Source organism: Alkalihalobacterium alkalinitrilicum (assembly GCF_002019605.1).
GTDB classification, from domain to species: Bacteria; Bacillota; Bacilli; order Bacillales; family Bacillaceae_F; genus Alkalihalobacterium; species Alkalihalobacterium alkalinitrilicum.
The window spans coordinates 1,629,629-1,687,299 of record NZ_KV917368.1; the positions used below are offsets into that span (position 1 = coordinate 1,629,629).

The 57,671-nt window shown below is 36.4% G+C and carries 54 protein-coding genes, 1 other RNA gene and 1 pseudogene (2 of these 56 running past the window's edge); 12 read left to right on the top strand and 44 right to left on the bottom strand.

The genetic code is table 11. The annotated features are described in order from the left end of the window. The 6 genes from BK574_RS07635 to BK574_RS07660 form a co-directional block, all read right to left on the bottom strand. On the bottom strand, positions 1 to 365 hold the 5' portion of the coding sequence (locus BK574_RS07635) for a MaoC/PaaZ C-terminal domain-containing protein (RefSeq protein WP_078428174.1). Its footprint begins 40 nt before the window's first position; 365 of the gene's 405 nt are visible here — the first part of the coding sequence; the start codon lies at positions 363 to 365; the stop codon falls past the left edge of the window. After that, on the bottom strand, positions 362 to 811 hold the full coding sequence (locus tag BK574_RS07640) for a MaoC family dehydratase N-terminal domain-containing protein (RefSeq protein WP_078428175.1): 450 nt from the start codon (positions 809 to 811) through the stop codon (positions 362 to 364). The genes BK574_RS07635 and BK574_RS07640 overlap by 4 nt, the downstream gene beginning before the upstream one ends. A gap of 39 nt (positions 812 to 850) precedes the next feature. Further along, positions 851 to 2,026: an acyl-CoA dehydrogenase family protein gene (locus tag BK574_RS07645; protein WP_078428176.1), complete on the bottom strand. Its 1,176-nt coding sequence runs from the start codon at positions 2,024 to 2,026 to the stop codon at positions 851 to 853. 344 nt (positions 2,027 to 2,370) lie between these two features. Further along, complete coding sequence (locus BK574_RS07650) at positions 2,371 to 5,463, bottom strand: AAA family ATPase (protein WP_078428177.1); 3,093 nt, start codon at positions 5,461 to 5,463, stop codon at positions 2,371 to 2,373. Next, positions 5,460 to 6,617, bottom strand: coding sequence for an exonuclease SbcCD subunit D (locus BK574_RS07655; RefSeq protein ID WP_078428178.1), 1,158 nt, complete (start codon positions 6,615 to 6,617; stop codon positions 5,460 to 5,462). Before BK574_RS07655 ends, BK574_RS07650 begins: the two co-directional genes overlap by 4 nt. Positions 6,618 to 6,898: 281 nt before the next feature. Continuing rightward, positions 6,899 to 7,384: a flavodoxin domain-containing protein gene (locus BK574_RS07660; protein ID WP_075388926.1), complete on the bottom strand. Its 486-nt coding sequence runs from the start codon at positions 7,382 to 7,384 to the stop codon at positions 6,899 to 6,901. Between the two features lie 320 nt (positions 7,385 to 7,704). On the opposite strand from BK574_RS07660, the gene BK574_RS07665 reads away from it, so the two are divergent. Next, positions 7,705 to 8,184, top strand: a complete 480-nt coding sequence (locus BK574_RS07665) for a glutathione peroxidase (RefSeq protein WP_075388963.1) — start codon at positions 7,705 to 7,707, stop codon at positions 8,182 to 8,184. A gap of 60 nt (positions 8,185 to 8,244) precedes the next feature. On the opposite strand, the gene BK574_RS26945 is transcribed toward BK574_RS07665, so the two are convergent. Next, the gene (locus BK574_RS26945; protein WP_142248057.1) at positions 8,245 to 8,439 is read right to left on the bottom strand and encodes an NAD(P)-binding domain-containing protein; all 195 of its coding nucleotides are present in this window, start codon (positions 8,437 to 8,439) and stop codon (positions 8,245 to 8,247) included. 159 nt (positions 8,440 to 8,598) lie between these two features. Here BK574_RS26945 and BK574_RS07675 point away from each other — a divergent pair, with 159 nt between their 5' ends. After that, positions 8,599 to 9,996: a class II fumarate hydratase gene (locus BK574_RS07675; RefSeq protein WP_078428179.1), complete on the top strand. Its 1,398-nt coding sequence runs from the start codon at positions 8,599 to 8,601 to the stop codon at positions 9,994 to 9,996. A gap of 174 nt (positions 9,997 to 10,170) precedes the next feature. On the opposite strand, the gene BK574_RS07680 is transcribed toward BK574_RS07675, so the two are convergent. Both BK574_RS07680 and BK574_RS07685 read right to left on the bottom strand, forming a co-directional pair. Beyond that, positions 10,171 to 10,770, bottom strand: a complete 600-nt coding sequence (locus tag BK574_RS07680) for a lytic transglycosylase domain-containing protein (protein WP_075388962.1) — start codon at positions 10,768 to 10,770, stop codon at positions 10,171 to 10,173. Positions 10,771 to 10,838: 68 nt separating this feature from the next. Next, on the bottom strand, positions 10,839 to 13,400 hold the full coding sequence (locus BK574_RS07685; RefSeq protein ID WP_078428180.1) for a DEAD/DEAH box helicase: 2,562 nt from the start codon (positions 13,398 to 13,400) through the stop codon (positions 10,839 to 10,841). 167 nt (positions 13,401 to 13,567) lie between these two features. Here BK574_RS07685 and BK574_RS07690 point away from each other — a divergent pair, with 167 nt between their 5' ends. From BK574_RS07690 to BK574_RS07700, 3 genes are all read left to right on the top strand, one after another. Further along, positions 13,568 to 13,867: a hypothetical protein gene (locus tag BK574_RS07690; protein ID WP_078428181.1), complete on the top strand. Its 300-nt coding sequence runs from the start codon at positions 13,568 to 13,570 to the stop codon at positions 13,865 to 13,867. A 169-nt stretch (positions 13,868 to 14,036) separates the two neighbouring features. After that, positions 14,037 to 14,531, top strand: coding sequence for a nucleotide triphosphate diphosphatase NUDT15 (locus BK574_RS07695; protein WP_218970555.1), 495 nt, complete (start codon positions 14,037 to 14,039; stop codon positions 14,529 to 14,531). Between the two features lie 93 nt (positions 14,532 to 14,624). Beyond that, positions 14,625 to 14,957, top strand: a complete 333-nt coding sequence (locus BK574_RS07700) for a hypothetical protein (protein ID WP_078428182.1) — start codon at positions 14,625 to 14,627, stop codon at positions 14,955 to 14,957. A gap of 25 nt (positions 14,958 to 14,982) precedes the next feature. Here BK574_RS07700 and BK574_RS07705 read toward each other — a convergent pair whose 3' ends face one another. Next, positions 14,983 to 15,261 (bottom strand): hypothetical protein, encoded by a 279-nt coding sequence (locus tag BK574_RS07705; RefSeq protein ID WP_078428183.1) that lies wholly within the window; start codon positions 15,259 to 15,261, stop codon positions 14,983 to 14,985. 107 nt (positions 15,262 to 15,368) lie between these two features. Between BK574_RS07705 and BK574_RS07710 the strand changes: the two genes are divergently transcribed. After that, complete coding sequence (locus tag BK574_RS07710) at positions 15,369 to 16,367, top strand: DUF4003 family protein (protein WP_075388918.1); 999 nt, start codon at positions 15,369 to 15,371, stop codon at positions 16,365 to 16,367. A 221-nt stretch (positions 16,368 to 16,588) separates the two neighbouring features. Next, a complete protein-coding gene (locus BK574_RS07715; protein WP_078428184.1) occupies positions 16,589 to 16,849 on the top strand; it encodes a DUF6154 family protein in 261 nt (86 codons plus the stop codon). A 29-nt stretch (positions 16,850 to 16,878) separates the two neighbouring features. Here BK574_RS07715 and BK574_RS07720 read toward each other — a convergent pair whose 3' ends face one another. The 10 genes and pseudogenes from BK574_RS07720 to BK574_RS07765 all read right to left on the bottom strand — a co-directional run bounded on the left by BK574_RS07720 (position 16,879) and on the right by BK574_RS07765 (position 29,646). Then, entirely contained in the window at positions 16,879 to 18,315 is a 1,437-nt protein-coding gene (locus tag BK574_RS07720) for a hypothetical protein (RefSeq protein WP_078428185.1), read from the bottom strand. Between the two features lie 325 nt (positions 18,316 to 18,640). After that, positions 18,641 to 19,855, bottom strand: a pseudogene (locus BK574_RS07725) (ISL3 family transposase). Between the two features lie 249 nt (positions 19,856 to 20,104). Further along, positions 20,105 to 21,286 carry an iron-containing alcohol dehydrogenase gene (locus tag BK574_RS07730; RefSeq protein ID WP_078428186.1) on the bottom strand — a complete coding sequence of 394 codons (1,182 nt, stop codon included), beginning with the start codon at positions 21,284 to 21,286 and terminating at the stop codon, positions 20,105 to 20,107. Positions 21,287 to 21,353: 67 nt separating this feature from the next. Then, the gene (locus BK574_RS07735; protein WP_078428187.1) at positions 21,354 to 22,799 is read right to left on the bottom strand and encodes an aldehyde dehydrogenase family protein; all 1,446 of its coding nucleotides are present in this window, start codon (positions 22,797 to 22,799) and stop codon (positions 21,354 to 21,356) included. A gap of 122 nt (positions 22,800 to 22,921) precedes the next feature. Beyond that, positions 22,922 to 24,199 carry a TRAP transporter large permease gene (locus BK574_RS07740; protein ID WP_075388505.1) on the bottom strand — a complete coding sequence of 426 codons (1,278 nt, stop codon included), beginning with the start codon at positions 24,197 to 24,199 and terminating at the stop codon, positions 22,922 to 22,924. Then, complete coding sequence (locus BK574_RS07745; RefSeq protein ID WP_075388506.1) at positions 24,196 to 24,693, bottom strand: TRAP transporter small permease; 498 nt, start codon at positions 24,691 to 24,693, stop codon at positions 24,196 to 24,198. The genes BK574_RS07740 and BK574_RS07745 overlap by 4 nt, the downstream gene beginning before the upstream one ends. A 79-nt stretch (positions 24,694 to 24,772) precedes the next feature. Then, positions 24,773 to 25,786 (bottom strand): TRAP transporter substrate-binding protein, encoded by a 1,014-nt coding sequence (locus BK574_RS07750; protein WP_075388507.1) that lies wholly within the window; start codon positions 25,784 to 25,786, stop codon positions 24,773 to 24,775. A gap of 217 nt (positions 25,787 to 26,003) precedes the next feature. Then, the gene (locus BK574_RS07755; protein WP_075388508.1) at positions 26,004 to 27,005 is read right to left on the bottom strand and encodes a LacI family DNA-binding transcriptional regulator; all 1,002 of its coding nucleotides are present in this window, start codon (positions 27,003 to 27,005) and stop codon (positions 26,004 to 26,006) included. A 313-nt stretch (positions 27,006 to 27,318) separates the two neighbouring features. Beyond that, positions 27,319 to 28,068, bottom strand: coding sequence for an oxygen-insensitive NADPH nitroreductase (gene nfsA, locus BK574_RS07760; RefSeq protein ID WP_078430800.1), 750 nt, complete (start codon positions 28,066 to 28,068; stop codon positions 27,319 to 27,321). Between the two features lie 69 nt (positions 28,069 to 28,137). Then, entirely contained in the window at positions 28,138 to 29,646 is a 1,509-nt protein-coding gene (locus BK574_RS07765; RefSeq protein WP_078428188.1) for a carboxypeptidase M32, read from the bottom strand. Positions 29,647 to 29,789: 143 nt separating this feature from the next. Here BK574_RS07765 and BK574_RS07770 point away from each other — a divergent pair, with 143 nt between their 5' ends. After that, complete coding sequence (locus BK574_RS07770; protein ID WP_075388510.1) at positions 29,790 to 30,095, top strand: iron-sulfur cluster biosynthesis family protein; 306 nt, start codon at positions 29,790 to 29,792, stop codon at positions 30,093 to 30,095. 151 nt (positions 30,096 to 30,246) lie between these two features. Here BK574_RS07770 and BK574_RS07775 read toward each other — a convergent pair whose 3' ends face one another. From BK574_RS07775 to BK574_RS07805, 7 genes are all read right to left on the bottom strand, one after another. Beyond that, positions 30,247 to 30,495 (bottom strand): DUF2564 family protein, encoded by a 249-nt coding sequence (locus BK574_RS07775; protein WP_075388511.1) that lies wholly within the window; start codon positions 30,493 to 30,495, stop codon positions 30,247 to 30,249. 223 nt (positions 30,496 to 30,718) lie between these two features. After that, complete coding sequence (locus BK574_RS07780; protein WP_078428189.1) at positions 30,719 to 31,876, bottom strand: THUMP domain-containing class I SAM-dependent RNA methyltransferase; 1,158 nt, start codon at positions 31,874 to 31,876, stop codon at positions 30,719 to 30,721. 145 nt (positions 31,877 to 32,021) lie between these two features. Beyond that, positions 32,022 to 32,413: RNase P RNA component class B (rnpB, locus tag BK574_RS07785), an RNA gene on the bottom strand. Positions 32,414 to 32,496: 83 nt separating this feature from the next. Continuing rightward, on the bottom strand, positions 32,497 to 32,886 hold the full coding sequence (locus tag BK574_RS07790; RefSeq protein ID WP_078428190.1) for a reverse transcriptase-like protein: 390 nt from the start codon (positions 32,884 to 32,886) through the stop codon (positions 32,497 to 32,499). Between the two features lie 67 nt (positions 32,887 to 32,953). Then, complete coding sequence (gene gpsB, locus BK574_RS07795; protein WP_075388514.1) at positions 32,954 to 33,262, bottom strand: cell division regulator GpsB; 309 nt, start codon at positions 33,260 to 33,262, stop codon at positions 32,954 to 32,956. Positions 33,263 to 33,359: 97 nt separating this feature from the next. Then, positions 33,360 to 33,908: an SLOG family protein gene (locus tag BK574_RS07800; RefSeq protein ID WP_078430801.1), complete on the bottom strand. Its 549-nt coding sequence runs from the start codon at positions 33,906 to 33,908 to the stop codon at positions 33,360 to 33,362. 135 nt (positions 33,909 to 34,043) lie between these two features. Beyond that, complete coding sequence (locus BK574_RS07805) at positions 34,044 to 34,457, bottom strand: spore coat protein (RefSeq protein WP_078428191.1); 414 nt, start codon at positions 34,455 to 34,457, stop codon at positions 34,044 to 34,046. A 310-nt stretch (positions 34,458 to 34,767) separates the two neighbouring features. On the opposite strand from BK574_RS07805, the gene BK574_RS07810 reads away from it, so the two are divergent. After that, the gene (locus tag BK574_RS07810; RefSeq protein ID WP_078428192.1) at positions 34,768 to 35,091 is read left to right on the top strand and encodes a 2Fe-2S iron-sulfur cluster-binding protein; all 324 of its coding nucleotides are present in this window, start codon (positions 34,768 to 34,770) and stop codon (positions 35,089 to 35,091) included. 47 nt (positions 35,092 to 35,138) lie between these two features. Here BK574_RS07810 and BK574_RS07815 read toward each other — a convergent pair whose 3' ends face one another. The 11 genes from BK574_RS07815 to BK574_RS07875 form a co-directional block, all read right to left on the bottom strand. After that, a complete protein-coding gene (locus tag BK574_RS07815; protein ID WP_078428193.1) occupies positions 35,139 to 36,419 on the bottom strand; it encodes a ribonuclease H-like domain-containing protein in 1,281 nt (426 codons plus the stop codon). After that, complete coding sequence (locus tag BK574_RS07820; RefSeq protein ID WP_078428194.1) at positions 36,409 to 38,700, bottom strand: DEAD/DEAH box helicase; 2,292 nt, start codon at positions 38,698 to 38,700, stop codon at positions 36,409 to 36,411. The genes BK574_RS07815 and BK574_RS07820 overlap by 11 nt, the downstream gene beginning before the upstream one ends. Before the next feature lie 280 nt (positions 38,701 to 38,980). Further along, positions 38,981 to 39,466: a hypothetical protein gene (locus BK574_RS07830; RefSeq protein WP_142247919.1), complete on the bottom strand. Its 486-nt coding sequence runs from the start codon at positions 39,464 to 39,466 to the stop codon at positions 38,981 to 38,983. A gap of 1,139 nt (positions 39,467 to 40,605) precedes the next feature. Then, on the bottom strand, positions 40,606 to 41,664 hold the full coding sequence (locus tag BK574_RS07840) for an oxidoreductase (RefSeq protein ID WP_078428198.1): 1,059 nt from the start codon (positions 41,662 to 41,664) through the stop codon (positions 40,606 to 40,608). A gap of 233 nt (positions 41,665 to 41,897) precedes the next feature. After that, positions 41,898 to 42,908, bottom strand: a complete 1,011-nt coding sequence (locus tag BK574_RS07845; protein ID WP_078428199.1) for a ThiF family adenylyltransferase — start codon at positions 42,906 to 42,908, stop codon at positions 41,898 to 41,900. Positions 42,909 to 42,910: 2 nt separating this feature from the next. Next, on the bottom strand, positions 42,911 to 43,150 hold the full coding sequence (gene moaD / locus BK574_RS07850) for a molybdopterin converting factor subunit 1 (protein ID WP_078428200.1): 240 nt from the start codon (positions 43,148 to 43,150) through the stop codon (positions 42,911 to 42,913). Beyond that, a complete protein-coding gene (locus tag BK574_RS07855) occupies positions 43,143 to 43,607 on the bottom strand; it encodes a molybdenum cofactor biosynthesis protein MoaE (RefSeq protein WP_078430802.1) in 465 nt (154 codons plus the stop codon). The genes moaD and BK574_RS07855 overlap by 8 nt, the downstream gene beginning before the upstream one ends. A 23-nt stretch (positions 43,608 to 43,630) precedes the next feature. After that, positions 43,631 to 44,896: a molybdopterin molybdotransferase MoeA gene (locus tag BK574_RS07860; RefSeq protein ID WP_078428201.1), complete on the bottom strand. Its 1,266-nt coding sequence runs from the start codon at positions 44,894 to 44,896 to the stop codon at positions 43,631 to 43,633. A gap of 242 nt (positions 44,897 to 45,138) precedes the next feature. Further along, entirely contained in the window at positions 45,139 to 46,164 is a 1,026-nt protein-coding gene (gene moaA / locus BK574_RS07865) for a GTP 3',8-cyclase MoaA (RefSeq protein WP_078428202.1), read from the bottom strand. Positions 46,165 to 46,187: 23 nt separating this feature from the next. Next, the gene (locus BK574_RS07870; protein ID WP_078428203.1) at positions 46,188 to 48,110 is read right to left on the bottom strand and encodes a molybdopterin biosynthesis protein; all 1,923 of its coding nucleotides are present in this window, start codon (positions 48,108 to 48,110) and stop codon (positions 46,188 to 46,190) included. 12 nt (positions 48,111 to 48,122) lie between these two features. Further along, positions 48,123 to 49,355 carry a molybdopterin molybdotransferase MoeA gene (locus BK574_RS07875; protein WP_078428204.1) on the bottom strand — a complete coding sequence of 411 codons (1,233 nt, stop codon included), beginning with the start codon at positions 49,353 to 49,355 and terminating at the stop codon, positions 48,123 to 48,125. 148 nt (positions 49,356 to 49,503) lie between these two features. On the opposite strand from BK574_RS07875, the gene BK574_RS07880 reads away from it, so the two are divergent. Both BK574_RS07880 and BK574_RS07885 read left to right on the top strand, forming a co-directional pair. Then, positions 49,504 to 49,788, top strand: coding sequence for a ubiquitin-like small modifier protein 1 (locus tag BK574_RS07880; protein ID WP_238457625.1), 285 nt, complete (start codon positions 49,504 to 49,506; stop codon positions 49,786 to 49,788). A gap of 8 nt (positions 49,789 to 49,796) precedes the next feature. Beyond that, positions 49,797 to 50,066, top strand: a complete 270-nt coding sequence (locus BK574_RS07885) for a MoaD-like domain-containing protein (RefSeq protein WP_075388541.1) — start codon at positions 49,797 to 49,799, stop codon at positions 50,064 to 50,066. A 395-nt stretch (positions 50,067 to 50,461) separates the two neighbouring features. Here the strand turns inward: BK574_RS07885 and BK574_RS07890 are convergent, their stop codons facing one another. Next, on the bottom strand, positions 50,462 to 52,285 hold the full coding sequence (locus BK574_RS07890) for an aldehyde ferredoxin oxidoreductase family protein (RefSeq protein ID WP_075388542.1): 1,824 nt from the start codon (positions 52,283 to 52,285) through the stop codon (positions 50,462 to 50,464). A gap of 171 nt (positions 52,286 to 52,456) precedes the next feature. Here BK574_RS07890 and BK574_RS07895 point away from each other — a divergent pair, with 171 nt between their 5' ends. Then, positions 52,457 to 53,488 carry a ThiF family adenylyltransferase gene (locus BK574_RS07895; protein WP_218970556.1) on the top strand — a complete coding sequence of 344 codons (1,032 nt, stop codon included), beginning with the start codon at positions 52,457 to 52,459 and terminating at the stop codon, positions 53,486 to 53,488. Positions 53,489 to 53,565: 77 nt separating this feature from the next. Here BK574_RS07895 and BK574_RS07900 read toward each other — a convergent pair whose 3' ends face one another. The 5 genes from BK574_RS07900 to BK574_RS07920 form a co-directional block, all read right to left on the bottom strand. Then, positions 53,566 to 54,300 carry an ATP-binding cassette domain-containing protein gene (locus BK574_RS07900; RefSeq protein ID WP_078428206.1) on the bottom strand — a complete coding sequence of 245 codons (735 nt, stop codon included), beginning with the start codon at positions 54,298 to 54,300 and terminating at the stop codon, positions 53,566 to 53,568. After that, on the bottom strand, positions 54,297 to 54,995 hold the full coding sequence (locus tag BK574_RS07905; RefSeq protein ID WP_075388545.1) for an ABC transporter permease: 699 nt from the start codon (positions 54,993 to 54,995) through the stop codon (positions 54,297 to 54,299). The genes BK574_RS07900 and BK574_RS07905 overlap by 4 nt, the downstream gene beginning before the upstream one ends. Positions 54,996 to 55,016: 21 nt before the next feature. Continuing rightward, a complete protein-coding gene (locus BK574_RS07910; RefSeq protein ID WP_078428207.1) occupies positions 55,017 to 55,856 on the bottom strand; it encodes an ABC transporter substrate-binding protein in 840 nt (279 codons plus the stop codon). A 9-nt stretch (positions 55,857 to 55,865) separates the two neighbouring features. Beyond that, the gene (locus BK574_RS07915) at positions 55,866 to 56,789 is read right to left on the bottom strand and encodes a substrate-binding domain-containing protein (protein ID WP_078428208.1); all 924 of its coding nucleotides are present in this window, start codon (positions 56,787 to 56,789) and stop codon (positions 55,866 to 55,868) included. A gap of 272 nt (positions 56,790 to 57,061) precedes the next feature. Beyond that, on the bottom strand, positions 57,062 to 57,671 hold the 3' portion of the coding sequence (locus BK574_RS07920) for an MFS transporter (protein ID WP_078428209.1). 596 nt of this gene lie beyond the right edge of the window; the window shows 610 of its 1,206 coding nt (coding positions 597–1,206); its start codon lies beyond the right edge, outside the window — the gene reads right to left on this strand; the stop codon is at positions 57,062 to 57,064.

Sequence of the window (57,671 nt, forward strand, 5' to 3'; positions counted from 1 at the left end):
TCCTGATCTGTTTGCTTCAGAGCTTTTACATCGAAGGTTAGTTCTCCTAAATTCACTTCTATTAAGCTTGCTTTTAAGGTAATGACATCATTTAAAAATACCATTCCTTTAAAGCGGATATTGTAGTCTTGAATATATCCTTCTTCATAATGTGCAGTAAACAACTTTGCTAAATTACCCATCGTCCACATTCCGTGAGCAATGATACCTGGCAATCCCGATTTTGTTGCCTCTTCATCAATAGTATGAATGGGGTTAAAGTCACCAGAAGCCCCAGAATACTTAATTAAATCCATTCTAGAAACGGGTGGGAGTTGAACTTCTTCTAACGCTTCGCCGATTTGTAAATCTCTTAATCTATTCACTTCCCTATCCCCTTTCTAACAGCTTCTGTAATAATTCCAACCATTTTTTCTGTAAAAATTAGATTACCTTCTTGATCTTCACCGTATCTATTAAATGTTATAAACCCCATCCAACCACTCTGACCAGATTTTTCTACATAGTCAGTAATCTCTGAATAACAAAATACTTCTTCACCAACTAATAGAGGCCGTTCATAATGATAACGCTGTTCACCATGGATGAGTCCTACACTTGGAAGGTTCGCTCCCTCTATTTCACCAAAATCAAAAACACGAGGAAATGTAGGAGGGGCAATATTATTTTGATATTTTGATTGTTTACCCGTCTCTTCGTCGAAATAAATGGGATGTAAGTCTCCAATTGCATCAGCAAACTTTTTTACAGCTCCTCTTTCAACTACGTTTTTTACTTTTTTTGATCGTTTTCCTATCATTTCGTTTAACATCGTTTTCACCTCAATACAGCATTCAGCTAAAATTAACCGTTAGATAAATTGACCTAATTTTACATTGCCTTTTAATAAATTTCTAGAAATGATTAATCGTTGGATTTCATCCGTACCATCGTAAATTCTCCATACTCTAGCTTCACGATACCACCGTTCAATTGGAAGCTCTCTCGTATATCCCATACCCCCATGAATTTGGAGAACACGATCAATTACCTTGTTCCCAATATTCGAACCATATAATTTTGCAATTGAAGCTAAATGACGATTATCTTCACCTTCATCAAGTGTAAATGCCGCATTAAGTACTAGCCATCTAGCCGCTTCAATTTCAACTGCTGAATCAGCAATTTGCCACTGAATAGCTTGTCTTTCAGAGATTGGTTTTCCAAATGTTTCGCGCTCTTTAGAGTAATCAATCGCCATTTGCAATAATCGTTCCGAAGCACCGACTGCAACGGCTCCAACAAACCAACGTGCAAAACCAATCCACTCTAACCCAAGTTGATATCCTTTATGAAGTTCACCTAATATATTTTCTTCAGGAACACGAACATTCTCAAAAACTAAGCCAGCTGGTCCCCATTCTCCCATTGTATCTATATACTCAGATCTCCACCCCATATCGCGGTCCACGATAAAACAAGTAATTCCTTCTGTACCTGTTTGTTTATGTTTCTCTTTATCTGTGATTGCAATGGCCATTACGAAATCTGCGTCATTTCCACCTGTAATAAACGTTTTTTCCCCATTCAAAACCCATTCATTTCCGTCTTTTACAGCTGTCATTTTAATATTACGCGTATCTGAACCAGCACTAGGTTCTGTCATCGCAAAACATGACTTTTTGTCACCATTTATCGTCGGAATTAAGTATTTTTGTTTTTGTTCTTCATTAGCATAGTATAGGATATTATCTGCCGTTCCACCGAATTTAAAAGGAACAAAAGTCTTTGAAACTTCCATCGTAACAATCGCTAGCATCATATTTCCGAGATCAGCACCACCGTATTCAGCTGGTGTATTAATCCCCCAAAAACCAAACTCTTTCGCTTTTAGTTGAAGCGCTTTCATTTGTTCTTCAGAGAGACTAGGTCTACCTGCTCGCTCATTTCGGAGCACTTCATTTTCCAATGGCATTAGTTCATTTTCTACAAACTTGCGAATCGTCTTTTGAACCATTCTTTGTTCTTCAGTTAATCGTAAATGCATATATAAATTCCCCCAGACATAATAAAAATAAAGTATCCCTTTCTATATCTATTATACCTACCGGTTGGTATGTTGTCTTTAATTAATTTTCAGAAAATTAACTTTTTGTTTAGAATTATGTTAACTATATACAAAAAAAAGAGCTTTCCGTACCTTATCAAAGAATTATAATCGTAAAAAATGAAATCAGGTGAAACTTCCAGCAGTGAGGGGTTTCTCCCTTTCCACACATATCCTTCTTTAACTCCTCGAAGCCTTGTCGTGGAGGCATTACTGCCAGTTGTGGCGGAATAAAAACGAAAGTACCTCACCAAACGGTAAGATACTTTGTAGAACATTAACTATTATTTTATTACAAATGCTGTTTGACTGTGTCCTTCCTTTGTCTTTCTGACGTCTAAAATAGCGGGGATCGCTTGTTTAAGTTCTTGCACATGTGATATAACACCAATTAGTCTCCCTGATTGTTGAAGCTCAATAAGTGTATCGATCGCTTTACTTAATGATTCTTCATCTAACGAACCGAAACCTTCATCAATGAACATCGTTTCAATGGAAATCCCGCCCTGATGGGATTGAATAATATCAACCATTCCGAGCGCTAAACTAAGTGAAGCATTAAATTTCTCTCCACCTGATAATGTTTTTACATCCCGTTTTTGACCAGTATAATTATCATACACATCTAAACTAAGTCCACTTTGCTTTCCCCTTTTTTCAAGCCGATCACTACGAACGAGCTGGAACTGACCATTCGAAAGACGAGTCAATCGTTGATTTGCGACTTGCACAATTTGTTCGAGGAACTCGATAAGTAAATACCTTTCAAACGATATTTTTTTTGCGTTATCCCCACGAACAACGTCATAAAGGTCTTTATGAATGTAATAAGTTTGCTCCGAATCTTTCACCTTTTTATTCGCAGACTCAATATCTCTCATTCCTTTATCAATAAGCTTCACCAAGTTATCGTTCTCGATATAAGCTAATCTTAAAGTTTCAAGGATTTGCTCTAATTGGTGAATTTCTTTTTGTAGGGCACCAAGATCGTATCGTTCTTTACCTATTAGTTCAGTTTTGAGCTCTGTAATTTGTTTTTGCACAGTTGTTACTTCAGTCTTATATGTTTGAATTTCTTCTTTCATTGCCTCGCGTTTTATTTTTGAGAGTTTTGCTTGACGAAACTCTTCTTCCGTTAAAAATCCAGCAGCGAGGAGTTCATTATTAAACTTTTTATAAGCTTTTTCTTTCTTATCTTTCGTTAGTTCTAGTTGTTTTGTAAAATTTTCAACAGTCGATTTTGCTTTAAAATACCGTTCATTTGCTTCAGTAAGCTGTTCCTGCACAACTTTCCACTGATGTTCTAATTTTTGTTTTTCTTCTTCTTTTTCTTTTATTTCAATACGAAGCATTTCTAGAGATTGTAACGACTCAGGTATATCATTTACAAGTTGTTCAAACGATGTTGTTGCCTTTTCATATGCTACAACAGTTTCATTATACTGTTTTTCAACTTGTAATCTTTCAGTTTCTGTCGTTTCGATCATTTTCTCTAACCGCTCATTTTCCTTTTTCTTTTGTTCAATTTCTTTTTGCTCCATTTTAAGTTGAATCAACTCTTTTTCAAGCTGTTTTTCATCCTCAATTAATTTATGCAACGTAACGCCTAATTCATCAATTGGAAGTTTGAGATCTGTGACTTCTAGTTGCTTTGTCTCTATCTGGGAGTTAATCGAACTTAAATCAGATTGTAGCCTTCTATAAGTTGCCTCAGCCATTTCTTTTACTTTTCTTTTTTGTTCTAATATTTCTTTTGTTGGAACATCCTCTTGACGAACTGCACGTTCTGGATGTTCAGCGCTCCCACATACTGGACAGGGCTCTCCAGCATGAAGATGCTCAGCTAATAAACTAGCTTGTCCTTCGATCCAATGAGCTTCCAATGTATCGTAGTCTTTTTTAATTGATACATATTTCGTTTCTTCATTAATCATTTCAGTTGATATTTTTGTTTGCATTTCAACCAATTGCAAAAAATCATTTACACTTTTCGTTTGTGTTTTGATTTCTTGAAGATGATCAACTTTATTCGTATACCCTTGGTTATTGTTTTCTAAGCGTTTGATCACTTTGACAATTTTTAGTTTTTCGGCTTTTTGATCTGAAATCTTGATAGTCAGATTTTGGTTTTGTTGCATTAATCGTTCAACCGCCACTTTCATACTATTTAACGCCAATCCTTTTTCATCCAGTTGAACTACTTTTGGAACCCATTCTTTTAGTTTATTAACCAGTATAGTTGCTTGTTCACGTTGTTTGTGTTTCTCTTCTTCTTTTTTAAATACCTCTTTCGCAGTCTTTATTTTTTCCACTGAACGGATGTGTTCAAGATTGGCATTCTCAAGTTGAATATCCATCTCTTTTACTTCTTGATCTAGCTCATTATAATGTTCCTCATGCACTTCTAATTTGCTAGCTAACTCAGCTAATTTCAGTTGTTGTTCTTTTTTATCAATTGCTGGACGCTTATTCTTTAGTGCTTCTTTTTGCTCTCGTTTCATATCAAGATGATCAAAACGTTCATTTATTGTTTTTGCATTATGAAATTGGGTTGTTTTTTCTTGGAGTTGCTTATTCTGTTCTGTAAAATGCTTTTTCTGTTGTTCCGTTTCTTGTTGATAATAGTGCATTTCATGACCTAAAGCTTCAAGAACTTGATGGGTATTGTAGTTTTCTTGTTCAATTACTTCACTAAAATGGGATTCTATCCGGTTTGGCAAGTTTTGTTTGATGCTTTTGATGTGAAGATCGCGTTCTTGTTTTTGTTCTTCATACACTTTTTGTGATGAAACCCTATTTTCATTTAACTTTTCCGTCATTTGTTTAAAGAGGCCTGTTTTAAAAATCTTTCGAAGGATTTCTTCTTTATCTTCAGTTTCAGAAGTTAATAATTTACGAAATTCTCCTTGAGGAAGCATAACAATTTGGCTAAATTGATCCTTCGTTAGACCGATAATTTGCTGGAGTTTTTCATTCACCTGACTTACTGTTAAACGATCGACTAACAATGTTTCCTGATCTCCAGTAAGTTCATATAATTCATATTTATCACCTGTGGCGGTTTTATTTGTACCTTTTATATGAGCAAGCTGTCTAAACACACGATAGGTTCGACCACGAAGTTCGAATTCAAAATCAACGGAAGTATGATCATCGTCTGCTGCAAAATGACTTCTTAGCATCCTCGCATCATTACGGTCTTCTCCACTTGCCTCACCATATAATGCAAAGCAAATCGCATCAAAAATACTTGTTTTTCCAGCGCCTGTATTACCTGATATTACAAACAAACGGTGTTCATTTAGATCTCTAAAATCAATAACTTCCTTTTGCTTATAAGGCCCAAACGCAGTTAAAATAATTTTGATTGGTCTCATTTTCTACCACCCTCTAATCTAATCGTTTCTTGTAATACTTCGCCAAAGAGTTGTTCTGTTTCTTTGGTAATGTCAGACCCTTTGACTTCTTTATAAAACGCTCTAAAGAGGGATAGTTCATCCATTTTTGATCGAGCCATTATTTCTGCATTTCCTTCATTTGTAGTTAAAAAGGAAATTACTCTTTCTACATGCATCGCATTCGGATAAACCGATCGAATACGCTCCATCGGTGATAATACAGGACTTTCATCTAATAATCGAACAAACACATAATCCTCATTTCGTTCGTGCTTTTCAATTTCGTCCATTTTCCCTTCTACCGTTCGAACGTTTCTTTTGGGTTCGAGTAACCGTTTTTCAACCGAAATCTCACCTTGATCATCTATATCTACTACATAAAAGCCTTTTTTATGATGTTCTTCAGATATAGAATACTTTAATAGTGAACCCGCATAACGGATTTTCTCATTTCCAACATGATGAGCTTGATGCAAATGTCCTAACGCAGTGTAATGAAAACGATCAAATAGACTTGCATTTACATGTTCAGCACCACCAATTGCTAGTGGGCGTTCAGAGTCACTCGTATTCGGTTTTTCTTCGCCGAAAGGAGTTACGAAAGCATGTCCCACAAAAATATGTCTAGCCTTTTGATCCATATTCTCGACAATTTTATCGACGACAGCCTTCATCGCTTGATCGTGTGAACGAATATCTTCTAATTGTAATTCGTATTTAACTTTACTTGGTTCCGCATATGGAACTAAATGAAAATGAACTTCTCCATGTTCATCTTGTAAAACAACAGGTTCAAACGTATTCGTAAATTGACCTATAATATGAAAACCGTTTGCTTTCATAATTTTCCGACCAAAATCGAGACGCTCAGGACCATCATGATTTCCACCAATTGCAAGGACAGGAACTTTCAATTTTAAAACTATCGTTTCTAACACTTCATCAAGCAAATCAACAGCCTCAGTCGGTGGAATCGAACGGTCATATAAATCACCTGAAATGATCACCGCATCCGGCTCTTCTTTTTCAATTTCTGTAATAAATTGATCAAGTACATATTTTTGATCTTCTGTCATATAAACACCTTGTACCAACTTTCCAAGATGCCAATCAGCAGTATGGAAAAATTTCATTAAGAGCACCATCCTTTTTTTAGTGAATTGGTAAATTTGGAATCATTACCGAAAAAATAGCCTGAAATCAGTGAACAAGTTTATGTTCTCGTTCATTTCAGGCTATTTTTTCAACCTTTCAGTTCCTGAAATGCATGTTAAATTAACATTTCAAACGGTGAGGCAAAAATTAACGTATCAACAGTTTTATATAAGGCTTGCAAAAAGTACCATTGTACTAAAAATATTTGTTATGTCTCTCCTTTGTAGTTGATAATATTCTGAAGTGTCTATTATTTCTATTAATCCTTCAGATGAAAGCTATTGGCAAATTCCTTTATAGAATTTTCATTTAGGTTGGAAACGTCACTACTAATGCCTTTTATTTTTTTTATAATTTGTCGCTCTAAAAAGTTCATTTGCGAAAATAATAGTTCACCACCGAACAGGCCATTCACTTTGGAATGTTCTCGTAACTTTAGAGGATATACCGCATTAAACTGCTGCTTTGCTAACTCTCCTTCGTTCATACAACAAAGAAATAACCCAATGTTTTTCATCAGCAATGTCTCGAAATGGGCATCTATAAACTGTTTCACTTTCCTTTGAATGGAACCCATATGAATGGATCCACCAATAATAATTCGATCGTACAGTTGGAAATCTAGTTGTGGTTCGCCTTTATTCAAATCTACTAGATCAATCTCACCATCAAAATATTTACATAGAAGCTGCGATGCCTTTTCAGTTGTCCCATGTGAAGAACTAAAAACAATTAAATACTTCATATGTAATCCTCCGCAATATCTACTATCAGCTTTAATTTATATATGACAGCATAGTCTTTCAATTTGTCGCATCTAATTTTGACTACGTTACTATTATCTTAAGAATATCTTAAGTATAATATATCTTCGATGATAGAAATACCACATTGTTTGAGTTGTACTTCTTAATGTACTATACTTTTACTGTATATAATTGGAATTTATTTTCCTCATGAAGAAGGTGGTCCATTTTGCGGTTACTCGTCTTTCTTTTGTGCTTTCTTTTAGTAAGTGCTTGCGGGCAACAAGTGTTTGTAAATGAAGGGAATGGTGATGAAGCGATGACAAAGAACTCTATTTATACTATAAGTGTCACAACAGCTGATGGTAAAGAAAAAACACTCCAAGAATATGAAGGCAAAGTTCTCCTAATAGTTAATGTTGCATCAAAATGTGGGTTTACATCACAATATGAACAACTTGAAACGATTTATCAAAAATATAAAGAACAGGGTTTTGAAATTCTCGCCTTTCCATCGAATGACTTTGGTGGACAGGAGCCTGGTACGGTAGAAGATATTGTTGAGTTTTGCCAAGTGAACTATGGGGTTTCCTTCGAAGTTTTCGATAAAGTTCATGCAGGAAAAGAAGAAACTCATCCTTTGTTTCAGCACTTAATAGATTCTAATGAGCCAGTTCAATGGAACTTTGAAAAATTTCTAATTTCTCGTGATGGCGAGCTTCTTGAACGTTTTGAGAGTAAAATAAAGCCAGATGACACTCTTGTTATTCAAGCACTTGAAGCCGCATTACAGCAGTGATATGGATTTTCTATAGCATTTTAGAAGTTTTAAGAAGCAAGTCGTAAAGTGGTTTGCTTCTTAAAACTTTTTGGAAGGTAGAACGTTATCAAATGCCGTCTCATTTCCACCGATCATAATTGTCAACGTCCCCTGTTCAGTTCCTTCTGGTCCTCCGCTTACAGGTGCGTCTAAATAACGTATTTCTTTTTCACACTCTTTCTTAACGACTAATTGACTCGTATCAACCCCTACTGTTGTGAAATCAATACAAATCGCATTAGACTTTACCTAATTAAGCACCCCTTCTAGATACATTCGGTACTTTAAATTAAAAACCTTAAAAAATACAAACAAATAAATTATACCATCTGCGGAAACAATAACCTTTAACATTACACATATCCAAAATGATTGATACTTAAGGAGAGAACCATGGTACATTCCAATCAATTCCGTAAAGAAAAAGACACTATTGGCGAGATACTTGTTCCAACTACTGCCTATTATGGGTCACAAACCCAAAGGGCATTTGAAAATTTTCAAATTAGTGGTAAGCGCCTCCCTCGTTCTTTTATTAAAGCACAAGGAATTATTAAAGCTTCAGCCGCTCAAACAAACGTAGAGTTAGGGAAACTTCCTGAGAACATAGGAAATGCCATTATAGAAGCAGCAGATGAAGTGATACACGGAAAATGGGACCATCAATTTATTATTGATGTTTATCAAGCTGGAGCTGGAACGTCACAAAATATGAATGCCAACGAGATAATTGCCAATCGTGCGACAGAGTTATTAGGTGGGTCAATAGATCCTTCAATGAATACGTTTCGAGTACATCCGAACGATCATGTTAATATGTCTCAATCAACAAACGATACTTTTCCATCTGCGCTCAATATAGCTGCAGTTGAAAATGTCGTTCAAAGATTACTTCCTGCTGTACTGCAATTACAACAAGAGCTTCAAAACAAATCAAATCAGTTTATGCACATTCTCAAAACAGGAAGAACTCATTTACATGATGCGGTTCCCATACGTTTAGGACAAGAATTCTCTGGATATGCAGGTACAATACAGTTTGGATACCGTCAAATCGAATCAACTGTCGATCCGCTTTATGAAATTGGTTTAGGTGGTAATGCCATCGGTACCCTGATTAACACTCATCCAGACTATCCACAAAAAGTAATTGAAGAAGTTAGTAAACGTACGAACATGCCATTTCGAGCCCCTACCAACTTATTTAGCTTCATGCAAAATAGAAATGCTCCGATTCGTACGATGATAGCATTGAAGGAGCTCGTGATTCATTTAATCAAAATCACAAGTGATTTGCGCTTATTAAGCTCAGGGCCTCGAACAGGGTTAGCTGAAATTACGCTTCCTTCTGTGCAGCCAGGTTCAACCATTATGCCAGGGAAAGTTAATCCCGCTATCTTAGAAATGGTTCATATGGTTTGTTGCCAAGTGATCGGTTATGAAGCGGCCATCGCTACAGCAGGAATGGCAAGTCAATTAGAAATTAATGTCATGATGCCAGTGATTGCATATACCTTATTAGAATCTATCGATATACTGTCAAATGCTATTCAAACATTAACCACAAAATGTATCAATGGAATTCAAGCTAATGAGGAAATATGTAAAAACTGGATGGAAGCGAGCTTGTCTTTAGTGACAGGGCTAAGTCCAACGATGGGGTATGATCTAACCGCACAAATTGGCATGCAAGCAGATACTGAAAATAAAACGTTAAAACAAGTATTACAAGAATTAGGATTATTGACAGAAGAAGTTGAAAAAGCGCTTAACCCTGAAAAAATGCTCTAATCCCATTTATTCATTTAACCATGTGAGCAATATTCAAAACATAGTATGTAATATCATGACAACAAATCAACATAATCACTTCGGTGAAACATTGTTTAGGCGAACACACCCTAGACGTGCTCGCCTCCAAATCCTCTTCAATTTAATAAAAGATAGCTTAAAATGGATATCGACCTATTTATAACAATATCCAGAAGGCTTTTCGGCTTTGTATTCATCGTTGTAGAGATCATAGTAATACAACACTTTATCAACATAATTTTGACTATGGTTATATGCAAATACCGCTTTGGCAAGATCATCATTAGCTGCACCATGATCGGCTAAATATTTGGCAGCTGCGTTCGCAGAATCGACAACGTTAAAAGGGTCCGCTTTCCCGTTTCCAGAGGCATCCATGCCGTAACCACCATATTCAGAGATAAGTGCGATATCGGTAATATCGACTTCATCTGTAATATCTCCTAAATCTGTTCCTGGATATCCCCATCCAACCCACGTTCTCGGCATGAACTGAAAGTGCCCAACCGCTCCGACTGAACTCACCATGGGGTCTACAGTTGAGAACCTCGTTTCAATGCGATGAATTGCGGCAAGTAATTTCCAGGGAATATCATATTTCTCCCCAGCTTCCTGATAGATCGGAATATAACAACTTGGAATTGAATTATCTTTAAATGAAAACTGGATTAAGCCTCTTTTTAATTCTGTTTGATAATGTAAAACCGTCACAAGAAGGAGAACGGCAAATACGAAGATTAACCGTCCTCTCATTGATTTTCTTTTTGATTTTTTCTTCTTCCCCATTTGTTTTTACCTTTCGTATAATACTCTATTTCATTTTAATATTCATAATAGTAATCGTTTCTTTTATATCTAGATGAATAACAATCCTCACATATTGGAAATGAAAAGTCTAACTCTAACTTTGTCCCACATTTTTTACATTGTTTACTCATATTACGAACATCCGTTTTTAAACGTTCGTGTACGTCATCACTTATCTCTTCACGCACACGTTCCCAATACAGTGCTTCAGTTCGCCGATTTAATCGATATAAAAATAATAAGTGAAGTCCGACTGCTTTGTAAGACAACTCCACTTCTTCCAGACTACCCTTCTTAATTATCGGTTCTGGTAGTTCCTCCCCTTTTATTATCGCAGACATTGCTCTGCGCCATTGTTTTGTGAGTAATGACTCATTTGTTGAAAAAGGTAAATGTAAAAATCCATAAAGGTCCATCATCGATAACCTTGCTTCAATTTGTGTACCACGGACCATCGTATATAATTCTCGTTCTTCAGATAATGTTGCTTTTTTCGTACCTTTTGGACTTTCGAATTTATTCCAAAGTTCAAAGAACGTTCCAAGTTCACGGTGATACTTTTGAAAGCGGTCAAAAACAGCGTTTGTTGGTGCAATGGCAAAAGTTGATACGAGCTCATCTTCTTGATCCAATAGACGTTTCATTCTTTTTATTTCTTTTGTAAAGGCTACTTTACCGACATCATAAATTCCTTTTCGCCCTGCACGGCCGGCAATTTGCTTCACTTCTTGTGATGTTAGTCGCCGTCTCCTCGTACCATCAAATTTTTCGTTTTCTAAAAAAACAATTCGACGGATCGGGAGGTTTAATCCCATACCGATTGCATCCGTTGCAACGATAACCGTTGTCTCCCCGTCTATAAAACGTTGCATTTGTTTTTTTCTCGTTTCAGGAGGCATACTTCCATAAATCATGCTGACGGAGTGGCCATTATTTTGGAGTTTAGAGGCCGTTTCTAGAACACGTCTTCTAGAAAAGCAAACAAGTGCATCCCCTTTCCTCGTATTCTTCATACTAAATTCTTTCGATTCAACTTCAAGAGGAATTTCTCGATAGTATTTGTAAATTTCAATATTAGATTCTCCTAAAAGTTCGATAATCATTGTTTCGGCATTATGACTCGCAATGATATGAACTTCTTTTGCATTCGCCTTTGTAATGGCTTTAAACCATGAAAAACCACGATCGTTATCCGCTATCATTTGGGCTTCATCAATAACGACGATATCATAAAACTCTTTTTCATGGAACATTTCAACCGTACAGGAAATATGGTTAGCTCCTTCGATCTCCTTTTCCTCTTCTCCTGTTTTCAGATTGCACGGAACACCCTCATGGTTTAATTTATCAAAAATTTCAAGAGCCAATAAGCGGAGTGGGGCTAAATATAAACCACTCTTCCCTTCTTTCATTCGTTCTAAAGCGTGATGCGTTTTTCCTGTATTTGTTTCACCAATATGTAAGACATATTGAATATTCCTACCGAGCGATGGTCTATATTCACGTCCAAATATATCATCAAGCATTCGTTCTTCTAACGCTTTTTTTCGTTCAATTTCAGCTAATTCTTCTTCTTTTTTCCGTTCTCGATCTTCGAGATCATCTTCATATATTTTTTGATGACGTTCTAAATCAAAAGGAACGGTAGCAAGCTCAAGAAGGTCTGATACATATTCTTCTTGTATCCTATTGAAATAATCACTTTCAAGTGTATTAAAATAAACCGTTAGCATTTTCCTTAATGACCGTTGAGACAAATCTTTATTAAACTCCACCTTATACTGATCCAATAGCGACGGGGGGAATTCCTTCATTATACTCCTTGCTACTAGGTTAGGAATATAACCTTCAATCAACTTCTCATAGGCATAGTAGTACGTTTCATATTCCCAGTGAAATTTTCGATGAACAGCCCCAGTAAGTTCATCGAAAAAAGTAGCAACTGTCGAATAATTTGCTGGTTCGAACGGGCCTTCCTCAACCAATTTTTCTTCAATCTTAAATGGCGCAATGGCTGGATATTTCTGGTTGTTATCAAAATCATTCGCTAACTGGTTCGCAACATGGTATCTAACATACAGGTAAAAATGCTCATACTCTTCTTCGATCATACGTTGGGAGAAAGCTTCAATAGCTTCTCTAATATTACTTCTTTTTTCAGCGAGAAGTTCTTCTTCTTTCCTTTTTAAATACTCATCACGAATGCGGTGATAATGCGCTTCCCACTCTTTGTCATCACTAGAAAATGTTTCGGCAACCCAAGAAAGAGTATCAAACGGTTGATAAGTTCTCATTTCATTACGAAATAAACGATTAATAAGCTTCCGATCGACTCCTTCAACTTCATAACCACTATCACTCAAATATGTTTTTTTCTCTCGTTTAGGTACATCATTTGTTACTTTAGTCAGCCATACATTAGTCCAAATTTGCTCAATACAATGACGTCGATCAACGATATATTGCTCATACGTCGGGAGTATTTCTTTTGCTTCAAGGTAACGATCAATGTCATCATATATTTTCAGCTTCGTATGTTCAACTGCTTGAGGGTAAAGTTCAGTTAATCTACTCATGAGAAGCCCCCTATCTATTATCCAATAGAACATATGTATATTTATTCTCATCTCAATGTTTTTTTAGTATTACCTATTTAACTTAGTGCTGTTACGGGTCGATCATTACAACGTGACATTGTTTTGTTATAATATATTAACCATACTGGTAAAAAGGAGATTTTTCAATGAGCAAAAAGCAATTAGAAGAACAGATTATCCAGAATTTCCAACAGGATGAACAAATGATGATTCTCGTGTTTGCCCAATGGTGCGTCAACCACGACTTAAAGCCTGAAGAACTATACTTAAGAGCTTACCCTAATCAAGAAAGTAATCCAGCTTTACAACAAGCATTAAAATTAACAGTTACTAAAGAGGAAGCAGGCCCAATTGACAATGATACAGTTCTAGGCATATTATCGCTTTTTGGAAATGATGATCTCGCATTTATCGTTACTGAAGAGATTAACAAACAAAAGCTTTAATTGCCTGCTCTAAATCGTGTAATATGGCTTTCAATTCATTATGAGCTAAAGGAATAGTATCTGACCGTTAACATTTGACATTTTTTATTCACTCTCCAATGAAATTTGTCTTAGTGTGCCCTATAACCAAAAAGGTAAAAATGATTTTATATACTCTGGAGTGATAAATTTGCGATACCAATTCTGTCCTAAATGCGGTGGTAAACTAGAATTCTTTAGTAAGCAAAACATAAATCAACCAAAATGTATCGATTGTGGATTTACTTTCTACCAAAATCCAATTGTTGGCGTAGCAGCTATTCTAATTAAAAATAAAAAAATTCTCCTAGGAAAACGAAACATCAGTTATAAGAATAAGTGGTGTGTTCCATGTGGTTATGTTGAATATGATGAAGATGTAAGAGAAGCAACAAAACGAGAATTCCTTGAAGAAACAGGACTCCAAATCAAACTAAACCGAGTTTACGATGTTCACTCTAATTTCCATAATCCTATACAACATACAGTAGGAATTTGGTTTCTGGCCGAAATTACTGGCGGCCAACTCAAAGCTAACGATGATTTAAGCGAAGTCGATTACTTTTCATATGATCGACTACCTGAACTCGCTTTTACAACAGATCGTTTCGTTTTAGATCGATTAGCCACTGAAAAACTAATATAAGTGTTCCTTCTACTTCCAAACTTATCAAGTAGTTTATTAGTCAACTATTTACTATAATAGTAGAAGTAAATGAATTATAAGGATTGTTGTTTTATGATTGAAGAAAAAGCTCTTGCTATAAAATTTTGTAATGAAATTACCGATGTTCAAGAGGAGTTTGTACTCTCCCCTATTGGATATCAATACATCTATTGGAATCAGTCCTATGAATATCAAACTGAAAGCTTTGATTGGGTAACACTTAATACTCATTTGAAGGCTTCTCTTGATCAACGTTCTTTTACAGACCAGTTTATTGACGTTATTCAATCTGTACAAACTTATGCAGATATTCTGAAATTAATAAAATCAGAAAATGAATTGCTCGATTTCCAAAGGTTTACAAAAATTATTCCATTTAGGAAAGTTAACGATACAAGAGGCTAATCTACTTTTAGATTTTGCCTCTTTTTTATGGTTCAATAAACCAAAGTCCCCAGAACAAAACAACTACCCCCAACATCAACACACCAAATAAAAATGCTGCTAACCTATATAATGGACAAGAAATTGACTTAGGAAACTTTTTTATTCCCCACAATAAAACTTTTCCTATGATTAAAAGCCAATTAGGATAAACTAAGAACGTTTCGAGAAAATGGTCTTCACGATTATAACGTTTGAAAAAGTGGTAAAATCTTATTGAGCTTAAACTTCCAAAAAGAATTGTTCCTAAAAAAGAACTATTCATTCACCAATATCACCTTCAATTTTTTTGAGTTAATAATTATAGAAGTTAAACTCACTAACTCTAAGCTCGTTACATAAAGTAGTAAGTCTAATGAAAGAAGTGATACGATGTTACCAGAGCAATTACAACAAAAAGCAGACCAATATATAGATGGATATGAACAATTAAAAAAAGAGTTAAAGTGGAGAGTTTCAGATCGTATTCTGATGATGGTCACCTCTATTTATGTTGTTAATAATAAAACTTTGAATATTCCACATTTCATTGAATTAAGTGAATACATCAAAAATCAGGTAGGTATGCTTTCTACGCTGAAATCTTATCAACGCTTTACCATTGCTGCCCTGCTTAGTGTTCGTTTTGAAAACCCAAAAGAAAAGTTCCATGACTTTATCGAGCTATACGAAAATTTAGTTCGTGGTGGCTTCAATAGAGGAGCCTTTTCATATATTGCAGCTATGGTATTGTTAACAAATGATCCTGATGAAAGTGACCACAAAGATAGTATTGAACGGGCATTAACCATTTATAAAGGCATGAAAGCTCAACATTATTTTCTTACTTCAACAGTTGACTATCCTTTAGCTGTTTTACTAGCCAAAGTTGACACTGATATTCCAAAACTCTTGGAGCTAACAGCAACTTATTATGACCGACTTTCAAAAAATGGATTTAAAAAAGGAAATGACCTACAGTTTCTTAGCCATATTCTTTCACTCCAGCACGAAACTGACCCAAACATCCTAAGCAATCGTGCAGTAAGCCTTTTCGAATTATTAAAACAAAATCGAAAAAATTTAAAGTCGATGCATTACCCTGAAGTTGGATTACTTGGATTACTTGAAGACGGTAAACATCACATCGATTTAATACTCCAATTAGAAAATAAACTAAATAAAGAAAAGTCACTAAAATTGTACAAAGATATGAATTTTATCATAGCAGTCAACTTTTTAATGACAGATAAAATGAAGGAATCAATGATATTAGAAACAGGCATATTCACAACATTTGAAGCGCTGATGCAAGCTCAGCAAGCAGCAATGATCGCTGCGGTTTCTACTACTATTACTGGCACTTCAACCTCATCCAGTGGGCAAAGTTAAAACAATTAATGAAAATAAACGAAGGACTAGCAACTAATAGCAATGTGATATCAAAGTGATAGTTGGTTGAAATAAACAAGTTAGTTGAGAGAAGAAAGGCGACTTCCCCATTTAGGATTGTCGCTTTTTTATCATTTCCACCAGATTTTTGCGTATTAAAAATACGGAAGCATGAAACAATAGAAAGGTGATAGAAATCATTAAATTTGAGGGAGATTTATATGAAATTCGTTGACGATCTATATACAATGTATAAGAACCATCTTACTGGTGATGAGGAAGATGCCCTAATTATCATAGATGGCATCCTCCAAGAAATTAGTGAAGCTGGTATTGAAAAGTTAATCCATGAATTATCTGATGATGAGCGTTTTGAAATGTTTGGGATGTATTTATATGAGAAATTTCAATTGAAAATCTCAGAAGAAGGTATTGGTCAAACAACGAATGAAGATGATCAAGGCAAAGGTTATGTTCATTGAGAACTTTTTAATTTGTCTTCTTGTAATCCCTATTCTCTAAATTTCCGTACGTACTCCTGGATAGCATTAAAATCATAACTAGGATAATGTTCAACCCAACCAACATCCATCACTTCTTCCCCATCACCTCCATCAACAATAATTCGAATCGGTGCTTGGAAAGTTGCCAATTGAATATAGTTTTCGTTATCTTTTGGTGAAATGGAAAATGTAATAACATCGCCTTCATTGTATTCTTTGTTGCTTCTCTCGGTTTCTTCTGCACTCTCTACTTGCCAGCTATACGTAAAATAGTCTTGTAATTGTTTTGTAAACGGTAATGCAAGCTCATCAATCATCTTAAATGGTTTCTGGACTTTAAAAGTTAGAATATAGCCATCTGGATTACCAGTTCCTGTTTGTAACTTTAAATATTCAAACGGATCAGTATCCAACTTGGGTAAATCTATTATATACAGTTGCTCGTTGTTTTTTAATACAGTACCATCATAAAGAATTAACTCTCCTTGAGAAAGACCTCTTAAGCTACTTATATCTTCTGGAGGGAAGTACAATTGATCAATAGAAAAATAGCTATCAACAAAAACGGTATTCGATTGAAAATGATAGAAGTGATTCATAAAAAATCCATCTTGTTCAGCTCTTCCATTATGCAAATAGTATACATTCGAATGGTCGTCTCCAATAGTTGCAATATAGGCTGGTAAAAGCAAAGGTTCTTCTAAATGCCATTGCTCAATCCAAGCTATACTTCCTGCCCAAGATAGGATAAGGATACAAAATGCAGCGATTGTTAACTTTTTTCTTTGAATGAAACATGGTTTCTGAGAAAAGTCCTCTTTTCCCCCTTTATCTTGTTCTATCATCTCATCGTTCTCGAATAGTTTTTTCATTCGATAGGCTGTCATTATAACTTTAATAAAGGCAATAAACCCGAGAAGTAGTAGGACCGAAAATACGATACCGAACCAAGCTGGAAACATAATAAAAAACGGTAATCCGAATAGCATTAATACATTAATAATGATATAAAAATTTTTCCGCCTTTTAAAGATTATAACCCACTCAGTCTCGCTCGATTTTTGAATAAGATGGATAAAATAATTCATTAATAACACGACGAAAAGAAGGGTAATCACCTTTTCAATTTCATCCGTAATAAAAAACCAATTCATCACGGGTAAATCAACTGTTATGAACCCCACCTGTTGTGTCATTCCAGGCAAATGGTCTGTTCTGATGAAGGACGTAAACCAAGAGATGGCTGAAATTACAATAAGGACATTCGTCCAAGGTATGATAGACTTAACACCTATATCTTCCTTTAATACTTCCCGAAGCCCTGATAAAACAAGAAGATATCCAATAAAATTCGGTAAAATTGAAACTCCGTTTATATCAAAATTTAAAAACACTAGTAATAATCCCCAAAATATTGAAGATAATCCGTGTTTATAATGGTCCAATGTCACACCCCTTTATCTATTTGTAATAACTATAAATAGATATTGATTATTTTTTAAAACCTGGTATTATATAAATATTAACAGATATATATCATTCTATTTGTATTGCTAATCTTACCATTTCATATCGATAAATTATATGTATTTTGAAACTAAATTTATAAGAAAAGGTGGAGCCTTTGATGCATAACCAACCTGTTTGTCCCAAATGTCAATCGGAAGTGAAACAATTAAAACATAGTACATTATGCAACTGTGGAGTTAAGTTTAAAAAGTTTAGGTTCTAAGTCAAATGTTGGGGTTGGAGAATTATTCTCCTGCCCCTTTATCCTACCTGAATTGTCTTTTCTTTTAATTGATGGTGTAATAACACACGCATTCTCAATCTGTCATATCGCTTAAATCCGAATGCATTCCGTTTTATGACTTTCGTTTGGTTATTAAGCCCCTCAATTGGTCCATTGGTATAACCGAAAGTAAAACTATTAAGGATTTCAACCTCCCAGTTTTTGAACGTTTCAATTGCTTTCATAAACTCCTTCATTCCTGATTTTTCAACCAGATGATAGAAGTTGTGAAGGTGTTGTTTTACTATTAAACCTTCTTTGGAACCAATCTGTTTTGCCTCATCAAACCAAGAACGAAAGGCTTCCTTCAGCTTATAAGCTCTCCTCAATTCACTGGAGAGATCTAAATACCTTTCCAAATACCAGCGCTACTTTTCTGTTAATTCTTCATGACGTTTATTAAAAACATGCTTCATACGCTTACACTTTTTTCGGTCGTACTCATGAAAGTCTTTTTGAACTCTTCTTCGCACACGATCTAATGCCCAATAAATATAGCGACAGAAGTGGAAACGATCCGCAATAATCACAGGGCTACCAAGCGCTTTTTCAACAGCTGACTTAAATGAATAACTCATATCCATCACTACCATTTTTACATGGGTACCTTTTTTTCGTAGGTAGGCTTTAACGGTTTTTACCGAACGATCTGGAAGGATGTCCAGTGGCTCTCCTGTCTTCCCATCCGCTATGATGACCTGGTATTTCCCTTTGTTTGTGTCTCCCTTATACTCGTCAATCGCAATCACTCCTGGTAATTCCTCCACCTCCTTAAACATCGGAGTGGAGATCATATCAAATCGTCTTATTACAGTGGTTGGAGATGTACGAAACTGTCTAGCTGTATCTTTGAAGTTCTTACCCTGAATGACACGGAGTCCCAAGGCTTGATTCCATTCCACAGTATGGCGCTGATACCTTTCTACCACATTCGTCTTTTCAGGAAACCTCTTTCCACAGGAACACATATAGCGTCGCTTTCTATAAAACAAGTATGTGTTTCTTTCAAACATTTTCAAATGTTGGATCTTTTGAATTCGATAGTCATGAACACGCTTCGTTTTCCCCTCACAAACGGGACAACGATGTGTTTTACGTTCCATCTCTACGTGGATATGGAACGAATCTGCCACTACTTCTGTTTTGGTTACAGTCAATTCTTCTAAACTAGGGAAATTCATGATAAAATGCATATGAACGCAACTCCTATCCTTTTTCTTGTTTCTCGACAATTCAAGTCTAAAGGATTTTGGAGCTTGCGTGTTTTTATATGCTCAATTTTTTAAAACCCCAACATATATTTTAGAGCCAAAGTTTAAGACACTTCTTTAATGTGAAGAATACTTATTACCGTTCTCATTTTCAAAAGCAAAAGAAAAACACAATACTAGAAAAAACCGTAATCGAATCCTTCTTTGGATTGATTACGGTTTTTATAAATATTAAACTTCTAGAGCTACTTTTGTTTCCCCATATGCTTCTGTGTAAATCTTTTCAATATCTTTTACATTTAAGGCACGAGGGTTATTGCTTAATAGACGGTCAATCTTGCTTGCTTCTTCAGCAAGTGAAGGGATATCTTCTGCAGATACACCTACTTCTTTAATTGAAGTCGGAATGCCAACATCCTGAGAAAGAGTTGCCATTGCATGTACTGCCAATTCCGCAGCATCTCTTGTTGATAAGCCTTCTACATTTTCTCCCATTGCTTTAGCTACTTCTGCAAATTTTTCTAAGTTCGCTACTACGTTGTATTTCATAACGTATGGTAATAATAACGAGTTAGCGACACCGTGTGGTACTTTAAACTTTCCACCTAATGGATATGCTAATGCGTGAACCGCACCAACTCCAGCATTACCTAATGAAATTCCTGCAAGTAAACTTCCCATTGCCATATCTTCACGTGCTTTTAAGTCACGACCGTTATGAACAGCTGTACGCAGTGAGCGTGAAATTAAATTAATGGCTTGAAGTGCAATACCATCTGTTAACTCATTTGCACGGATTGCTGTGTAAGACTCGACCGCATGAACGAGCGCGTCCATACCAGTTGCAGCAGTGACAGCTGGCGGTACTGTTAATGTCAATTCCGCATCAACAATTGCAATGTTTGGTAATAAGTAAGTACTTACGATTCCTTTTTTTACCTTATCACGATTATCTGTAAAAATTGCATTATATGTTACTTCAGAACCAGTACCTGAAGTTGTTGGGATTAAAATGAATGGTAATCCTGGATTTTTAATATTGTCGATCCCAACTAAGTCACGAACATCATCCGTATTCGTCATCATAACAGCTAATAGTTTTGTAACGTCAAGTGCACTTCCGCCACCTACACCAACAAATACATCGTAGCCTTTGTCGATAATTTTCGCAGCCATTTCTTCTAAAATTTCAAATGGAGGTTCAGGAATAACATCATCAATGATGTCTACTGTAAGAGCTTGCTCTTGTAATGGCTCTATGACTTTATTAACTAATCCTGTTTCTCTAATAATTTTATCGGTAATGATTAAGACCTTTTTTCCACCTAGTTTTGCAACTTCTTCACCAACTTTAGCGACTGAACCACTTCCAGTGATCAATTGACCTGCGGTTTGAAAAATTGAAACGTTCATATCTTCGACATCTCCTATCCTAATCTATGATTGTTCTCTCTCTCTTAATCTCGTCTTTACTACTAAATTAGCCTAATTTAATGCCAACAAACTTAATTTCTGTCATATCTTGAACCGCGTATTTTACGCCTTCTTTACCAACTCCACTTAGCTTTACGCCACCATAAGGATAGTTGTCTTGACGGTACGTAGACATTTCGTTAATCCAAACCCCGCCAGTTTCTAATTCATCCGCTAAACGCATCGCGCGATTAATGTCTTTTGTAAATACACCTGCTTGAAGACCGAAATCCGAATCATTTGCAAAACCAATGACATCCTCTTCTGTTTCAAACGGAATAATGGAAACGATTGGAGCAAATACCTCTTGGCAAACGACTTTCATTTGCGGCTCAACGTTAACTAGTACAGTTGGTTCGAAGAGATTACCTGTGCGTTTTCCGCCTGTTAATAGCGTAGCTCCTTGAACTTGTGCTTCATCTACCCACTCTTCTGCACGTTTTGCAGCTTCTTCAGTAATCATAGGACCGATATCTGTTGTTTCATCTGTCGGATTTCCAATTTTTAATGCTTTTACTTGTGGTACAAATAGATCTACAAATTGTTGATATATATCTTTTTGAACGTAAATACGCTGAGCAGAAATACAAACTTGACCTGCAAAAGCAAATGCACCTTTTACTAAGCTTGTAGCCGCTGTTTCAATATCACCATCATTAAAGATTATATTAGGAGAATTTGAACCTAACTCTAACGTTACTTTTTTAAGTCCAGCTTGTTTTTTTATGATTTTTCCTACTGTTGGACTACCTGTAAACGTAATCTTGCTCACACGGTCGTCGGTTACAAGCTTTTCACCCATCTCAGAGCCAATTCCCATTACAAGGTTTAGCGCACCTTTAGGAAGGCCAGCTTCTTCAAATAGCTTCGCTAACATAAATGAAGTGAACGGTGTTTTTTCTGCTGGTTTTAATACAACTGTATTCCCCGCAGCGAATGCTGGACCTAGTTTATGAAGTGCTAAGTTTAATGGGAAGTTGAATGGAGTAATTGCAACAACAACACCAATTGGATTACGGCGAACCATACCAATACGGTTCTCACCACCAACAGCACCATCCATTTGAACGAGTTCACCTTCAATTTTCTTTGCTTCATCCGCTGCAAATTTAAGAACTTGAACGGCACGCCCTACTTCACCTCGAGCATCACGGATCGGTTTACCTGCTTCTAATGCCAAAACTTGTGCAAATTCTTCTGTTCTTTCTGTAAGAAGGTCGCCTGTTTTTCTTAAAATATCTGCACGTTGATGAGCAGGAAGCTTTTTCATTGTATTACGGAAAACATTATGTGCTGTAGATAATGCTAGTTCAATATCTTCATTCGTAGCTAAGTCGATTGTTCCAACAACATTTCCATCAAACGGGCTTTTCACTTCTAAACTTTTTCTACCTGAACCCTTTAATTCTTCGCCATTAATTAATGAACCGAAATGTAACGGTGTATTTACCATGATATCTCCTCCTAAAAAGTGAAACGTCCATCAATAGGGGGTCAAGCCCCCCTTGATGTAAAATCTTATATTTACATTTAAATACTAATTAACACTGTATACGTATTCATACAATAAAGTCATCATCTAAACATGTTTGGGAGCCATAAAACGATCTCTGGAATAAAGGCAATAATGAGTAGCGCAACAAATAGTGTAATAATAAAAGGTAGTACTGCTTTACTCGCTTTTTCCATCGATGTACCGAGTATTGGAACGGTAACAAATAAGTTAACCCCAACTGGCGGAGTCGCCATTCCAATTGCAATTGCAACAACCATAACAATCGCAAAGTGAACTGGATCCATACCAATAGCAATAGCAACTGGGGCAAGCACTGGTCCGAGTAACATAACGATCGCAGCACCTTCTAAGAACATACCGATAAACATTAATAATAAGATCATTAGTAATAGAATAATAATTGGGCTTTCAGTAATGGACAAGATCGAATCTGCGAAAGCTTGTGGAATTCCAAAGTAAGCCATGATCCAGCCAAATGGCGCTGACATCGCTACTACTAGTAGAATAACTGCAGAAATCGTACCTGTACGAATTAAACTATCAAAAATATCTTTTACTGTTAAACTACGGTAAATTAACCCACCTACTAAAAACGCATATGCGGCTGCAACCGCACCACCCTCTGTAGGTGTAAAAATACCACCACGAATACCAATAACAATAATAATTGGCATTACAAATGCTAAAGAAGCAGCTAATGTTACATCAAAAAATCCTTTCCAAGTAAATGGCATTTTTGAAGTTGGGTAGTTATTTTTTACTGCAACAACATAAGATACGATCATTAATAATGCTGCGATAACTAGTCCAGGAACAATACCTGCCATAAACATTGCACCGATGGAAACATTCATCTGCGCTCCGTACAGGATCATGATGACACTCGGTGGAATAACTGGTGCCATTACCCCTGCACTTGCAATAAGAGCTGCTGTAAAGCTCTTTTTATAGCCTTCTTTCTTCATCGCTGGTCCAAGTGTCTTCCCTAATGCAGCTGTTTCAGCAACAGCTGAACCTGAAAGACCTGCAAATCCAGCACCCGATACGACCGTAACGTGGGCTAACCCACCACGGAAACGTCCCATAAAAAACTTAGCAAAATTGATCAATCGATCTGTAATTCCAGAACGGCTCATCAACTCACCAGCTAATATGAAAAACGGAATCGCCATCATCGGGAATGACTCGGTCGGGTTGTAAAGCGTTTGTACAAATACTTCAAAAGGTAATTTAGCAGTAGCGATCATAAAGACGACAATGGCCACTCCTAAACTAAAGGAAATGGGTATACCAATTATTAAAGAAATTAAGAAAGGTATAATAAGCCAAAATATCATTTTACGATCACCTCCTTAATGTCACGAACAATGAAATGTAACATATGGATGATCATAAGTGAGCCTGCGAATGCAATACTTAATCTCGGCCAAAATAATGGAATACCAAGTGCATTGGAAGTAAAATTCATACTATTAAATGCAAATCTGAAACCTACATAGGTTAATAAAAGGATAAATCCTAACATGATTAACTTCGTGATGAAACGAAGAATTTCCTGTCCACGAATAGAAAGTTTTTCAACAAACATATCAATATTAATATGCTCTAATTGTTTTACAGCAATTGCTGAGCCTAAGAACGTCATCCATGCCATTAAGAACGTTGTAAATTCTTCTGGCCAATTCAAGCCAGTATTAAATAGATATCTTAATGCCACTTGAAGAATGACTGCTAAAAACATTGAGCCAACGATTACACCGAGTGCAATCTTAGAATATTGATTAAGAGTATTACTTACTCTTTCTAAGTTTTTATCTAGTTGTTCTAGCAAGACATTCAACTCCTTTCAAAAAAGAAAGAGGCTTAAAACGGTATGTTTTATTGCTTTAAGCCTCCATCTCGACTTTCAATTATTGTTGAGCCGCTTGAATACGCTCAATTAAATCTTGATCTACTTTATCTGTGAATTGATCCCAGATTTTCACTGAAGTTTCAACCCATAATTGTTGCTCTTCTTCAGTTGGTGTGTAGAACGTAACACCTTCATCAATCATTTCTTGTTTTAACTCATCAGCAAACTCTGGTGCTTGTTCAAAGTTAAACTCTTGTGCTGCAAGTGCTGCATCTCGCACGATTTGTTGGTGTTCTTCTGTTAAACCATCAAATGTATTTGGGTTCATGAATGCCATATGAAGGGCATGAATTCCACCTGTTTCTGTTACGTGTCGAATAACTTCGTGTAAGTTAGCTGTTACTGCCCAGTGAGGTTGTTGTACTAATCCATTAACTACACCTTGCTCTAATGCTGAATATACTTCTACCCAAGTGATCGGTGTTGCAATCGCTCCTAAAGACTCAACATAAGCCATTTCAATTGGACTTTCAGCTGAACGAAAACGCAAACCATTTAAATCATTAGGAACTTTAACTTCGCGCTCCGTATTCATTACGTGGCGATGTGTACCAGGGTCTAAGAAAAATAAAAGTTCTAAACCTAAATCTTCTCTAGACATTTCTCTAAACTCTTGACCAATTTCACCTGATAAAACTTTATGTGTAGCATAAACATCTTCAAACATGTAAGGTAAATCAAATACTAAAAATAAATCAGTGAACGGTGCCATATTGTTTGTTGCTGCTGATGCAACATCTAATGTATTGTTTTTTAACATTTCAATTCCTTGTGTATCCCCAGCTAAAGTTGCACTGTGGTGAATACGCACTGTAACTTCACCTTCCGAACGCTCTTCAACCTCTTCTTTAAACTTCTCATACGTTAAGAAAATCGGTGTACCTGGTGCTGCTGTATGTGAAAGGACGATTTCTACGTTATCACCGCCAGCTCCTCCTGAACTTGTTCCACAGCCAGCTAATACGACTAATAATACCGCCGTAGCAACGAGTAATAAAAATTGTTTCTTCATTCTCTTTTCCCCCATAAAATTTATTTGTTTTGATTACGGTTTAATAAACGTTATTATTTCTAGAAATATACTTAGCTATTACCTGGAACCACCTCCTTAAAGTAATAAAATTTTTATTTTTTGTATACGTATTCATATATCGGGAGATTTTTGTTTTAAAATGAAGTTTATTCCCTTCCCTTTGCTCTGTATACGTATTCATTTCTTCAAAAGTAAGTTAACTTTTCGGTGAACATGTTGTTTTTCGTACCGCTAAATGAGGTTCTAGTTTAATTTGTTGATAGTTTTCTCTCTCTATATTTCCTTCAATAATATGAATAAGGCTGTTAACTGCAATTTCTCCCATTTGCTGAATGTTATGAGCAACACTTGTTAACTGTATGGCATGATGACTTGAAAGCGTTATATCGTCAAAACCAATTAAGCTAATGTCTTCAGGTATTCTTTTCCCCATTTTTAAAATGACATCCATTGCCGTTAAAGCCATTTGATCAGTAGCACATAGTACAGCGGTTGGGTGGGGTTGGATACTAAGTAAGTCGTACATAGCCATTTCTATATCTTTTGTTGTTGTATCAACAATCTTTAAAAACCGCTGATCCATTTCTTTCCCTTTATCCTGAAGTGCTTGGAAACATCCTTCTTGTCTATCAAGGAATGTTGAAACATTTGTCGGACCCATTATGATTCCAATATGCTCATGCCCTAATTGGAGTAGGTGGTCCATTGCTAACTGACCTGCTTTCACGTTGTTTAAGATAACGTAATTCCCAGCATTTTTGTGTTTACGATTAATTTGAATGTATGGTGTACCACTTTCTGAAAAGAAATCGTACATGGGTTCATCTAGATTAATTGAAGACTGGATAATTCCCGCCACATGATTACTAACGATATGTTCATAGATTTCTTCTCGATTCGGCTGATTATCAAAATAAACCATTGTGTTATAGCCCTTTTTTGTCGCTAGATTAATAATTGCAGTAGTTATCTCAGAATAAAATGCATTTTCTAAATCACCTGAGATCAATGCAATCGTCTTTGTTTTTTGCATAACTAGACTTCTAGCAATCATGTTTGGACGATAATGGAGTTCAGCTATCGCTTTTTCTACTTTTTCTTTCGTTTCTTTTCGAACGTTTTGAGCTCCATTTAACACTCTCGATACTGTAGCTTGGGACACCCCTGCTAATTTGGCAACTTCTTTCGATGAAATCATTGTATCCCTCTTTTTCCCAACGGTAATTCTTTAATTTGTGAATACGTATTCACGAAAATTTTGTATCATTTATTCAATGTACGTAAATTGTAACAGAAAGTTTTTATTTTGTTAACAACTTTTTTAAATTAATTTGTCGAATTTTGAAGATAGGGATTTTTTATTAAGAGTTCCTAATGATTTTTATAACTATAAGAAACGATGATATCGTTTCTTATAGTTTAAATTCTATAGCAAGTAGTAAAACATTTTTATGAAAAAAAAGAGCCTGTAATACACCTTGGACTGACTCCACCTTTAATAATTAACCATTTTATTTTATTGAAAAGTTCTTCCCTTCAACAAATCCCTTCATGTATTGACGTTGTTTTTTCAATAACATATCTGCTATCTGTTCTGTCCATGTATCGTTCCTATCGCCACCTGATCGTTCTTCATAATAGGCAGATATAATTTCATTATAATCCGATAACTGTTTCTTAATTTCTTCTTCGTTTTCGATATATCCTTCTTCATGATAAATATTAGCAAAAGGTAAACGAGGTTTCACATCAGGTGCTTGATCTGGATATCCTACAGCTAGTCCAAATAAAGGTATAACTTTCTTTGGGACATTTAAAATTCTACAAACTTCTTCTAAATTATTTCGAATACCACCAATGTAACATACTCCTAGTCCCATTGATTCCGCAGCTACAACTGCATTTTGAGCTGCTAGAGCTGTATCAATGAGAGAAACCATGAAAGTTTCCGTACTTTCTAGTGGATCAGTTAAATCTTTCCCTTCAATTTTACTAATGAGTTCATGACGATGAAGATCCGCACAAAAAACAAAAAAATGACCATTTTTCACAACATACATTTGATTCCCAGCTAGCTCGGCTAGCTTTTCTTTATTTTCTTTATTTTTTACACCAATTATAGAATAAGCTTGTACAAAACTAGACGTCGAAGCTGCTTGCCCACATTGTACAATCGTTTTTATCTGTTCACTCGTTAACTCACGATCTTCAAATTTTCGAATTGATTTGTGATTTAATATTCTTTCTATCGTTTCATTCATAACTTCCTTCATCCCCTTCATTTTTTTAGAGGCTAGCTAATATGATTAACCAGCCTCCTCTTTTCACCTTTAGAACTGATAAATTTCTCCATACTTTTTACGTAAGTAATTCACAAGGTAACTAGAATTTATGCCTTCACCAGTAATATCCTTTAATATTTCAACCGGTTTTTTCATTTTACCATACTGATGAACATTTTTAGTTAACCATTCCTTGATCGGTTCAATGTTATTCCTAGCTAAAAGATCACTGTAATTAGGAAGATCTTTATCCATCGCAGCTTTCATTTGTGCTGAATAAATATATCCTAATGCATAGGAAGGGAAATAACCAAATGCCCCACCAGACCAATGAACATCCTGTAAAACTCCTTCTGCATCATTAGAAGGACATACACCTAAATATTCTTCCATCTTTTCGTTCCAAATGTGTGGGAGGTCCTTAACTTCTATTTCATCACTAAATAATCCTTTTTCAATTTCATATCGAACGATAACATGAAGCGCGTATGTCATTTCATCTGCTTCGATTCTAATAAGCGATGGGCCCGCGACATTAATTGCCTTATAAAAATCTTCTAAAGTAACGTTATCAAATTGTCCATTTGAATATTTTTGCAATAACGGATAATTTGCTTTCCAGAAAGAAGGATGGCGCCCAATCATGTTTTCAAAAAATAAAGACTGCGATTCGTGAATTCCCATCGAAGTTCCATCACATAGAGGAGTACCAACTAAATCTTTTGAAATGTTTTGTTCATATACTGCATGGCCGCATTCATGAATAGTTCCAAAAATCGCCGTACGGAAATCTTTTTCGTCGTACTTTGTTGTAACACGAACATCATTTGAATTTAAGCTAATCGCAAAAGGATGAACGGTTTCATCTAGGCGACCAGAATCAAAATCATAGCCTAAGTTTTTAAGAATTTCTAAGCTTAATTGACGTTGTTTTTCTTTCGGAAATTGTTCAAACAAAAAGTCTGTCTTCGGCTGATGACTTGAGTCTTTTACAGCTTGAACAAGAGGAACTAATTCTTTCCTAAGATTTCCGAATACATCATCTAAAATTTCTACTGTAATACCAGGCTCATAATCATCGAGTAATGTGTTATATTTATGACCTTCATAACCCCAATACTCTAAAAAGCGTTTTTTCGTATCCACAATTTTTTCTAAATACGGGTGAAACATCGCAAAATCTGATTTTTCTTTTGCCTGCTCCCAAACTGCTTCCGATTTAGATTCTAAAATGACATATTCCTTATATTCTTTTTCTGGAATTTTTTTATTACGGTCATAATTTTTTTTGCATTCTTCAATTGTTTTCTTAGTAATTTCGGTTACATCTGAACTCTCACTAAGTGCATCTATGTATTCTTTCATCTGACCAGATGTCGACATATTAAAGATTTCTGTTGATAGCATCCCGATAACTTCAGAACGTTGCTCAACTCCTTTTCTCGGTGCACCTGTCCTTAAGTCCCAGAACATTAAGGATCGAGCCTCACTAAAGTTTTCCATTTTTTTAACGTATTCTAAAAAATCTTTTTCCATTTCTTTATGACCTTTTGACATGCCTATGCATCCTCTCTTTGATAAAAATATTTCGAATAATGAAATACACTTTTATTATAAAATTTCTTTTAGCAAATGTTAACTATTTTCACTCGACAAATAAATTTGATATGATGAGCAAATATAAGTAAAGGGGGTACACAATGAATGTAACAATTACACCAAAAGCGGCACGTTTTTACAAACATGAAGTTCTAACAGAAAAACATCAATCATTACGACTTTTTGTACGAGTTGGGGGGGTTGGCTCAGGTGGTTTTTCAGTTGGTGTTATTATAGAAGAACCAGATCATAATTCTTTTCAGATTGAAATAGAGGGTGTTACATTTTTTATAAACGGAGATGACACCTGGTATTTTAACGGTATGACGATTGATTATAATGAAGATCTAAATATGATGATTTTCAATAATCCACAATTTGAAGACATCTATCATCCTGAACAGTAAAAAGTGACTGACTCTATTGCTTATTGAAAACCACCTCGAATCATAAACGTAAACAACTGTATTATGATAATGAAGGCAATACATAAGCTACGAGTCAGCCTCTTTATATATTTAGATTTTATAAAAAGGAGCGCTAAAATCGCCCCTTGCCTTATTTTTTCGCTTCTTCTAGTTGATGATCAATACGCTCAATCAACTCTGATGAAATTTCAAAGAAACGTTCGTCAACTCCCGTTTGATGAGATGCCGCAGTATAGTATTGCTTCTTTGCTTGTTGAACTGCTTCAGTCGCTGCCTGCAACTGGTCTTCATCCATACTCATAGTTGCTTGTCCAACCATACGCTCTGCAGCTTTAATTGCCATCTCCACTTGTTTTAAATCGTTATACGGCTCTGACATACAATATTCCACCTTTCGTTCATATAGTGTTATTGTATGCGATTAAAACATAAAATATTCAGTATTATGGTTAATCTTTGAGGTGTTCCAGTGTAACACCAAACCATCTGACCTATGATTATTACGATGCTTTAGTTAAAATTTACCTATCTATTTTTAGAAAAACCACATTCCCTCAATTGAAGAAATGCGGCAATTTGAAAATTCGAATTATAAGCACCAATTAATCATTTGTTGTATCGATCACTCTTGGTGGCCTTGGGCCCCAATATTGATAAAGATCTGTTCGAATTTTCCCGTTATATAACTTCCGTTTTTTCGTTGCTTTTTTCCCATATAATTCTTCAAATTGCTCATTAGAAGTCAAAACATAAATTGACCATGTAGGGATATATTCTTGAAAGATTTTCCCCATCTCCTTATACAACTGTGCGACTTGTTCTTTTTCTCCTAATCGCTCACCGTATGGAGGATTAGCAATTACGCATCCGTATTCTCTTTTTGATCTTAAGTCTGTCACCTGCATCTGTTTAAAACGAATAATATTCGTAAACCCAGCCTCAGCTGCATTATGCTCGGATAATTCAATCATGCGATGGTCAATGTCAGTTCCAAGTATATCCAATTCTTGGTCATATTTCGCCAAGTCTTCTACTTCCATTCTTGCTTGGTCCCACATTTCTTTCCCAATCCAAGACCATTGTTCTGACGCGAACTTCCTCATAAATCCTGGAGCTATATTTTGTCCGATCATCGCAGCCTCAATTGGTAACGTACCTGAACCGCAGAATGGATCGATTAAAGGCTTGTCTGGTTTCCAATTCGTCAACATGATAAGTGCAGATGCAAGTGTTTCCTTTAATGGAGCTTGGTTAGAACGATAACGATATCCTCGTTTATGTAAGCCGTCACCACTCGCATCAATTGTTAAAGTGGCGACATCTTTATGAAGCGCTACCTCGATTCGGTAGAGAGGTCCATCTTCCTTAAACCAATCCGTACGATACTTTTTCTTTAAACTTTCTACAACCGCTTTTTTTACAATCGCTTGACAGTCTGATACACTGAACAATTTAGATTTTACTGATTTCCCAATAACTGGGAATTCAGCATTAATCGGAATAAAGTCAGCCCATGGAAGTGCTTTCGTTTTTTCGAATAACTCTTCAAAGCTAAGGGCGTTAAATTCTCCGATTCTTACCTTAATTCGATCAGCCGTTCTAAGCCATAAGTTTGAACGACAAATTGCCATCGGATCAGCTGTATATATAATACGTCCATTTTCAACGGTTACATCTTCGTATCCCAAATCTCTAACTTCTTTTGCTACAAGCGCTTCAAGACCCATTGTCGCTGTTGCAATTAACGTTACTTTATCCATTTCAATCACCTACATTATAGTCTTTCCCTATTATAGTCATGTTCTGTCGAAATCACAAATAAGGATAATCACCCAACATTACCCATTAAAAAAGGGCAAATAAAAAAGCCCTTATACTGTGGGCTTAACAGTCATCATTTTAGCGTTCGATAAGCCATGTTTTGTCCCATTGTACTGCAAACGGTGATGAACCTCGTACTCAGGGGGTAATCATCTATCTACAGGTAAAAAACCACCTGTCCCTCTCTCCGTTGAATTCCTTTGAGAGGGTGCCCCTACCATTGTTTGGGTTTCTCGCTCGAGGGGTTTACCCGTTCCACTCCACTTGTTTCCAAGCGGACTACGTCACTGTGGCACTTTCAGAAGCATCACACCATATCCATAAGGACGTAGGTGCTTACCTCGCCGTTAGCCCAGTCAAAACCAGACTACCCTAGCTTATGAATTCGCTAGGCACGAACACTACGACCATCTCAGGTCGTGCGAGCATGGACTTTCCTCTATACCATCAAAGTGATATAGCAATTACCTGAACGCTAAATGCTGTTCTGTCTTAACGACAAGTCTTATTATAGTACGATATATACTCAAAGGTCAACTGGAACTACTTTGGAAATCTGTTAATTTTTCCTGACTGCTTGTCTAGATAATTCATCGGCATTTTTATTTTGGTTACTCGGAATCCATTTCAGGAAGAATAAATCGAATTGATCAATATATGTTAAAGCTTCGTCTAATAACTTTTGATATTGCTCCTTTTTTACATAGCGCTTTTCGACTGCCTGATCTATCAATTGCGAATCGGTCCGAAATGATACAGTAGTTAACCCTTTTTCTTTACATAATTCTAACGCTTTTATGAGGGCCATATATTCTGCTTCATGGTTTGTTAGTTCACCAAGAGGAATCGCATAACGGTCTTCATTTCCATCTTTATAGTTGATATAAATCCCTGCACCCGATGGACCTGGATTCCCAGCACTGGCCCCATCAATGTATACTTCGATCAATAAAGCCTCTCCTTTATTTCAGCCTTTAGCTATAGTAACAATATTATTTTTTTACAATAAACAAATTTTATTCGTATAGCTTTCTACCAAAAACTTCTTTTTCCAAGTTTGATAGACGTTGTAAAATATCATAATTTGTACTTCCGACAGGAGATGTTGATGTCGGGACTCTTGGTTTTTGTTCTTGTACTCGTTTAACCTCACGACGAAGTTGCTGATTCTCCTGCTCTAATCGTTCAACGGCTTCATGAAACTTTTCATAATCTTGGATAATTGCATCTAGAAATTTATCGACGTCATCTTGATTATATCCTTTTAGACTTGTTTTGAATTCTTTCTCTAAAATATCTTTCGCTGTAAATCGAAATTGACTCATTATAAATACACCCCAGTTCTTAACTGTAGACTACTACTTCTACTATTTTTTCAGAATTAAGAACAATTGTCAATTTGTTCTTTTCGACTTTCTCACTTTAAAACTCTTCCATTTCTTCTTGTATTGTCGAATTTATATCATCTGGAGTAATGTAAAGGATAGGGTACCCGTCACGATCATAACGTTTAAGTGCAGGTTCCAAGTAATAGTTAGGAGAGCCTTCCTTCCATTCATCATACAGAATAACAAGTCCGTCACTTTTTTCAATCAAATATTGGTTTTTTATTCGTAATTGAGCTGGACTTTCGTACTCTCGTTTGGAAATACTATCAACAAAATCAGCAAGTCCTAATACATAACGATACTGTTCTTGATTCGTTTCACTCCAATTTTTTTCTTGTTGTAAAAATGGAGTCATAACCCCGAGCCTTAACTGCGGAAACTCCTTTTTTAATTCTGCTACTACTTCACCTGTCCAAATTTCAACACCAAGTTGTCCACTTATTAGAACCCACTCCAATCCTTCGTCAAGGAGTTGGCGTAGTTTCTTTTCAACTGTCTTTTTTATGTATTGTATCCCATTATGCTTTTGATCAAAAATTCCTAATTCTTGAGCTTTATATCCAGTGACAACACAAACTTTTATCACAATCATTTCTCCTAACATTTCCATATAAATTTGAGCTGATTTTATTCATCATAAAAGGTTCTTAACATATCCTAATACAAGTCTCATTATTTGAAAAGGAGAGCATAAAAACTCTCCTTCTCTTACATCATATTATCTTCCGCAAGGCTTTTTGTGATGAGGGTTACCCATTGGACCCATTCCCCATGGATTTTGGCCTGGTCCCATTCCTGGTCCTCCAAACGGTGCAGTTTGAGTTGGACCAAATCCTGGTCCTGCTCCAGGCCCCATTCCAGGCCCCATTCCTGGTCCTGCGAACGGCGATACTTGTGTTGGCGCTCCTGGTCCCATTCCTGTTGGTGAAACAAAGTGCTGATGCGTAATTTGTTGTTGTTGTGACGTTGTATGAGGGAAACTGTGAATATGCTTATAATGATGATGCGTTACATTCGTTGTATGACTAGGGTGAATTTCAGGAACAATATATTCGCAACATTGATGAGTAACGTTGCATTTTGTCGGGTGAACAACAGCAGGCATTACTTTTGTGCAAGGTCTATTCCACATGTTATTTTCCTCCTTATTTGTTATTCAATATTAACCTATGTAAGAAGCAAGAGAGATGTACTAGTTGTTTGGCCTAATTTCCTATATAAATTATGAGTTTGCCTACATTTTGACGCTAATTCTTGTCCCTTTTAAGTTGAAAAGCCTTAGTATTTCTACACTCAAAATAATTCAGAATATTTCGTCAAAATCAAACAAATAGAATACCTAATTTGGCGAAACACCTCAAATTGTGCGCTTTCTCAGGAAATAAGGACGTTTGCTTCCTGGAAATACGGGTAATATAATAGATGAAATAGGAGGGATAATTATGGCAAAAATTACAGTGCCTGGTCAGAACACTTTTGAAGTTAACGAAGGAACAAAACTGGTATTAGCATTAGAAGATAACGGTATTGACATCCTTCACCGATGTGGTGGAAAAGCGAAGTGTACGACCTGTCGAGTTGAAGTAATTGAAGGGGAATTTGGAGAACTTACAGACATTGAGAAAACAGCTTTCTCAGCCAAAGGTATCGAAGGTCAATACCGCTTATCTTGTCAAGTTTTTGTGAGAAGTGATGCAACAATAAAACCAATGATGACGGTTAACGAATCTGGCCTTGATGCAGGGCCTAGACCTAGCGAAGATTGATAATAAGCGCCTGACTCGAATAAGAGCACTAGGCACTTTTTGCTCAGTTATGAGTCAGACGCTTTTATTATTTTCTGTTCCAATCGCTCGATACGTTTGATGAGTTCAGAAGTCTGTTTGTTATTATCATTGCTGACTAATTTCGTCATCTCTTTTATATTGTTTAACCCTTTCACGGCATAAAACAATGCTTTTTCATAGTCTTTCGCGAAGTGTTCAAGTAGCTTTGATAATTCAATTGCTATTTCTACTGATGAAAACTGACTTCGCTTGAAAGCATTTTCCAAAAGAAATATTGCATCATTTTTTCTATTGGTCTGCTTATATAATTTAGCTAGAAGTAAGAAACACTCCACCGTTACATTTTCACTATCTTCTTTAATAAGTTGTTCCAAGCATAAAAGCGCTCTTTCTTTTTCACCAACAAATTCAAGCCATTTCCCAACTTGTATTTTTTCTCTTGTAGACACTTCTTTATTTTCATAGTTTAATAAACAACTTGAAATATGGACATACAACGAAATAAGCGATAATACATCCCACTCGTTGTGTGTAAGTACACCTTCAATATACTCTGGATCGGGTTCATGTAGAAAGTCGAAATAAAGCATAGGAGCCATATAGCCAGGTGTGTCTTCACCTCGTGCAAACTTCAAAATTTCACCTTCAACAATAGACAACTTACAAGAAGGTAATGTATCTTTCCACAGTCTCCTTGCACCGTGTAATAAATCAAAATGTCCGAAAGCTGGAAGTTTGGGTACTTGATCTCTAACAAACGTATGTCGCGTTTTCACTTGGGGCCAATCAAAGGCTTTTCCATTATAAGTTACGAGATTACTTAAGTTTTTAACATCATGTAAGAAGTGATAATATAGTGCAACCTCATGTTCAGGTCCTGGTAAGAAATATTGTTTTACTTTTACACCATTACGACTTAATTGACTATATCCGAGTAAAAAAATTGTACTTCCTGCCCCACTCGATAAACCTGTTGTTTCCGTATCAAAGAACAGTAAATCTTCAGGTGAGCGACCAGCGGCAGACAATGGATGTTTAAGACTTGTTTCTTGCCAACGCTCAACTATATCAATGGCTTCTGCAAATGTATATTTTCCATGCATCGTCTGAAGCTCAAATTGTTTTTCACGAAGGATTGTATAATTTTCTTCAAAATGTATCGCTTTTGCATTTAGCTTTTTCCATTTATCATAAAAAGGAATATCAATTAATTGTTGCTCGTTTGGTGTAGTTTTCCCCCGTTCCCCTAGTTGTGGTTCAATGGACAAATGCTTTTTCATTCGCGATAACTTCCCTTTAATGGACATGTAAATCATCCTCTACTAATTTTCCAATCAATCGGCCGACAAGACCCTTTCCTTTTTCACCTGTTTCATTTGCTGGCCCTACACAAGAAGGGCACCCACCTTTACACGGACAATTCCTAACCATTTTCTGAACTTCTTTTAATACTTGTGGAAAGTTTTTATAGATTTGTTCACTTAATCCTACTCCGCCAGGATAACGGTCATAAAAGAATATCGTCGGTTCATCATTATGAACCGCTTTGATTTGCGGAATGACGTGTAAATCATTACGATCACACATTACAAACACAGGGGCAACATGCTGGAAAATATTTACCAGACCAGTTAACGCTTGTTCTAACGGTTCTTTCCCAAAATCATCTATTACCTCTTTTGAAAAGCTTACCCACATTGCATTCGTATGAAGTTCAACTTCTGGTAAATGGATCGGCCCTGATCCGATGTTTTCAAAGGTAGAAAGCTTAATTTTTTTAAATATTGTTGCTTTTGCATTCACCATGACATCACCGTATGATAAATTTGCTTCGTCTAGCGGTTTTTGTTGGTCCTCTTCTAACACTTTTAATTCAACAGCCAAGTTCGCGTCTGTAAAATATTCAACCTCAACTTCACGAACCCATGCTTTTTTCTCATCCCAATCCAGTAACTCCACTTGGTATTGGACTCCTTGATGAAGATAAATGGCCTCATCATGAAGCAATGTCATAGCACTAAAAGTATCCATTTCACCGATCACTTTTACATTTCCTATATTGGTTTGATCGATGATGACAACATTTTCTTGTGAAGCAGAACGTAAACTAATCCCATGAGCGGGGAATCCGTCATTCATCCAATACCATTTCGAACCCTTATGATGAAGGACTTGCTCTTCTGTTAAAAATTCTAATACTTCTTCAATATCTTCCCCACCGAACGTTTCTCCTTCTTTAAACGGAAGTTCATAGGCAGCACATTTTAAATGGTCGACTAAGATAATCAAATTATTTGGATTAATTCTCGCAGACTCAGGATTTCTTTCAAAGAAATATTCTGGGTGTTGAATGACATATTGATCCATTGGAGTCGAGCTCGCCACCATAATAATGAGTGACTCTTCCTGTCTACGCCCTGCTCTTCCTGCTTGCTGCCAAGCACTTGCTACAGACCCTGGATACCCTGTCATAATGCAAACTTGAAGTTGGCCAATGTCAACTCCTAACTCTAGCGCATTTGTACTAACGACACCGATAATATTTCCTTTTCTTAAACCTTGTTCAATTTCACGTCGCTGCTTAGGTAAATAACCTCCTCGATAGCCTCTGATTGAAGCTGGCCCTAATTCTTTTTTTACAAGTTCTTGTAAATGACTTAAGATCACTTCAACCCGTACACGACTTCTAGCAAACACGATTGTTTGGATCCTTTCTTTTAAAAACGTCTTAGCTAGCTTATTCACATCAACCGTTGCACTTCTACGAATGTTTAGTGGCTCGTTCACAATGGGCGGATTATAAAAAAGAAAATGTTTTCGACCTCGTGGCGCCCCGTTTTTATCAATTAATTTCATCTTTTTTCCTGTTAACTGTTCCGCTAATTCTTTTGGGTTAGCAATTGTCGCTGATGTACAAATAAACGTAGGATCACTTCCGTAAAATTGAGCGATCCTCCTTAAACGGCGAATAACATTTGCTACATGACTTCCAAATACTCCTCGATACGTATGCAATTCATCTATTATGATATATTTTAGGTTTTCAAAAAAAGCGACCCATTTCGTATGATGAGGAAGAATCGCTGAATGAAGCATATCTGGATTCGTAATGACGATATGACCTGCCTTTCGTACAGCCTGACGTATATTTGGAGCTGTATCACCATCGTACGTATAGCATTTTACATTCACACCAATTTCATCAATCAACTCATTGACTTCACTTTTCTGGTCTTGCGCCAATGCTTTCGTAGGAAAAAGATAGAGAGCCCTACTTTCCTCATCTTTTATAATTTCTTGCAACACAGGTAAGTGATAACAAAGGCTTTTCCCTGATGCTGTCGGCGTAACCGCAACAAAACTTTTCTTGTTGTACCCCGTTGAAAACGCTTGTCCTTGATGACTATATAAAGACGTAATGCCTCGATTATACAAGGCAGCCTTAATTCGGTTATCTACCTCTTCTGGGAACGGAACATACGATCCCTCTTCTGGAGCAATTTCATGCCAATATGTAATATTTTTAGATAATTGTTCATCCGACCTTAAAAGCTCTAATACATCTCCTAACGACTTCTTCCCGAACATTTCATTCACCTCTATATCTATTGTAGCGAATGTGTGTTTGTAAATAAAGAGAAACTTCACTTATTACAGGGAGGTTTATCCTATACTAATGTTCTTCAGGACCCACCAAGAGATGAGCCCAACAGGAGTTGACACAACGCTTGACGCTTACAGATTATCTACAACTTTGTGTCTTCACCAGAAATTACCTCCTGCTAAGGACTTTCTTGGTTCACAATGTCATGAAGGGGGGCTGAGCGGCAGGTTAAACGGTAAAGTAAAAAAATGGCAGTTTCTATTCTCATAATTCCCTGCTACTTTGATCCGATTTAAAAATAATATTTACGTAGTTCGAACTCCCACCTGAAATAAACTGATCCAATTCAGAAACAGGAATTTCTGTAACGATATCTATAACTTTCGTTTCTTTGCCTTTTAAGGTCACTTCATGGACGCCATTATTGTTCATTAATGAATGTTCTGGCCACAACCCTTTATAATAGTCATAAAACTCAATTGTAAATTCAATATCCTTTTTACTATGATTGATCAAAGGCAACTTACATTCACCACGCAACACCTCTTCATTCATCATTATAAATTCACAAGAACTCGCTTCCTTGTCATAAGAGACAGCGTAAATTCCCGAAGCTAATGTTTTCTGAAAGACTTCTATAATAAATGGTGGCCCTACTATTAAAATAAATAGTGCTAGCAAAACAGCCCGACTGCTATATTTTTTGAGTGACCTTACGAGTACGAATAATCCACCAATCAATAAAAACATTAAAAATATATTTACATATTGCAGTCCTGAAACAGAACGGACTGGAATTCCTAGCTAAGTACCAATCATTTCGCCAAATGAATAATGATGCGGGAACGGCAAATACATAATTAAAATAAAAGAAAGTAAAATAATTGCAACATAAAACAACTTTTTATTACGAATCAAAACAACACTCCACTCATAAAACAGACATTTGCATAAAATGAAACTTCATACAGTAGGAGCTTTCCTTCATCCCCTACTGAATTTTAGTTGAACCAAACGGATTGTTTGCTGGCGCTTATCTCCTACTTCCTCTATCTTATTTCCTCAAATCTTGAATTGGAAATCTTTACGTCCGTTAAACGGGATGAAGGTTTGAAAGTTCTACAAATTCTTTATTACCACACTTTTTTTACGAGTATATTAAACAAGAGATCTACCATCTCGTGATTTATTTATTAACAGAATGACGATTGCAGCTAAACAAGCAACGCCGATAAAAGAACCTTCAAAAAAGGCTGGGGTTATTACATATCAAAACGCAACTTCATTTTGTAAATGAGTGACATTTTCGTTCAAATTAACATTATCAGGAACGTAAAGTATCATTAAAATCACTCCATAAACAACCTGACTTATAATATAAAGAACGTGCATAACTATTGAAATAACAATACATTGAAACAGTAATTTCATCATTTCCTCCAACAAACAATAATTAATAGTGCACTATTATTTTTTTATGTATTTTTATCCCATAGGGGGGGATGTTAAAATTGGAATGTATTGTTATTTTAACGCTTTGGAGGTCATCCCGTGAATATTTCAGCAAAATTTATTATAAGTGCCTTACTTGTATTTACGTTATTTCTTGTTTTAGGGTTTCATCAAGAACTCTCTATATTTGTCATTATTTTGTGTTCTATTGTTTTTGGTAACACAATACATCTTTTTGTCGATTTATTTACTAAATTTGAAATAAACAAAAGTAAATAGTTTAGACAACAATAATAGAAGAGCTTAAAGTATGGGAATATCTTGATTGTTGGTATTATTAATAATTTACAAATTAAAAAGGTGTGTAGGAAGCAGTTCTAATAAAAATTGAACTTTACCATCAAACACACCTTTAAAAATTCACTTAAAAGTAATCGTTAAACTAATGTTTTTAAATGAACTTTTCCTATATACGGTTCCAATTCCTCTCCATTTCTAACTTTTTTCAAGAAAACTGGGTTAGAAATAAGGGGACGTCCGAACACAGCCACATCGATAATTTCTTTATTCAATGCATCCTCTGCTGTTTCAATATCAAGATCACCAACACCAAATATGAAACCATCCCAATATTTTCGAACAAGTTCGTACAAGTTCATGTTATTTTCTAATATTCTATTAAAATTTAATATTGAAGGGTGGATCATTTTTAGCCCAACTTCTTTAAAAGCCTCAATGAATGTTTCAACGGCTTTTTCTGGTTCTTCCCACATATAATCTACATTATCAACTTTATGTGCAGAAAAACGAACGAGCGTACGATCAACTCCAACCACATCGATTACTGCTGCAATGACTTCCTTCATAAACGTTAAGCGTTGGGAAAGGTCTCCACCGTAACGATCCGTGCGTGTATTCGTAATTTCTGAATTAAACTGATCAATTAAGTAACCGTGAGCACCATGAATTTCAACACCATCAAAACCTGCTGAAATAGCATTTCTAGCAGCTTGCGAAAATTGCTTTATCACTTCTTGAATTTCTTCTGAAGACATTTCCTTGGGTTCATCATATGGCTTTTTCGACCGGGCTGCAATCCCTTCTGCTTTAATAGCTGAAGGTGCTTGAGGGGCTAGACCTCCCGTCATTCCTTTGTGACTAATTCTCCCTACATGCCAAATTTGTGCAATGATCTTTCCACCTTCAGCATGAACAGCATCCGTTACTTTTTTCCATGCTTCAACTTGTGATTGTGTATACAACCCTGAAACTCGTGGATACCCTTTTGCAAGAGGACTAATTATAATTCCTTCGGTAATGATTAGACCTATTCCATCGGCAGCACGTTTACGATAATACTCTACAACATCAGGACCCACTTCTCCAGTTTCATCATCAGCAAAACATCTCGTTAATGGTGCCATCGCTGTACGCGTGCGTAACTCCCATGCTCCAATTGTAACTGGTTCAAATAGCTTTGTTGTGGTTTGGTTCATAAAAATTTCAGCTTCTACTATTATTATTTCTATTTTTGTATAGAAATTCCTATTGATTGACTGACAATGTGGCTCAAATTAAAAATAAAGTTATAAAATTCTGACTATTAATTAATTATCTATTTTCTTTTTGCTAAAGTCAAATATTAACCACACGTTTAATAACAGACTTTATGTTATGATTTTTAGCCCAAAAAAGACTAACCATCTGGCTAGTCTTCTTCATTAACAGTTTACATTCCAATATATTTAGTATAAGTGTTTTTCGCTTTACTTATGTCATCTGTGCCTTGTATTAAAACTCGTCCGTCAGTAAAGAGTACTAATCGAAGATCGTCAACTTCACAACGTACAAGAAATGGTGTTTTTTGCACGTCGCCAATTTTACTTAGACGAGATGCCCACTCATCAAGATCTCTCTCTTTTATACTTTTAGGGGAAATTTGGACAGTTTCTCTACCACAAAGAGATAAAAATTGATCTTCATTTTCGACATTTAATGAAGGATATACTTTCTCGCCACATGTTAAACAATCTGCTTTCGGTTTTGTCCATTTCATTTGATGGTTCAAATTATGCCAAACATCGATGGACAGGAGGCTCTTTCGGATTGCATCTTTTTTACCGACCAGGAATTTCATAGCATCAATCGCTTGATAAGAGGCGACAATATCCACGATAGGAGCAATTACCCCCGATGTATCGCATGTTTCACTTGAACTGCCTTCATTAATAAAGCAGCGAAGACACGGTGTCTCTTCTGGAATGAAAGTTGCCTGCATCCCTCTAGAACTAACTGCACCTCCATATACAAATGGTAGACCATTTTTATAACAATAATCATTTAATAAAAATCTCGTTTGAAAATTATCCGTTCCATCCAAAATCAGGTCTACACCCGATGCCAATTCATCGATGTTCATTGCGGTGACATCGGTCACGATTCCTTCAATTTTCACACTTGAATTTACTTGTTGAAGCTTTCGTTGGGCTGCAACTGCTTTTGGTACACTTTCACTCGCATCCTTTTCATCAAATAACATTTGACGTTGGAGATTACTATATTCAACATAATCACGATCGGCAAACCTTACGTACCCAACTCCTGCTCTTACCATATGATTAGCTAAAACTGTTCCAAGTGCTCCCATCCCAACGATTAGGACCTTACTATCATGAAGCTTTTTTTGACCTTCTTCCCCAATATGGCTAAATAACATTTGTCTCGAATATCTCTGATCCATTTTTAACCTCCACTAACAGGAGGGATGAAGGCAACGGTGTCATTTGCTTTCAGTACCGTATTCTCATCCACAAGCTCTTCATTTACAGCAATCATCGAATTCTTTACATCATTTTCAATCACTGGGAATTCTGCAATTATTTTTTTTCCTAGTGCTTCAATGTTAACATCTTGTAAGTCAAACTCTACTTCAGATTGACCAGTTTTTTCCGCAAGCCCTGCAAAGAATAGCACTTTAATCATAAGTAATTCCCTCCGGCTTTCCTGTTGGATAGGCGACCTGTTCTTTTTGATCCCCAATCCAAGCTTCTCCATCTTCCCAATGTTCTTTTTTCCAAATTGGGACAATTTCCTTAATTCTTTCAATCGCATACCGTGAAGCTTCATAAGAATCAGCTCTATGTGGCGTCGAAACAGCCAAAACCACAGCAACATCACTTATTTCAAGTCTACCAATTCGGTGTGTAATGGCTGTTCTCGCCTCAGGCCATTTTTGTTCGATTTCTTCACCGATTTGTGCCAATTTCTTCTCAGCCATTGATACATATGCTTCATACTGTAAAAATAACGTCTTTTTTCCTTTTGTTAATTCTCTCACTGTGCCGATAAATGTATTAATAGCACCAGCATGAGGATGAATTACCTTTCCTACTACTTCCTCTATATGAATAGGTTGATCTGTAATTGTAAAATTCTTCATTACGATCTTTTTCACTCCTTTACTCATTCATTTACTAAACCTTCTTCAAATCGTTCGAGCCACAAGATCGTTACATGTTCGCATTCATTTATTTTCTTTGTTCGAGCTGGTATGTATAATAAAACATTCGCTTCTATTAATGCAGAAATGATATCAGACTTGTCCCGTCCAACCGAAGATACATACACTTGGTGGCCGCGAACTTCCGCTTTTGCTCTCGTAAACCTGGCAAATGGGTTACCCATCGTGATGTCATGCTCAATGATAGCGCTAGAACGTGATAAATGCACCTTCGTAGCTCCTAATGCTGTTTTTAAAACAGGTCTTGCAAAAAGTTCAAATCCGACATAACATGCAGCTGGATTTCCTGAAAGACCGAAAATCCATTTATCCTTCCATGTTGCAACTGTAGTAACACTTCCAGGACGCATCGCAACTTTATTAAATAGTACTTTTGCATTCAATTCTTTTAAAATATCTTGAACAAAGTCAAAATCACCAACAGAAGCTCCCCCAGTTGTCACTAAATAATCGACTTCTTCAAGTGCAGTTAAAACAGACTTATAACATAATTCGTATTCATCTGGTAGAATACCTAAATATTTAGGGATCGCTCCTAAGCTTTTAATTTGCCCTAATAACATATAAGAATTACTATTTCTGATTTTTCCTGAAACAAGTGGGGAATCGACAGGTAATAATTCCGTTCCTGTGACAAAAACACCAATGACAGGCTGTTTATATACTTTTACTTGTGCATAACCGAATGTAGCTAAAATCGACATTTCTCCTGCGGAAATACGCCGTCCTCTTTTTGCTAATACCGCATCTGCAGCAATATCTTCACCCCTCCGTGCGACATTAGTATTTTTTTCAATGGGCCGATTTACTTTAATCCACGTTTCCCCGTCTTTGATTTCTTCTATTGCTATTTCAAGTGCCACGACAGAATCTGCCCCTTTTGGCATTTGTGCGCCAGTCATAATTCGGATCGCTTCGCTTTCGTTTACTTTTCGATTTGGAGTATCTCCAGCGCCGATCCGATCAACAACTTTGAAATAAACAGGATTTTCAAATGAAGCGTTTACTGTTTCTTCAGATTTAATTGCAAACCCATCAAAGGAGGAACGATCAAAATGAGGCACTGGATGGTCTGCCACGATATCCTCAGCCAAATAACGCCCAACAGCATCACTTAAAGGTACCGTTTCTACCTCACCTTGTTTTGCGGATTGAACAATTTTGTGTATAGCCTCATCTACATCTATTGGTTTTCGTTCTTCAATCATTACTTTCTCTCCTTATACTCCTAATTCATAGTTGATATGTACTTAATACTTTATCTTGTTCTACTGATAATTTAAAGCAAAACGACTAATATCTTTTAATGTCTAGAGCAGTAGCCATCTCTTTTAAAATATACACGCTTACTATCTAACATTATACAACAAAAGCTGCCACAAAGGTTCAGTAGTGCGACCTATTGAGACAGCTCATTATACAGGAAGACAATTTATTTTAAAGACGAATATTAACCACCAATATGAGACATCTCCACCTTTTGTCTCTTAAATCCAGGTGTCTCTTTCAATCTGATTTCAGAATAATGATCGTCTCTTAAATTCCAGGTGTTGTGGAGTAGTTCTAATAATTCTTCATCACTTGCTCCCTTTCGAAGGGGCGTTTGTATATCTTTCCCAGACGAGGCAAATAAACACGTATATAAATGGCCTTCTGCCGATAATCTAGCCCTCGTACATGATGAACAAAAGGCTTGAGTAACTGAGGAGATAAAGCCCACTTCAGCGTCGTAGTCTTTGTAGCGATAACGTGTTGCCACTTCTCCATAATAATTAGGACCAATGACTTCTAACGGAGCTTCTTGATTGATTTGGCGAATAATTTCTTGACTAGGAACGACGTTTTCTAGCTTCCAGCCGTTCGTATTTCCGACATCCATAAACTCTATAAAGCGTAATATTATGCCTCTTTCTCTGAAATAGCTAGCCATTGGTAATATGTCTTTTTGATTCATCCCTTTTTGTACAACCATATTCACTTTTACTTTTAACCCTACCTCAAGCGCAGCTTCTATTCCATCAAGTACCGATTGTACGCTGTAACCTCGTCCATTAATCTTCCTGAAACGCTCCTCATCTAAGCTATCTAGACTTACAGAAACTCTATGAAGACCAGCCTTTTTTAAGTTAGCCGCATGCTTTGGTAAAAGTGAAGCATTGGTCGTCATCGCAATATCTTTTATACCTTCAATATGAGAGAGTTTCCGAATAAGTTCGGCTAAATCCTTTCTCATTAAAGGCTCTCCACCCGTTATTCGTAGTTTTTCTACCCCTAAGTTCACAAAAAGATGAACTAATCTAGTAATCTCTTCAAATGTTAACAAACGTTCTTGAGGAAGAAACTTGAAATCAGGGCCAAAGATTTCTGCAGGCATACAATAGTTGCACCGGAAATTACATTTATCAGTAACGGAAATTCTTAAATCTCGGAGGGGTCTTTTCTTTACATCTACTGTTTTTAACTTTAAGTTGTCCATAATCTACACACTCCTCCCTTAAGTTAATCATTATAATATATCACTTCTCCTGTTTGTTCCGTTTTATAACCACCTAATACCTCTAACTCATCAGAAAATGGTTGCGATCGAATCATATCGACTAACATCTGCCCTTGATCACTTTCAAAAAAAGATTTACTCATTAATAAATCATAAGATTCATAGGCAACAGGAATAAAATCAAGCTGCAAAGCGTTCGCTGCAGCGTAAACTCCTAATCCAGCATCAGCCGAACCACTTTTTACAGCAGCGGCAATACTAAGATGGGAGTACATCTCTCGATTGTACCCTTTAATCCTTTCTGACTCAATCAAAGCTTCTTTAAGGAGAAAATCAAAAAGCAACCGTGTTCCAGCACCTCTTTGACGATTAACATACAAAATATCTTTTTCAATAATATCTTGAAGGGAATGGAGTTGCTTCGGGTTTCCTTTAGGTACTATCCAGCCTTGTTCCCGTTGTAAAAATTTAAGGAGAACAACACTTTCATTTTTCAAATACTGCTTTAAGAACGGAATATTATACTCTCCTGTTTCGCTATGCAACAAGTGAATACCCGCTACATGTGCTTCTCCCTTTTTAATTGCCATAATCCCTGCCATACTGCCTATATGAGAGGAGATAATTTTCTTTGAAACATCTTGCGCTTTAATTAAAGTCGATAAGACGTCGATTGACAAGTCATGACTTCCAGAGAACAGAATTGCATGTTTTATTTCATCGATTGGTTTGTACAATTCAACTTCCACTTCATCTCCCTGTTCATATCCTAAGCTGTTACTCGGCACAACTAATAATCCATCTGCACGAACGAGTGACATCGTCACTCCTGCTCCTCGAGTTAACGGATTGGCCATGAAACGACCGTTGACATAGCCGATATTGATACGAATAAAATCTTCAGATCCCATTGTTGATACAATTCTTCTACCTAATTGAACTTTCAATTTTTCTCTTCTCGGTACGGGAACTCCTAAATAACGACATATTAAAGGTTGTACAAACCATTCAAGTGTTAAATAAGCAGAAACTGGGTAACCCGGAAGTCCAACAACAATCGTATCCCTTACCTTTCCTAATACGACAGGTTTTCCAGGTCTTGTTGCTACACCATGGGTGAAAACTTCTCCTAGTTCAGCAATAATATGAACGGTATAGTCCTCAGACCCCGCAGAAGAACCTGCATTAACTAAGACAATATCCGATTCTTCTACCGCATCCAGGATAGCTTTTTTTAGAAGTTCAGGGTCGTCTTTAGTAATTCCTTTCTTAACAGGGGCCCCTCCCCATTCCTCAACATAGCTTTGAAATACTGTACTATTAAAGTCAATAATGTCGCCACGTTTTACATCTACCGTAGGCTGAACTAACTCATCACCCGTTGGAATAATAGAAACAACTGGTTTTTTTACAACAGGAATACATAAAATACCCCCCGCAAGTAAAGCCCCTAAATCGACAGGTCGCAAGCGGTGCCCTTGTGGGAATAACATCTCTCCACTAACGACGTCTTCTCCAACGGGACGAATATGTTGCCACGGAGTAGCAGGCTCTATTATTTCAATCTTTCCTTCTCCTAACTCTTGGATATGCTCAATCATGATGACCGCATTATATGGTTCAGGGATTGGGTCCCCTGTATCGACATAAACAAAATGAAGTTCTTCAACTAGTTGTAACGGTTGTTTTTCATGGGCACTATACGTGTCCTCCGCGTTAACGGCAATACCATCCATCGCTGATGCGTGGTAATGCGGCATCGAAAGATTTGCATAAATCGGTTCAGCGGTAATTCTCCCTCTAGCTTCAGCCGTCTCCACTAACTCTACTTCACGTTGAAATTGAAATTCATTAAATAATTGTTTTAATGCAATATCTCGTGGCTTATCTTCTAAATAAATCTTTCTCTTTAATAGTTCTCCCATAGGACTGACCCCCTAACGAAATAAATAAACTGAAACGACTTCCCCTTTGCTAATTCCTTCTTTTTTTGAAGGGATTTCTACCATCCCATCACTTTGCACTAATGTGGATATTAAACCAGATTTTCCAAGGACCGGGTAAGCCCACCATTGATTTTCCTTTTTCTCTAGTCTAACACGAATATAATCTGACCTTCCTGGACTTGAAGGAATATTTTGCGAGATATGCGCTTCCACCGTTTTTGGTCGTTCCTTTTCTTTGGAGCCATTTAATTGGATGATTATTTGTTCACCAAATAATGTATAAATTATGACCGCAGACGCTGGATGACCAGGTAACCCTAAAACTGGTTTATGATAAGCCATCCCAAAAATTGTTGGTTTTCCTGGTTTAATTGATACTCCATTTACTAATATGCCTGGTTCGCCCAAAGCTTGGATCACTTCTGTTGTGAAATCTTTCGCACCAACAGAACTTCCTCCAGACATGACTAATAAATCAACTTCGTTATACATTTCTTTGGCTTTAGTGTAAAAAGATTCATAGTCATCAGCGACAATGCCACCGTTGATGATTTCTGCTCCCCATTCTTTTGTTAATGTGGCAATCGTTAATTGATTAATATCTCTAACTTGTCCGATCTGTAAGTTCTCTGTATCATAAGGCATAATCTCATCACCTGAAGATAAATAACCTACTTTTACTTTGCGATAGACGCTAACAAAAGTAATGCCTATGGCTCCTAAAATACCTAGCTCTTGTGATCTTAGCTTTGTTCCTTTTTTTAAGAGAATTTCACCTTCCTTGACATCTTCACCGACTGAAATAATATTTTCGCCTGGAGCTACTTGCTTATATGTATTTAAAAGGCCATCCATGTCTTCACAATGCTCAATCATAATAATACTGTCACAGCCAGGGGGGATCATCCCACCAGTCGGGATGGACATTGCTTCTCCACCCCCTAACCGCATTTTAACTTCTTCTCCCATTTTGATTTCATATGTAACCGTTAAAAAGGATGGCATTGACTCAGATGAACCATATGTATCTTTTGCATATACCGCATAACCATCTACTGTAGACCTGGCAAAAGCGGGAACATTTTCTTTGGAGACAATGTCCTCTGCTAATATATATCCAAACGCATCCTGTAAAGATAAGGTAACAACTTCTTTAATAGGCTGAACCATATTTTTAATTATTTCTTTTGTTTCTTCAACTGTTTTTACATCGTAAAACAACATCTATGTAACCTCCTCTGATGAAAAAAACCTTTTAATATTATTTCTCTATACTTCGTATTTTTCCCTGCCTTTATTATAAAATTTAAAATTGCTGCAATTGTATTGAGTATTAATACAATTCATATGATAATAAAGAAAAAGGACAGAGGTGAAGACATTGAATATAAAAGTATTTGCTAACTTTCGAGAAATTTGTGGAGGCAAGATCGTTTCGATGGAAGTTGTCGACGAAGAAACGATCTTAAATATCCTTAAACAATTAATCACCAAATTCCCCCAAATGCAGGAAGAACTTTTTACAGAAACTTTCGAGTTAAAACCGATGATTCACGTCTTTATTAACGGTAAGAATGTAATGTACTTAAATGGCCTTGATACAAAAGTGTCCCAACAAGATACTGTCGCTCTTTTCCCTCCTGTAGCTGGGGGATAAGGTCTGTTATGTATAAAGAAAAGCTAGAAATAAGAGGCATTCATCGGCAAAATATACTAGAGTATTTGCGGCAATTAGGAGGAAAAGGAAAACTAGAATTAGAGGAAGACGTATTTACCACAGAACAGTGGAAATGTATTGTTTCTCCTGAAAAATTTATTCGCATGTTTCAATCAGATATTCCTATAGTGTTCGTCACGTTTTATTCCGAAGAAGAAGAGGCATTAACAGTGGTGCTACGACGTTTTCGGTTGAAAACATTCAGAGCAGGTGGCTAATTATATTACTAGAAAATAAAAAATGAGTGGGACAAAACTCAGTAAATAAAAAATAGAGTGGTACTTAGCCCAGTGAGTTAGGCAAGTACCACTCTTTATTCTTAAATTCAATAATTTTAGAAACTTTAGTACGTTTTGCCCAATGGAAATACAAAAAAACGGCTACGAATGAAGAAGTCACCCACGGCCAATTAGCTGACCTTCTCATACATACCAGCCCCGCTGCGAAGTTCGTGCAGAATGCAAGGACTCATTCCAATTCCAAGTATATTTTTGACACAGCGGTGAAAAATCCAACAAAAAAGTTCCGAACATCGTTTTTTGATGTTCGGAACCTTTTAACAATTATTTTGGGCTAGTTAAGTCCCAGCCTCATTTTAATAGTGAGCCTTCTACTAAGCTCCAATTTCAGCTGGTGGAATATCTAACTCTTTTAGTTTTTCAGAAGGAACTGTTCCTGCTTCCCAACCTCTTGCAGCATAGTATTCTTTTAACATGATCTCAAGATGACTTACTTCACCTTCTGAACCAGCTTGTGCTGGTTCAGTTAAAAACCGTTTCGGTAACGTGTCCGTAGAACCGTCAAATCCAGCTAAATTGTTGAAATAACGTTCTAGGTTATATACGCGTTCACCAATTTTCATAATATCGTCACCTGTTAAATCAATACCAACTACTGCCGAGTACTGTTCAGCGTAATGATCTGGGTTTTCAGCAAACGCAGAAAACTTACATAAATCAAGTGAGTCTGAAAAAGCATGAAGATCCTGGAAAATTTTTAATAATTCACCTTTTCCTTCAGGCTCTAGACGATTAGTTGGCTCGGGAATACCTGCAATTTCACTAGCAACCGTATAGCCTCGTAAGTGACATGCACCACGGTTACTTGTAGCAAAACCTAAGCCAATCCCTTGAATTCCTCGTGGGTCATAAGCTGGAATTGCTTGGTTTTTAACTACCATCGCCATGTTCGGATCACCAAATTGCTCAGCAGCACGACCAGGACCATCAGCTAAAATGTCTCCAATTCCTTCACGGTTAACAATTTTTTCAACCCAAGCAATCATCGTATCGACATCGCCCCAGTCTAAACGATCTTTTGTTAACCCCTTCTCATACGCTTCCATCGCTGTAGAGAAAGCATTTCCTAATTCAATTGTGTCCATTCCATATTCATTACAGAGATTAATCATGAAAGCAACTGCTTCTTTATTCGAATGACCACAGTTTGGACCAAGTGCCCAAGCCGATTCATATTCAAAGCTCTCTACTCTCGTTTTGTATTTACCTTCTTTAACTTCTACTTCAATCTTACAGGCCACAGGACAGGCATGACAGGTCGGATCAGCCACTTTAAGTTCAGCATTGACACTTTCACCACTTATTTGGTCAGCTGTATCCCATGTCGTCACTTGTGAGTTTTTCGATGGAAGTGCACCTACCTCATTTACGATGTTCATGAGTACGTTTGTACCATAGACAGATAATCCACCTTTTTTAGGTGCGGTTAGAGCGCCTTCCATAATTGCCTTTAATCCGCTCTTAATAGCCGTAGGGTATTTATCAGGTTGAGCAGGTTCAGGCATATTTCCTTTTTGAGCCGCTTTAATAACAATCGCCTTTAAGTTTTTTGAACCTGCGACTGTACCCGTTCCCCCCCGTCCAGCTGAACGGTCATGCTCATTAATCCAACTCGCATACTTTACAAGGTTTTCACCTGCTGGACCAATCGTCATTACACTTGTATCTTTACCATAGCGGTCTTGAAGCGTCTTTACAGTTGCTCTTACTCCTTGCCCCCATAACTCAGAAGCATCTCTTATTTCGGCTTCGCCATTCTCTACATACAAATAAACAGGTTTTGCACTTTTCCCTGTAAAAATCAAGTTATCAAAACCTGACCATTTTAACCTAGCGGCTGTCCAACCGCCCATATGGGAATCGGTAATAGTTCCTGTTAATGGTGAACGAGTCACTGTACATAAGCGCCCACTCATATGAATTCTTGTTCCTGTTAAAGGTCCAGTCATGACACATAGCATGTTTTCAGGGGAAAGTGGATCGACGTTATAAATTTTATGATCCATTAGGTATTTAACACCTAACCCTCTTGCACCTACATAATTTTTTGCATCATCTTCATTGATTTGTTTGTACTGTATAGTCCCATTTGATAAGTCTACCCATGCTTCTTTATTTTTGTACCCACCAAGTTTCATAGTACCCCTCCTCGTAAATCTTTTTCGCTGTTGTATTCTACATAAACAAAAAAATTCCTGCAATTTTTTGAAAAATTAGATATATATTGGTTTTCAGTATGAAGTATGATATTCTCGTACTAATCATACTAGCGAATATTTCCAATTATTCTTAAAAGGGAGTAATTTATGATGGTATTTGATTCGTCCCGCTATTCAAGACAAGTTCTTTTTTGGCCAAATCAAAATAAAGATCAAAAAATATTAAAAGAAAAAACGGTGACACTTATCGGAGTCGGCGCATTAGGAACTGTGGTAGCCAACCATTTAGTGAGAGCTGGTGTTGGAACGCTTCGTATCGTAGACCGAGATTTCGTAGAACTAACCAATTTACAAAGACAAATGCTTTTCAACGAAAGAGATGTTGAAACTAATGAACCAAAAGTGATTGCCGCAAGAGAAAAGCTCCTACTCATAAACTCAGATGTTAAGATTATTCCATCTATACAAGATGTTAACGCTAGAACAATTGAAAGTTTAGTAGAAAATAGCGATGTGATTATTGATGCTACAGATAATATGGATACAAGGTTTCTAATTAACGATGTTAGTATTAAGCATCGTATTCCTTGGGTATATGGGGGAGCAATCCACTCAAGGGGGATGTTTTTTTCAATCCTTCCTGAGGAAACGCCTTGTCTTCGTTGTTTATTTCCAGGTTCACATCATAACCATGGAGAAACGTGTGATACCGTAGGCGTTCTTGGCCCGTTAGTTCACATTATCGCTTCTTACCAAGTAACCGAAGCATTGAAAATACTACTTGGCTATAAAGAAAAGTTAAATCGTCAATTAAATCAACTTGATACCTGGTTTCATGATTACGATGAAATACCTATAGAGCACGCACGAAATCCAAACTGTGAATGTTGTACACAAAAAAACTTTCAATATTTGGATCAGCAGAGTAACGATATGTTTTTCTCGCAACTGTGTGGACGAGATAGTATTCAAGTTACACCATATACGAAACTCAATATTAATTTAAAGGTTTGGGAAAGCAAATGGAAACCACTTGGAAAGGTACTTTGTACCCCTTTTCTATTAAGGCTCCAATACGGAAAATACCAACTCACCCTATTTCAAGATGGGAGACTCCTTATTAAAGGAATCCAAGATGAGCTTGAAGCAAAAAAAATATATTCAAAATTAATTGGAAATTAGCGTTTAATGGTTGTAAAACACTACGACATAAGGTGAAAACTATTTAGGATTATCCAACCTAATTAGAGCAATCTTTCTTAAATTTTATAAAAATCTTTCCATTTCTCAAGAAAAGCAGCCACTTCTTTGTTCGGAGCATCGATAACTTTATTTGTCTTGCCATACTGTTTTACTTCGCCATTCAGCATTACACAAAGACTTCTCGTTAACTGTTTTATTTCAATTAAATCATGGCTAACAAAAAACGTCGTTGTATTTGTTTGTTTCATAATTTCTTTAAAATCTTGAATAAGTTGAGCCTTTGTCGGAAAATCCAAAGCTGAAAAAGGCTCATCTAGAAAAATTACCTCTGGTTCTAGAATTAACGCTCTCGCTAAATTAACACGCTGAGCTTCTCCACCCGATAATGTCTTCGCATTCTTTTTAGCTAGATGAGAAATGTTAAACATGTCTAACCAGTACGTCACCTTTTTATTGATTTCCTTTTTTGGTTCTTTTCTTAGTTTTAACCCGATAGCAACATTATGATAGACCGTCGAATCAAACAATAACGATTGTTGCATCGCAACAGCAAACCTCCGCCTCATCTCTAAGGAAAAGGTTTGAACTTCTTTTTCTTCACCTTTATAGTAGACAGTTCCTACCGTCGGTGCTTGTAAAAAGGATAAGACCTTTAATAATGTACTTTTACCAGCACCATTTGGACCAATAACACCCAATATATCACCGCTTACTAATGCAAAATCAGGAACATTCAATAAGGTTTGTTGATTGGCTTGTACTTTTACATCTTTTAATTGAAGAATATTCATATTTGCTGCTTCCTTTGTTGTAATGACGTTAAAATAAAGGTGATCATAAAGGCTAATGTCATTAAAATAAATGATAAGGCTATCGCAATTTCAAAATTACCTTTTGAGACCTCCATCACCATTGCCGTTGTTAGGATCCTGGTTTCTCCTTTTATATTGCCACCAACCATCATCGCAGCACCGACTTCGGCAAGAACTCTGCCAAATCCAGCCATAATCGCAGCGAGTATGGCTAACTTTGTTTCTTTTAATAGTAAGATAACCGTTTGTATCTTTGTTGCTCCGAGCGCTTTGATTTGCATTAACATTTTTTTATCCAATTGTTGAAAGGCGGTAGAGGTTAATCCAATAATAATAGGTAACGAAACGAGAATTTGCGCCATTATAATCGCCTCAACCGTATACAAAAAACCAAACTGACCTAATGGACCCGAACGCCACAATAACATCGTAATATAAAGTCCAGCTACAACAGGAGGTAAGCCCATGCCGATATTTACAAAGATGAGCACTAACCTTCTGCCAGGAAAAGTTGTTAAACCTAGCAATACCCCTAATGGAAGGCCGATGATAGAACTTATTAAGATTGCTGTTAAACAGACTCTTAATGTCGTTGCGGTAATCTCGAAAATTTCACGGTCCCCAGTCATAATCATCTCTAATGCTTTTACTATTCCTTCATAAAATAAGTCCATGTTAAACACTCTCTTAATCTTTTAGTCAATGTATGGAAAAAATAAGGGTTGCCCATACGCATCTACCCCGAATTCCTCTATAATTTCTTGGGCCTCACTACTCACTATAAAATCTACAAACCGTTGTGCTCCTTCTACATTAACAAAAGAATGCATTTTGTCATTTACTTGCATGACATGATAGATGTTTAATAAACTGTCATCTGCTTCTACATGAATGACCATATGCTCAAAGTTGTTCTTGTGTGACAGATAAGTTGCTCGATCGGTCAAAACATAACTGTCTCTTTCTGCTCCTACTTGAAGCGTACTTCCCATCCCTTGTCCTGTTTCAATATACCAGCTTTCATTCGTTGGCTTTAAGTTAACTTCTTCCCATAAAGTTTGCTCTTTCTTATGAGTCCCTGAGTCATCCCCTCTGGAAACAAATGGTGCTCCATATTCAAAAATTTTTTTCATTGCGACATGAGTAGTTTCTCCCTGAATACCAGCTGGATCTGTTATCGGACCAATAATAATAAAGTCGTTATACATCACACGCTTTCGGTTATAGACAGCTTCACTTTGAACTAATTCATCTTCAGCTTCAGGTGCATGCGTAAACAACACATCTGCCTCTCCTCTTTTTCCCATCTCTAGGGCTTGTCCAGTACCGACAGCAATAGTCTTAACGTTAAAATTGTAGTTATCCTCAAACATAGGAACTAATATATCTAATAAACCGCTATCTTGCGTACTTGTTGTTGTAGCTAGAATAAGATCTGACGACGGTTGAGAGGTTGAAGCATCACTAGTAGGAAACGTGCATCCCGTAATGAATAGTAGACTTATAATAAAAGAATAGACAGCAATAGACCTCATATGTCACCTCTAATAATATGTATTAACAACAACCTTACCTAGCTCAGTGATATCATATCCTGATAATAACGACAGACTTGATTTAAATTCTTCAGAACGTATTAATTGATATAAACAATTCAAACATTCTTCATTTTCCGAAGACCACCTGAAAACGAAATCAAAATTTTCTTCTGTAACAGGGATAAAATGTAAACCTAATTGTTCGGCGGCGGACCGTATTCCAAAGGTAACATCAACACTTCCTCTACTAACTTGAGTGGCAGTGGCTAGATGGTTCCATTCTTCCATTCCATAACCTTTAATTTCAATTGGATCAATCTTATGTTGGGCTAAGGAAGCATCAACTAAAAAGCGAGTTCCAGATCCTTTTTGTCTATTGACAAACGTAATGTCTTTCCTAGTTAAGTCTTGAAAACTATGAACATTTTTCGGGTTGCCTTCCGAGACGATAAACCCCTGTTCGCGAGTAGCTAAACGGAGAACTGTTATTTTCTCCAGTGTAAACAATTGTTTGATAAATGGGAGATTGTACTCATTTGTATTAGGATCTAATAAGTGAATTGCCGCTATATCCGCTAAACCACGGTATAGCATCATTAACCCCTCTAAGCTACCGATATATGATGGTTGGATAAGAAAATCATTCGCGTACTTACTCACATATTTCGTTAATTGTTCAACGATAAAATCATGACTTCCTGAGAGGCGAATTGGAGTTATGGAAGGTGATGATATTGTTTCAGATTGAACCTTTTTCATAATAGCTTGACTGTTACGTTTATAACGATCTACTTCTTCCTTATCTATTCTCATCTTATTTCCTACTTTAAAAGCATTTAACTCGCCTCGTTTAATTAATTCATACACCGTATGTTTCGAAATTTTAAACATTTTTGCTACTTCCTCGGCCGTATAAGCATAGCTGTTCATTCACCCCTTACCTCCTCCCAATAATTTCTAGATTAAAGATAACTTAATTATCTAAATAATTCAATAACATTTGTTGTGTTTTGTTTAGTTTGGTTAAGTTTTGTTTAATTTAATGAGTTGTTTCCCTTAAATAAATCCTTTTATAGATTTTTTGAGACAAAGATTCTTCACAAGCACTTTATCTTTAAATTCACCGTAAAACATGACTGAGGTAAAAAAAAGAACCGCAGTCTCGTCCTCGACTACGGTTCTATAAGCCTATACTGCTGCTTTTACTTTGTTACTTCACGATTATTTTCATTCATGTAGTTAAATACCATTTCCCGCTTTTGTCTAATACTCAATTTGATAGCTGCCACTAAAAACGCGCCAGCAACTACCAACATTGCAATCGACAAGAAATAATACAAAAAACGGATCGTATCATTGGCAAATAACATACCTACACCATCGAGAATGATCGGTGAAGAAAATTGCCCTAAAAATAACATACTTGTAACAATGGCCATTGCTTGAACAGTTTGTGCTTTAGGAACTTGTCGAGAAACTTGGTCGAATACCATTGGTAATACTGAACCGAATCCAAAACCAGCAATACCAACGCCTAAAGCAATGATAAAAACATGCTGTGAAAGACTCATTGTAAAAAAACCAATACCCATTAATAAAAGTTGAATAGTAATAAAATAGTTTTGTAGCCAATGTCTCAACCGTGTTAACAGTAATCCAGCGATAAACCCAGCCATTGTTCCTACAGATATGACAACTCCAGCAAACTGAGAGCTCCCGATTCCTTCTTGGTGCATATACAAAGCCATATTGACTGGAATAGCAAAGAACACGAGTACAATAGAAAACATACCTAACCCATAAGCATATAAT

Coding starts and splice junctions, on each gene's coding strand:
- BK574_RS07640 (WP_078428175.1), bottom strand. CDS start 811: ATGTTAAACGAAATGATAGGAAAACGATCAAAAAAAGTAAAAAACGTA.
- BK574_RS07645 (WP_078428176.1), bottom strand. CDS start 2,026: ATGCATTTACGATTAACTGAAGAACAAAGAATGGTTCAAAAGACGATT.
- BK574_RS07650 (WP_078428177.1), bottom strand. CDS start 5,463: ATGAGACCAATCAAAATTATTTTAACTGCGTTTGGGCCTTATAAGCAA.
- BK574_RS07655 (WP_078428178.1), bottom strand. CDS start 6,617: ATGAAATTTTTCCATACTGCTGATTGGCATCTTGGAAAGTTGGTACAA.
- BK574_RS07660 (WP_075388926.1), bottom strand. CDS start 7,384: ATGAAGTATTTAATTGTTTTTAGTTCTTCACATGGGACAACTGAAAAG.
- BK574_RS07665 (WP_075388963.1), top strand. CDS start 7,705: ATGACAAAGAACTCTATTTATACTATAAGTGTCACAACAGCTGATGGT.
- BK574_RS07675 (WP_078428179.1), top strand. CDS start 8,599: ATGGTACATTCCAATCAATTCCGTAAAGAAAAAGACACTATTGGCGAG.
- BK574_RS07680 (WP_075388962.1), bottom strand. CDS start 10,770: ATGAGAGGACGGTTAATCTTCGTATTTGCCGTTCTCCTTCTTGTGACG.
- BK574_RS07685 (WP_078428180.1), bottom strand. CDS start 13,400: ATGAGTAGATTAACTGAACTTTACCCTCAAGCAGTTGAACATACGAAG.
- BK574_RS07690 (WP_078428181.1), top strand. CDS start 13,568: ATGAGCAAAAAGCAATTAGAAGAACAGATTATCCAGAATTTCCAACAG.
- BK574_RS07700 (WP_078428182.1), top strand. CDS start 14,625: ATGATTGAAGAAAAAGCTCTTGCTATAAAATTTTGTAATGAAATTACC.
- BK574_RS07705 (WP_078428183.1), bottom strand. CDS start 15,261: ATGAATAGTTCTTTTTTAGGAACAATTCTTTTTGGAAGTTTAAGCTCA.
- BK574_RS07710 (WP_075388918.1), top strand. CDS start 15,369: ATGTTACCAGAGCAATTACAACAAAAAGCAGACCAATATATAGATGGA.
- BK574_RS07715 (WP_078428184.1), top strand. CDS start 16,589: ATGAAATTCGTTGACGATCTATATACAATGTATAAGAACCATCTTACT.
- BK574_RS07730 (WP_078428186.1), bottom strand. CDS start 21,286: ATGAACGTTTCAATTTTTCAAACCGCAGGTCAATTGATCACTGGAAGT.
- BK574_RS07735 (WP_078428187.1), bottom strand. CDS start 22,799: ATGGTAAATACACCGTTACATTTCGGTTCATTAATTAATGGCGAAGAA.
- BK574_RS07740 (WP_075388505.1), bottom strand. CDS start 24,199: ATGATATTTTGGCTTATTATACCTTTCTTAATTTCTTTAATAATTGGT.
- BK574_RS07750 (WP_075388507.1), bottom strand. CDS start 25,786: ATGAAGAAACAATTTTTATTACTCGTTGCTACGGCGGTATTATTAGTC.
- BK574_RS07755 (WP_075388508.1), bottom strand. CDS start 27,005: ATGATTTCATCGAAAGAAGTTGCCAAATTAGCAGGGGTGTCCCAAGCT.
- nfsA (WP_078430800.1), bottom strand. CDS start 28,068: ATGAATGAAACGATAGAAAGAATATTAAATCACAAATCAATTCGAAAA.
- BK574_RS07765 (WP_078428188.1), bottom strand. CDS start 29,646: ATGTCAAAAGGTCATAAAGAAATGGAAAAAGATTTTTTAGAATACGTT.
- BK574_RS07770 (WP_075388510.1), top strand. CDS start 29,790: ATGAATGTAACAATTACACCAAAAGCGGCACGTTTTTACAAACATGAA.
- BK574_RS07775 (WP_075388511.1), bottom strand. CDS start 30,495: ATGTCAGAGCCGTATAACGATTTAAAACAAGTGGAGATGGCAATTAAA.
- BK574_RS07780 (WP_078428189.1), bottom strand. CDS start 31,876: ATGGATAAAGTAACGTTAATTGCAACAGCGACAATGGGTCTTGAAGCG.
- gpsB (WP_075388514.1), bottom strand. CDS start 33,262: ATGAGTCAATTTCGATTTACAGCGAAAGATATTTTAGAGAAAGAATTC.
- BK574_RS07805 (WP_078428191.1), bottom strand. CDS start 34,457: ATGTGGAATAGACCTTGCACAAAAGTAATGCCTGCTGTTGTTCACCCG.
- BK574_RS07810 (WP_078428192.1), top strand. CDS start 34,768: ATGGCAAAAATTACAGTGCCTGGTCAGAACACTTTTGAAGTTAACGAA.
- BK574_RS07815 (WP_078428193.1), bottom strand. CDS start 36,419: ATGTCCATTAAAGGGAAGTTATCGCGAATGAAAAAGCATTTGTCCATT.
- BK574_RS07820 (WP_078428194.1), bottom strand. CDS start 38,700: ATGTTCGGGAAGAAGTCGTTAGGAGATGTATTAGAGCTTTTAAGGTCG.
- BK574_RS07830 (WP_142247919.1), bottom strand. CDS start 39,466: ATGTTTTTATTGATTGGTGGATTATTCGTACTCGTAAGGTCACTCAAA.
- BK574_RS07840 (WP_078428198.1), bottom strand. CDS start 41,664: ATGAACCAAACCACAACAAAGCTATTTGAACCAGTTACAATTGGAGCA.
- BK574_RS07845 (WP_078428199.1), bottom strand. CDS start 42,908: ATGGATCAGAGATATTCGAGACAAATGTTATTTAGCCATATTGGGGAA.
- moaD (WP_078428200.1), bottom strand. CDS start 43,150: ATGATTAAAGTGCTATTCTTTGCAGGGCTTGCGGAAAAAACTGGTCAA.
- BK574_RS07855 (WP_078430802.1), bottom strand. CDS start 43,607: ATGAAGAATTTTACAATTACAGATCAACCTATTCATATAGAGGAAGTA.
- BK574_RS07860 (WP_078428201.1), bottom strand. CDS start 44,896: ATGATTGAAGAACGAAAACCAATAGATGTAGATGAGGCTATACACAAA.
- moaA (WP_078428202.1), bottom strand. CDS start 46,164: ATGGACAACTTAAAGTTAAAAACAGTAGATGTAAAGAAAAGACCCCTC.
- BK574_RS07870 (WP_078428203.1), bottom strand. CDS start 48,110: ATGGGAGAACTATTAAAGAGAAAGATTTATTTAGAAGATAAGCCACGA.
- BK574_RS07875 (WP_078428204.1), bottom strand. CDS start 49,355: ATGTTGTTTTACGATGTAAAAACAGTTGAAGAAACAAAAGAAATAATT.
- BK574_RS07885 (WP_075388541.1), top strand. CDS start 49,797: ATGTATAAAGAAAAGCTAGAAATAAGAGGCATTCATCGGCAAAATATA.
- BK574_RS07890 (WP_075388542.1), bottom strand. CDS start 52,285: ATGAAACTTGGTGGGTACAAAAATAAAGAAGCATGGGTAGACTTATCA.
- BK574_RS07895 (WP_218970556.1), top strand. CDS start 52,457: ATGGTATTTGATTCGTCCCGCTATTCAAGACAAGTTCTTTTTTGGCCA.
- BK574_RS07900 (WP_078428206.1), bottom strand. CDS start 54,300: ATGAATATTCTTCAATTAAAAGATGTAAAAGTACAAGCCAATCAACAA.
- BK574_RS07905 (WP_075388545.1), bottom strand. CDS start 54,995: ATGGACTTATTTTATGAAGGAATAGTAAAAGCATTAGAGATGATTATG.
- BK574_RS07910 (WP_078428207.1), bottom strand. CDS start 55,856: ATGAGGTCTATTGCTGTCTATTCTTTTATTATAAGTCTACTATTCATT.
- BK574_RS07915 (WP_078428208.1), bottom strand. CDS start 56,789: ATGAACAGCTATGCTTATACGGCCGAGGAAGTAGCAAAAATGTTTAAA.